The following is a 57,671-nucleotide window of genomic DNA, read 5'->3' on the forward strand; positions in this document are numbered from 1 at the left end:
TCGCCCGCGGCACCGAGGCCGGTGACCTCGTGGGTGAGGATGATCTTCATGTGTCGGTCACCCTTCCCTTAGCGCGCGGTGGACGTGTAGGGCAGCAGCGCCATCTCACGGCTGTTCTTGACGGCCGTGGCGACGTCACGCTGGTGCTGCGTGCAGTTGCCGGTCACGCGGCGGGCACGGATCTTGCCGCGGTCGGAAATGAACTTCCGCAGCATGTTCGTGTCCTTGTAGTCCACGTACGTGACCTTGTCCTTGCAGAAAGCGCAGACCTTCTTCTTCGGCTTGCGCACAGGCGGCTTCGCCATGGTGTTTCTCCTGTGTGATCAAGAAGTTTGGGGTACGGCCCGCCCCTGGTCCGAGGACCTAGAAGGGGGGCTCGTCCGAGTAGCCGCCACCGCCGCCGGAGCCGCCGCCCCAGCCGCCGCCACCCTGCTGGCCGCCGGCGGGAGCGCCGGTCGCCCACGGGTCGTCGGCCGGAGCGCCGCCGCCCTGCTGGCCGCCACCGGGGCCTCCGCCCCAGCCGCCGCCACCCTGGCCGCCACCGCCGCCGTAACCACCCTGGCCACCGCGGGCGCCACCGGCGGTCTTGGTGACCTTGGCCGTGGCGTTGCGCAGGCTGGGGCCGACTTCCTCGACGTCCAGCTCGTAGACCGTGCGCTTGACGCCCTCACGGTCCTCGTAGGACCGCTGCTTCAGCCGGCCCTGCACGATGACGCGCATGCCTCGCTGGAGCGACTCGGCGACGTTCTCCGCCGCCTGACGCCAGACCGAGCAGGTCAGGAACAGGCTCTCGCCGTCCTTCCACTCGTTCGTCTGGCGGTCGAAGGTGCGGGGAGTGGACGCGACACGGAACTTCGCGACCGCCGCACCGGACGGGGTGAAGCGCAGCTCGGGGTCGTCGACAAGATTGCCGATGACCGTGATGACGGTCTCGCCTGCCATGGGGGAACCTCTCGGCGGGTTTGCTGCTCTGGCTGCTTGGTTGCTACTCGAATCCCGAGATCAGCTGAGCGAAGGGCTCAGTGAGTCTCGGGGCGGAGGACCTTGGTCCGGAGGACCGACTCGTTCAGGTTCATCTGGCGGTCGAGCTCCTTGACGACCGCAGGCTCGGCCTGCAGGTCGATGACCGAGTAGATGCCCTCGGGCTTCTTCTTGATCTCGTAGGCGAGACGACGACGGCCCCAGGTGTCGACCTTCTCAACCTTGCCGCCGCCGTCACGGACGACGGACAGGAAGTTCTCGATCAGCGGGGAGACAGCGCGCTCCTCGAGATCGGGGTCGAGGATGACCATCACCTCGTAGTGACGCATGTGGAACCCACCTCCTTTGGACTCAGCGGCCACGGTCGTTCCGTGGCAGGAGGGTTGTGATGCGTACGCAACGGTATCGGCCACCACTGACAATCGGGGGGCCTCTGAGGGATCCCGCAGTGTTACCTGGGCAGGCATGGGCAGACACCAGTGCAGACGGTACAGACTACCCGCACACCCGCTTCCGGTTGAAATCCGCCCGTGAAGGCCGTCACCCTGTACACGTCGGGTGTGTACGGCGCTACTGTGCGCCGTCTTCCGCAGGAGGTGCCCATGGCACAGGCATTGCATCCCAACGTCGCCGGTTCCCTCTTCGCCACGGACGGCAAGCGCCGTCCGCTCGAGGACGCTCTCATGGCGGGCACGCTCGTCCTCGGCGTGCTGGCCTTCATCACGTCCTTCTTCTCCGGCCTGCACCTGCTGTCCTCGTGGGCCGGGCTGGTGGGGCTGCTCGTCGGCATCTACGGGCAGTGGATCTCGGTGACCACCCGAGAGCGCTTCGGGCTCGTGGTGGGAATGGGCGCCGCTGGAGTCGGTTTCCTCATCAGCATGGCGAACGGCGGATTGTTCGGCGGCCTCTTCTAAGCCGTACGCCCAGTCGGGGCGCTCGCACGGCGCAGTAGGCTTCGGCGCGAGAGCCGGAGCCCCTGTACCCATGGGGACACACCAGCCCGAGGAGCGCCCCGACATGAGCCTGACCCTGAGGACCATCAGCCGCGAGCAACATCTGGCCTACATCCAGAGCCTGCCGGCGGCGAGCCACATGCAGGTCCCGGCCTGGGCCGATGTGAAGGCGGAGTGGCGCTCGGAGAACCTCGGCTGGTTCGACGACCGCACCGGCGAGCTCGTCGGTGTGGGCCTGGTCCTCTACCGCCAGCTGCCCAAGATCAAGCGCTATCTCGCGTATCTCCCCGAGGGCCCGGTCATCAACTGGTTCGCGCCGAATCTGGACGACTGGATCCAGCCGATGCTGGCGCACCTGAAGCAGCAGGGCGCCTTCTCCGTGAAGATGGGCCCGCCGGTGATCATCCGGCGCTGGAACGCCGACACCATCAAGAAGGGCATCCAGGACCAGGACGTCAAGCGCCTGCGGGACCTGGAGGCCGACTTCATCGAGCCGCGCGCCTTCGAGGTGGCGGACAAGCTGCGCCGTATGGGCTGGCAGCAGGGCGAGGACGGCGGCGCCGGCTTCGGCGACGTGCAGCCCCGTTATGTCTTCCAGGTGCCGCTGGCGAACCGTTCCCTGGAAGAGGTCCACAAGAACCTCAACCAGCTGTGGCGCCGCAACATCAAGAAGGCCGAGAAGGCCGGCGTCGAGGTCGTCCAGGGCGGCTACCAGGACCTGGCCGAGTGGCAGCGGCTGTACGAGATCACCGCGGTGCGCGACCACTTCCGGCCCCGCCCGCTGTCGTACTTCCAGCGCATGTGGACGGCCCTCAACACCGAGGACCCGAACCGGATGCGGCTGTACTTCGCGCGGCACAACGGCGTGAACCTGTCGGCGGCGACGATGCTGATCGTCGGCGGACACGTCTGGTACTCCTACGGCGCCTCCGACAACATCGGCCGTGAGGTCCGGCCCTCGAACGCGATGCAGTGGCGGATGCTGCGCGACGCCTACGCGCTCGGCGCCACCGTCTACGACCTGCGCGGCATCTCCGACTCGCTGGACGAGACCGACCACCTCTTCGGTCTGATCCAGTTCAAGGTCGGCACCGGCGGTCAGGCCGCCGAGTACCTCGGCGAATGGGACTTCCCGCTGAACAAGCTGCTGCACAAGGCGCTCGACATCTACATGTCGCGCCGCTGAGCCACAGGCGTTTGATTCCATAGGGTCCACAGCTTTCACACCTCTGATACACCGCAGCCACGAGAAAGGTTCCAGGTCCGGCCATGGCGCTCACGCTCTACGTCGACACCGCGCGCTGGCGGGCGCACCACAAGCACGTGCAGGAGCAGTTCCCGGGCCTCGTCCCGGTCTGCAAGGGCAACGGCTACGGCTTCGGGCACGAACGGCTGGCGGAGGAGGCCACGCGGCTGGGCGCGGATCTGCTCGCGGTCGGCACGACCTACGAGGCCGCGCGCATCAAGGACTACTTCGGTGGTGACCTGCTGGTGCTGACGCCGTACCGGCGTGGCGAGGAGCCGGTGCCGCTGCCCGACCGGGTGGTGCGCTCGGTGTCGTCGGTCGACGGCGTGTACGGCCTCGTCGGCGCGCGTGTCGTCATCGAGGTGATGTCCTCGATGAAGCGGCACGGCATCAGCGAGCAGGACCTGCCGCAGCTGCACCAGGCCATAGAGAACGTCCGGCTGGAGGGCTTCGCCATCCATCTGCCGCTGGACCGCACCGACGGCTCGGACGCCGTCGAGGAGGTCATCGGCTGGATGGACCGGCTGCGCGCGGCCCGGCTGCCGCTGCACACGATGTTCGTCAGCCACCTCAAGTCCGATGAACTCATCCGGCTCCAGCAGCAGTTCCCGCAGACCCGGTTCCGCGCCCGCATCGGCACGCGGCTGTGGCTGGGGGACCACGAGGCCACCGAGTACCGCGGTGCCGTCCTGGACGTCACGCGCGTCTCCAAGGGCGACCGGTTCGGCTACCGGCAGCAGAAGGCGGCCTCCGACGGCTTCCTGGTGGTCGTGGCGGGCGGTACGTCGCACGGGGTGGGCCTGGAGGCCCCGAAGGCCCTCCACGGCGTCATGCCGCGCGCCAAGGGCGTCGCACGGGCCGGCCTCGCCACGGTCAACCGGAACCTTTCTCCGTTCGTCTGGGGCGGCAAGCAGCGCTGGTTCGCCGAGCCGCCGCATATGCAGGTGTCGATCCTGTTCGTCCCCTCGGACGCCCCGGAGCCGAAGGTCGGCGACGAACTGGTGGCCCATCTGCGGCACACCACCACCCAGTTCGACCGGCTCGTGGACCACTGAGCCCGGCGCAGGTCAGCGAGAAGGCCGTACACGCACCCCGCGTGTACGGCCTTCTTCATGGGCTTCCGACGGCGCGTTCGCTCAGAGCGAACGGTCCTCGAGGTGCGGCCGTTCCGGCCTGCCCCAGTCCACCTGAGGTCCCTCGAAGTGGGCGGCGTGCCGCGGCGGATGGGCCGCCGCGCCGAGCACGAAGACGTCCTGTGCGCCGTCGAGCACCCCGCCCGAGGGGTCGTCGTCGCCGGAGCGGCGCACCACGTCGCGTTCCGGCATGAGGATGTCCCGTACGACGACGGCGCACAGGTAGAGCGTGCCGGCCAGGTGCAGCACGATCGCCCAGTGGTATCCCTGCGTCGGCAGACCTTTGTGGGCGTCGCCGCTGGTCGTGTAGGCGAGGTACATCCAGATGCCCAGGAAGTACGCCACCTCGCAGGCCTGCCAGATCAGGAAGTCGCGCCACTTGGGCCGGGCGAGGACCGCCAGCGGCACCAGCCACAGGACGTACTGCGGGGAGTAGACCTTGTTGGTGATGATGAAGGCCGCCACCAGCAGGAAGGCCAGCTGGGCGAAGCGCGGCCGGCGCGGCGCGGTGAACGCCAGCACGGCGATGCCGAGGAAGCACAGCACCACCAGCACCATCGCGGCGGTGTTCACAAAGCCCGTGCTCGGCGGGCTGCTGGAGTTCTGCGCCCAGATCAGCCAGAACGAGCCGAAGTCGACGCCCCGTTCCTGGCTGAACGTGTAGAACTTCGACCAGCCCTGGAAGGCGAAGAGCATCACCGGCAGGTTCACCAGGAGCCAGGCGATCACCGCGCCGCCCACGGCCTGGGCGTACTCCCGCCACTTGCCGGCCCGCCAGCACAGCACGAGCAGCGGGCCCAGCAGGAACACGGGGTAGAGCTTGGCGGCCGTGGCAAGGCCCAGGAGGACACCGAAGGCGACGGGACGGCTCCGGGACCACATGAGCATCGCGGCGGCCGTGAGCGCCACCGCCAGCAGGTCCCAGTTGATGGTCGCGGTGAGCAGGAAGGCGGGCGACAGGGCGACCAGCAGACCGTCCCAGGGGCGCCGACGGTGGGTGCGGGCCACGCAGACGGCGATGACGGCCGCGCACACCATCAGCATCCCGGCGTTGACGAACCAGTACCACTGCTCCTGGTGCTGGATGGTGCCGCTGTGCGGGGTCAGCCAGGACGCCACCTCCATGAACACACCGGTCAGCACGGGGTATTCGAGGTAGCCCATGCCGCCGGACATGTCGTCCGGGAGTCTGTCGAAGTACGGCACGAGGTGATCGGCGAATCCGCGGCCCTGGTAGAGGTGCGGGATGTCCGAGTAGCAGGCCTTGGTGTACTGACTGCTCGCGCCGAAGAACCAGGCGCTGTGGTAGCAGGGCGCCTTCTGGACCAGGCCGAGGGCGAACATGCCGATCGCCACGAGCGCGACGACCCGAACGGGGGTCCACCAGGAGATCCCGAGGAGGGCGCGCTGCCCCAGGGGACCGCCGATCAGCTCGCTGCCGGCCCGGGCGATCTCGTCCTCACTCGTCGGCCGCACCGGTTCCGCCGTGGCGGGCCGCACGGGCTCGGGCTCGCGCATGCTCGCGGGCGTCATCTCTGCACTGGGCATGGGGCACATCCTGCCGTACCTGTCTAGGAGAACGCCGAGGGCCGCCGCACCTGGTGGGTGCGACGGCCCATGTTTCACGTGAAACACCCTTGGCGGGCGATATGGTCGCCAACCGGTCAGACGCGATGGCTAACCGGTGGGACCGGCGAAGATGCCTCCGTTGCCGTTGCCCTTGGTACTGCCTCCGGTCCCGGACGTATCCGTGACGGTGGGCGTCGGCGAGGTGCCTCCGTCGGTGCCGCCCGTGTCCGTGCCTCCGGTGGTGTCGCACTTCCAGCCCCAGCCGTTGCACGACTGGCTCGCCGACGGTGAGGGCGACAGGGTCGTGTCACTGGGGGTCGGGCTCGGCGAGTCACCCGGCGTCTGGCTCGGCGTGATGGTGACGCTCGGGGTCGGGGACGGGGCACCCGCCTCGTCCTGGACCTTGCCGATCTCGGTGGCGTCCGGGAAGCCCGGGTCGTTGTCGCCCTTGAGCGCGACCTTCATGTATTCGGTCCACACCGACGTCGGGATGTCACCACCGTGGATCGACGCAACGCCGGCCGTTCCGTTCATGGACAGCAGCTCGTGGTCCTTCGGGTTCTCACGGAACATCGCCACCGACGTGGACAGCTGCTGGGTGTAGCCGACGAACCAGGCCGACTTGTTGCTGTCCGTGGTACCGGTCTTGCCGGCCGCCGTACGGCCCAGGGCCTTGGCGTTCTGACCCGTACCGTTCTGGATCACGTTCTGCAGGACGTCCGTGACGTTGTTCGCCACGTTCTCCGGCATCGCCGGGGTGACCTTCGGCTTGTCGAAGCCCTGCAGCTCCTGGCCGTCCTTCTTTACCTCGGTCACCGAGTACGGGTCCGCATGCTCACCGGACGCGGCGAAGGTGGAGTACGCGTCCGCCATACGGATCGCGCTCGGGGTCGAGGTACCGATAGCGAAGGACGGGTTGAGTGTGGAGAAGCTGTCCTTCAGGATGCCGGACGCCTGGGCGACGTCCCGCACCTTCGACATCCCCACATCCATACCGAGCTGGACGAACGGCGTGTTGATGGACTGCTCCATCGCCTTGCGCAGCGTGATGTAGCCCCACTTGTGGTCGCTCTCGTTGCGCTGGTAGAAGACCGAGCCGTCCTTCTTCAGAACCGGACTGCCGTCCTGGTTGAGCACCTTGAGGTGGTCGTTGCCGTTGTACTTGCTCAGCGGCGAAATGCCCTGCCCGTCCGACCTGTAGGTCCCGTACTGCATGGCCGCGGCAAGCACGAACGGCTTCCACGTCGAACCGACCGGGACACCGGAGGTGTCGGCGTTGTTCGTGAAGTGGCCGTTCTCGTAGCCGTCACCACCGTAGAGGGCGACGATCGCGCCGTCCTTCGGCTTCACCGATGCCGCGCCGAACTGGACGTACTTGTCCAGGTCGCGGTGCTTCGGGTCGAGACGCTCCTTCTGGATCTTCTTCACTGCCTCGGCCAGCTTGTTGACCTTGTCCTTCTGGAAGGTCGTGTGGATCTGGTAACCGCCTTGGTCGAACTGCGCCTCGGTGATGTCGGAGTGGGCGAGGACGTACTTCTTCGCCGTGTCCGCCAGGTAGCTGATCTGGCCGGTCATGCCCTTGGCGGCCTTACGGCCGTCGGGCATGGGGTACTGCGCGATGGCCTTCTGGTAGTCGGCGTCGCTGAGGTGATGATCGTTGTGCATCTGCTCGAGGATCCACTTCCAGCGTGCCTGCGAGCGCTGCGTGTTGGCCTTCTGGGTCGCCGACTGGTCGAGGTCCGCGTTGCCCGCCGGGTCGAAGTACGTCGGGCCCTTGAGCAGCGCCGCGAGCACCGCGCACTGGCTCGGCGTGAGATCCACCGCGTCCTTGCCGTAGTACGTCTGCGCGGCGGCCTGGATGCCGTACGCACCCCGGCCGAAGTACGAGGTGTTCAGGTAGCCCTGCAGGATCTGCCTCTTGTCGAGCTTCGTCCCCACCTTGATGGAGATGAACATCTCCTTGAACTTACGGGTGAGGGTCTGCTGCTGGCTCAGGTACGTGTTCTTCACGTACTGCTGGGTGATCGTCGAGCCACCCTGGGTCTGGCCACCCCGCGCCATGTTGGCCACGGCGCGCAGGATGCCCATGGGGTCGACGCCCGAGTCCTGGTAGAAGCTCTTGTTCTCGGCCGAGATCACGGCCCACTGCATCGCGTCGGGAATCTGGTCGATGCTGACGTTCTGCCGGTTGACGCCCGTGCCCGTGGCCACCATCTGCTTGCCGTCAGCCCAGTAGTACACGTTGTTCTGGGACTTGGCGGCGTCGTTCTCGTTGGGGATCGAGACCATCGCGTAGCTGACGCCGACCAGCGCCACCAGGCTTCCGAGGAAGCCGATGAAGAGCCCGGAGACGAGCTTCCAGGAGGGCGTCCAGCGGCGCCAGCCGTACTTCCCGGCCCGGGGATAGTCGATCAACCGCTTCTTGCCGGGAGCGGTCGACGCACGGCCTCTGCCGCGCCCGGGACCGTTCGGGCCGCCAGGGGCGCCGCGCCGGCCGCCCGGGCCCGCGTCGGCGCCTCTGCGGCGAGTGCCTCTCTGCGCCGCACGGCGGGCCTCGGCACGGCCGCCGTAGGGACGCTCTTCACCTCCCGGAGCGCTGGAACCCGACCCATAGGAACTGGACCCATAGGAGTCGGATGGGGACCCGGTGGCGCCTCGCGGTGCCGCACGGCGACCGGAGGACGAGCCGGGCTGGCCGCGTCGGGCCGCGGCACGTCCGCCTCCCTGCGGCTGCGGCGGTTTGCGACGGTGCTCGCTCATCGAACGACTACTCCTCGGGCAGGCGCACCCGTGCGCGCCTGGAACGGCGGCTGTTTTCCGGTCCCCCCGAAGTACGGATGTGGTCGGTTCCGCATTCACCCGTACTGCACCGGGGACGACGACGCTCCCCAGGCGGCACTTGGTTCCCGGTGCTGTGCATGCCGCACAGACTACGCACCGCCAAAACCCACCGAGCCCCGAAGTTCACCCCAAAACAGGCAACCTGCCTCGTATGAATCGGTGATGTGACCCCGTTCACCACCGTCCCTCTTGTCGCCTGCGGACGGCCGTTCTATCGTCGTGATGTATCGAGTCGATACATCAGCGCGAGATAAAGACGCCGAGAAGCGCTGCGAGACCCGCGGGACCGAGAGGAGGCGACGATGAGCCGACGTGCCGGCATCCTCGAGTTCGCCGTGCTCGGCCTGCTGCGCGAGTCCCCGATGCACGGCTATGAGCTGCGCAAACGACTCAATACGTCCCTGGGGGTGTTCCGGGCGTTCAGCTACGGGACCCTGTATCCCTGCCTCAAGACGCTGGTCGCCAACGGCTGGTTGATCGAGGAGCCGGGCAGCACCCACGAGGACGCCGTTCCTCTCGCCGGACGCCGAGCGAAGATCGTGTACCGATTGACGGCAGAAGGTAAGGAGCACTTCGAGCAGCTGCTCTCGCAGACCGGCCCCGACGCGTACGAGGACGAGCACTTCGCCGCACGCTTCGCCTTCTTCGGGCAGACCTCGCGCGATGTGCGCATGCGCGTGCTGGAGGGCCGGCGCAGCCGCCTGGAGGAGCGTCTGGAGAAGATGCGGGCCTCCCTGGCGCGCACGCGGGAGCGCCTCGACGACTACACACTTGAGCTCCAGCGCCACGGGATGGAGTCCGTGGAGCGCGAAGTGCGCTGGCTGAACGAGCTCATCGAGAGCGAGCGGGCCGGGCGGGACCTCAAGGGTTCCGCGTCCGGGGGGTCCGCTCAGCAGGACACCACCACTGGATCGACGGGCGGCCTGCCCCGTCCCGGGGACACCCCCCGGACGGATACGCCCGGCGACACCGCCACGTGAGACCCACTCAGGGCCTCACTCGTACACACAGGGAGCAACCGGAATGGGTTCGGTTCGCGTAGCCATCGTCGGCGTGGGCAACTGCGCCGCGTCGCTGGTGCAGGGAGTCGAGTACTACAAGGACGCCGACCCGGCGTCGAAGGTCCCCGGCCTGATGCACGTGCAGTTCGGTGACTACCACGTGCGCGACATCGAGTTCGTCGCCGCGTTCGACGTCGACGCCAAGAAGGTCGGCCTCGACCTCGCGGACGCGATCGGCGCCTCCGAGAACAACACCATCAAGATCTGCGACGTGCCCAGCACCGGTGTCACCGTGCAGCGCGGCCACACCCTCGACGGCCTCGGCAAGTACTACCGCCAGACCATCGAGGAGTCGGACGCCGAGCCGGTCGACGTCGTCCAGGTCCTGAAGGACAAGCAGGTCGACGTCCTGGTCTGCTACCTGCCCGTGGGCTCCGAGGACGCTGCGAAGTTCTACGCCCAGTGCGCCATCGACGCCAAGGTCGCCTTCGTCAACGCCCTCCCGGTCTTCATCGCCGGCACCAAGGAGTGGGCGGACAAGTTCACCGAGGCCGGTGTGCCGATCGTCGGTGACGACATCAAGTCCCAGGTCGGCGCCACCATCACGCACCGCGTCATGGCGAAGCTGTTCGAGGACCGCGGTGTCATCCTCGACCGCACGATGCAGCTGAACGTCGGCGGCAACATGGACTTCAAGAACATGCTCGAGCGCGAGCGCCTGGAGTCCAAGAAGATCTCCAAGACGCAGGCCGTCACCTCCCAGATCCCCGACCGGGACCTCGGCGAGAAGAACGTCCACATCGGCCCGTCCGACTACGTGGCCTGGCTCGACGACCGCAAGTGGGCCTACGTCCGCCTCGAGGGCCGCGCCTTCGGTGACGTCCCGCTGAACCTGGAGTACAAGCTCGAGGTCTGGGACTCCCCGAACTCCGCGGGTGTCATCATCGACGCCCTGCGCGCCGCGAAGATCGCCAAGGACCGTGGCATCGGCGGCCCGATCCTGTCGGCGTCCTCCTACTTCATGAAGTCCCCGCCGGTCCAGTACTTCGACGACGAGGCCCGCGAGAACGTCGAGAAGTTCATCCGCGGCGAGGTCGAGCGCTAGCTCGACGAGGCGCACGAGAACGCTCCTGCCAGGGCTGTGAAGGTCCCCGGGTTCCCTGACCCGGGGACCTTCCGCATGTGTGAGGCTGTGCCCCATGCCCGTCGTCCGTGACCTGCGCGTCCTGTTGCGCCTGCGGTACTTCCGACGCCTGCTCTCCATCCGTCTGCTGTCCCAGGGCGCCGACGGCGTCTACCAGGTCGCGCTCGCCGCGTACGTCGTCTTCTCCCCGGAGAAACAGACCTCGGCCACCGCCGTCGCCTCGGCGATGGCGGTCCTGCTGCTCCCCTATTCGCTGGTCGGCCCGTTCGCGGGCGTCCTGCTGGACCGCTGGCGCCGCCGGCAGGTCTTCGTCCACGGCAATCTGCTGCGCGCCCTGCTGGCCGCGGTCACCGCCGTGCTGATGGTCAGCCAGGTCCCGGACTGGCTCTTCTACGTCTCGGCGCTGTGCGTCACGGCCGTCAACCGCTTCGTCCTCGCCGGTCTGTCCGCGTCCCTGCCCCGGGTGGTGGACGCCGAGCGCCTGGTGCTCGCCAACTCCCTGTCCCCGACGGCGGGAACACTCGCCGCGACCGCGGGCGGCGGTCTTGCCTTCGCCGTACGGCTCGTGGCGTCCGGCTCCGACGCGGCGGTGGTACTCCTCGGCGCCTTCCTCTATCTGTGCGCCGGCCTGGCATCCCTGACCATGCCTCCCACGCTCCTCGGTCCCGACCGGCAGCAGGCACGGCCCCGCATGGCCACCGCCCTCACCGAGACGGCTCGCGAGCTCGGCGCGGCCGTCCGTCATCTGGCCGCGCCGCAGCGCAGGGAAGCCGCAGGGGCGCTTGCCGCGATGACCCTGATGCGTTTCTGCTACGGCGCGCTCCTCGTCCTCCTGCTGATGCTGTGCCGGTACGCCCTGTCCGCGAGTCCCGAGGACGGGCTCCGGCTGCTCGGCCTGGCTCTGGCGCTGTCGGGTGCGGGATTCTTCGCGGCGGCCGCGGTGACGCCGTGGGCGGCGGGACGCCTCGGTCCGGGGCGCTGGATCGTGGTGTGCTCCGGCGCCGCCGCCGTGCTGGAGCCCGCCCTCGGCCTCCCCTTCGCGACCGGTCCCCTCTTGGTCGCGGCCTTCGTCCTGGGGCTGATCACCCAGGGGGCGAAGATCTCCACGGACACGATCGTCCAGGCCGCCGTCGACGACGGCTTCCGCGGTCGGATCTTCTCCGTGTACGACGTGCTGTTCAACGTGGCCTTCGTCGGGGCGGCCGGAGTGGCGGCCCTGATGCTGCCGCCGGACGGACGCTCGGTCGCGCTGGTCGTCACCGTCGCCGTCATCTACGGGGCAGTTGCTGGGGCTATGGCCCGCTTTGAACGCCGGTGAGTGTCACATCAAAGCCACAGAGTCCCCTTCAGCTTCAGGAGTGTCAGTGGACGCCGGTAACTTACCTGCGTCTTATGCGCTTCTTATGCGAGCGCTCAGCAACTCCTTTAGGGGGACCCCCGAGTGACCACCACGCCACCCCAGGGCCAACAGCCGTACGGCCAGCCCCAGGCGCCGTACCCGCCCCAGGACGGCTACCCGCAACAGCCGGGCCAGCCCGGCTTCCCCCAGCAGGGCACGGCACCCTATGCGCCGGTGCCTCCTCAGCGGCCGAAGCGCGGCGTCAGGCAGTACCTGCGCATAGCCGGCATCATCGTCGGCCTCATCGTCATCGCCGGCGGCTGGTACTTCAACAACAGCGACGACGCCAAGAAGCTCGCTGTCGGCGACTGCCTGACGAACAAGGGAAGCGACAGCGACCCGGAGATCGAGCAGCTGGACTGCGGCAACTCGAAGGCGGACTACAAGGTGCTCAAGAAGGACGGCAGCACCAGCGTCGCCCAGCTCGCCTGCCAGTCGGTCAAGGGAACGACCGCGGCCCTCGAGTGGAAGGAAGGCAGCGACTCGTTCGTTCTCTGCCTGGGAGACAACAAGTAGCGCTCGAATGTGCGGAGGGGCGATGTTTCACGTGAAACATCGCCCCTCCGTTGCACTCGGTCCGGGCCGGTGTTTCACGTGAAACATCGCCGAACCCGGCCCGGCAGAGATCAGCTCTGCTCGGCCCACCAGTCCTTGAGAGCCGCCACCGCCGCGTCATGCTCCATCGGACCGTTCTCCAGACGCAGCTCCAGCATGTGCTTGTACGCCTTGCCGACGACAGGGCCCGGGCCGACACCCAGGATGTCCATGATCTGGTTGCCGTCGAGGTCCGGGCGGATCGCGTCCAGCTCCTCCTGCTCCTTCAGCTGAGCGATGCGCTCCTCCAGGCCGTCGTAGGCCCGGGACAGCGCGGCCGCCTTGCGTTTGTTGCGGGTGGTGCAGTCCGAGCGGGTCAGCTTGTGCAGGCGGTCCAGCAGCGGGCCCGCGTCACGGACGTAGCGGCGCACCGCCGAGTCCGTCCACTCCCCGGTGCCGTAGCCGTGGAAGCGCAGGTGAAGTTCGACCAGTCGTGAGACGTCCTTCACCAGCTCGTTGGAGTACTTCAAGGCGGTCATGCGCTTCTTGGTCATCTTGGCGCCGACCACCTCGTGGTGATGGAACGAGACCCGGCCGTCCTTCTCGAAGCGGCGCGTGCGGGGCTTGCCGATGTCGTGCAGCAGCGCGGCCAGCCGCAGTGTGAGGTCGGGGCCCTCCTGCTCCAGCGCGATCGCCTGCTCCAGGACGATCAGCGTGTGGTCGTAGACGTCCTTGTGCCGGTGGTGCTCGTCCCGCTCCAGCCGCAGCGCCGGCAGCTCGGGCAGCACATGGTCGGCGAGCCCGGTGTCGACGAGCAGGGCCAGCCCCTTGCGGGGGTGCGCGGACAGGATCAGCTTGTTCAGTTCGTCCCGGACCCGCTCGGCCGAGACGATCTCGATGCGTCCGGCCATCTCCGTCATCGCGGTGACGACCTCGGGGGCGACCTCGAAGTCCAGCTGGGCGGCGAACCGGGCGGCCCGCATCATCCGCAGTGGATCGTCCGAGAAGGACTCCTCGGGCGTGCCCGGCGTCTGCAGCACGCGGGCCGCGAGATCCTCCAGGCCTCCGTGCGGGTCGATGAACTCCTTCTCCGGCAGTGCCACGGCCATTGCGTTGACCGTGAAATCCCGGCGGACCAGATCCTCCTCGATGGAGTCGCCGTACGACACCTCGGGCTTGCGCGAGGTGCGGTCGTAGGCCTCCGACCGGTAGGTGGTGATCTCGATCTGGTAGCCGTCCTTGTGTGCGCCGACGGTGCCGAAGGCGATACCGACCTCCCAGACGGCGTCCGCCCAGGGACGGACGATCTTCAGAACGTCCTCGGGGCGGGCGTCGGTCGTGAAGTCCAGGTCGTTGCCGAGCCGGCCGAGCAGCGCGTCGCGCACCGACCCGCCGACCAGGGCGAGTGAGAACCCTGCCTCCTGGAATCGGCGGGCGAGATCGTCGGCGACGGGGGCCACCCGCAGCAGCTCGGCGACCGCGCGCTGCTGCGCCTGGCTCAGGGCAGAGGGAGTGTCTTCGTTGGGGTTCGGCACAACAGAAGAGGGTACGTGCCCCGGCGACCAGGGGCGCCCTCCATTTGGCCGAGGACGGCCGGCCGGCGCAGGCCGCGGACAGCTCCCTTCATACCCGGCGTAAGCGCAGTCCTCGCGGCGTACGGAAGCTCTCCCCTCGATACTGGATATAGAGGACGGGACGCCGGTGTTCTTCGATCTTGTGACGTAGACCGCGGCACTTCCCCTCAGCGCGCATCGTTACCATGCGTGGACGCACATTCCGACGACCACTGACGACGAGGGACGGGCGAGCGCGTGGCCGAGGCGGCTGAATTCCAGGGGACCAGTGCCTCACCTGCCCGCCGGTGGCTGCGACGCGCCGGCGGGCTGCTCGCTGGTGCGCCGCTGCTGGCCGGGCTGCTCCAGCTGCCCGCCGCGGCGCCCGCCCAGGCCGCCTCCTCGGACACGGTGTCCGTCGCCCTGGACTCACTGACCCCCAGCGCCCCCACCGACGGGGACACGCTGACCGTGTCGGGCACCGTGACCAACAACGGCAAGCAGACCGTCACCGGCGCCCACGTGGACCTGCGGGTGGGCTCCATGCTGACCACCCGCTCGGGGATCGACTCCGTCACCCAGCACTCCGACGACCTGACCGGCGGAACCGGTGCCGAGGTCGGCGGGAAGTACGCGGCGAAGTTCGCCAAGCTGTCCCCGGGCGTCGCGGAGCACTTCAGCATCTCCGTCCCCGTGGACAAGCTCGACCTCGGCGACGACGGCGTCTACGAGTTCGGTGTCTCCCTCTCCGGCAAGACCGCCGCCCAGCCCTGGGACCAGATGCTCGGCATCCAGCGGACGTTCCTGCCGTGGCAGCCGTCCGAGGCCGACACCAAGACGAAGACGACGTATCTGTGGCCGCTGATCTCCACGGTCCACATGACGGCCAAGACGGGCGCAGGCGAGCTCCAGACGCCGGTGTTCCGCAACGACGACCTGGCCAAGGAACTCGCGCCCGGCGGCCGACTGGCCCGGATGGTGGATCTGGGCAAGGACCTGGACGTCACCTGGGTGATCGACCCCGATCTACTGGCCTCGGTGGACGCCATGGCGACCGGCAACTACCGGCTGCCGGGTGGCGGGGGCACCACCAAGCCCGGCCCGAAGGAGCACCAGGCGCTCGCCAAGCAATGGCTGGCCGGCCTGCAGAAGGCGGTGACGGGCAAGGAGGTCGTCGCGCTGCCCTTCGCCGACCCGGACCTGGCGTCCCTTGCGCACAACGGCACCAGCGTCACCGGCTCGCTCAGCCACCTCAAGGACGCCACCGACGTCGCCGCCACCACCGTCAAAACCGTGCTCCACGTCACACCGAGCACCGACTTCGCCTGGCCGGCGGAGGGCGCCGTGGACCCGGCGATCATGAAGGTCGCGACCTCCGCCGGCGCCGACCGCGTGATCGCCCGCAGCGACAGCCTCCAGGAGACCGCCGGGCTGCCGTACACGCCCTCCGCCGCCCGCCCGGTCGGCGGCGGCACCACGGCGGTGGTCTCCGACGCCCGGCTGTCCACGGCCTTCGAGGGCAACCTGACGAAGGCGGACTCCGCCACGCTCGCCGTGCAGGAGTTCCTGGCGCAGAGCCTCGAGGTGAACGCGCAGACGGACAAGCAGCGCAGCATCGTGATCGCTCCGCAGCGCATGCCCACCGCGAGCCAGGCCCAGGCGATGGCGGCGGCGCTGAAGGCGCTCCAGGGCGGGAACTGGTCCGAGTCCCAGGACCTCTCCGCGGCGGCCAAGGACAAGCCGGACCCGAACGCCACCACGCGCATCCCGTCGGGGTCCGCCTACCCCTCCTCGCTGCGCTCGCAGGAACTGCCGCGGACGGCCTTCGAGCAGATCGCGCGCACCCAGGACAAGCTCGACAGCTTCCAGGTGATCCTCTCCGACCAGTCCCGGGTCGTCACGCCGTTCGGGCGGGCCATAAACCGTGAGATGTCCACGTCGTGGGGCGGCAGGAGCGGCAACGCGCAGAGCTACCGCGACGGCGTGGAGGGGTGGCTCGACGAGCTGGCCGACCAGGTCAAGCTCATCGACAAGTCGGAGACCAAGCTCTCCGGACGCAGCGCCACCATCCCGGTGACCGTCCAGAACAACCTCGTCCAGCCGGTCGGCCATCTGGTCCTGCGCCTGACCTCGACCATGCCGACCCGTCTGAAGATCGGCGGCAAGGCCTATTCCGAGGAGCGGGTGGAGATCTCCGGCGGGCACAGCCAGTCCGTGAAGTTCACCACGTCGGCCAACGCCAACGGCCGGGTCACGGTGATCGCCCAGCTGTACACCGAGGACGGCCAGAAGTACGGCGACGCCGTCAGCTTCGATGTGAAGGTCACCGAGATCACCCCCACGGTGATGCTGGTCATCGGCGGCGGTGTGCTCCTTCTCGTCCTGGCCGGTTTCCGGATGTACACCCAGCGCAAGCGCGCATCCGCCCGTCAGACGGAGGAGAACGGACCCGTCGCGGACGAGCAGTCCGCCGACGAGCCCGGGAACCCCGACGCCCCCGCAGACCGTCTCCCGGAGGAACTGGAGGATTCCGGCTCTCCGACCGGGGCAGACGACCCGGAGCACGCGAGTGACCCCGCTCCGGACACCGCACCGGAAAGCCCCGACCCGTCCGGGACGGGTGAGAGAGTGGACCGTTGAGCGATGTCGTGGCCGGTGGGCCAGGGACGATGAGGTGGGGTAAGCATGAACGCGCCGTACGACGGTGATCGCGGCCAGGGCGCGGCCGGCTCGGGTTACCCCGGGACGCCGCAGGAGCCCGGCCAGGTGCCGCCGCAGCAGGCGGCCGACATGTACCTCCAGGACGCCTACGACCAGGACTCCTACCGGGGGCACGACCTCGCCGCCCAGGACCCGGTCGCCGAGGCGCTCTACGACCGCGCCGCGCACCCGCCGCCCCCTCAGGTCAGCCAAGGGCAGCAGCCGCTCTACGGACAGCCCGCGCAGTCGCCGTACGCGCCCGACCCGCGGATGTGGGCACAGACGCCGGCGCCGGAGCCGGACCGTGCGGCCCCGTACCTGCCGTACGGCGACGACCCGCGCACGACCCAGTTCGTGGGCAGCGACGACCTGGTCGCGCACTCGGGCGAGGAGTACCAGGAGCCGGACGCCTTCGCGCATCTCTTCAAGGACCAGCAGCACAGCGGTGGGCACGCGCCCATGGATCCGCCTGGCTTCTCCCAGCCGGCCGCCGCTCCGGGCACCGGGTACGGCCCCGTCGGCCAGTACCCGCCCGCGCCTGGCCAGGGCGCCCAGCAGGGCAACCCGTACGCCGGGGCGCCCTACCAGGCTGCCCCGGGGAACCCGGCGCAGCCGCCGGTGCCCGCCCCGGCCGCGGCGCCGGATCCCGCCGGTCCGTACCGGGACGCGGAACCGGAGCCGGCTCCCGCAGCTTCCGCCGCGCCCGCGAAGAAGGGCGGCAAGGCCGCCGGGCTGCTGAAGTCCAGTGCTGTGATGGCGGCGGGCACGATGGTCTCCCGTCTGACCGGTTTCATCCGTTCCGCGCTGATCGCCGCGGCACTCGGCCTCGGCTTCCTGGCCGACTCCTTCCAGGTTGCCTACCAGCTGCCGACGATGATCTACATCCTCACCGTCGGCGGCGGCCTCAACTCCGTCTTCGTGCCGCAGCTGGTGCGCTCGATGAAGGAGGACGAGGACGGCGGCGAGGCCTTCGCGAACCGCCTGCTGACCCTGGTGATGGTGGCGCTGGCCGCGCTCACCGGCCTCGCGATGTTCGCCGCGCCGCTCCTGGTGCGAGCGCTGTCGCCCACCATCGCCGGCGCCCCGGCCGCCAACGACGTGGCGGTCACCTTCACGCGCTACTTCCTGCCCTCGATCTTCTTCATGGGCATCCATGTGGTGATGGGTCAGATCCTCAACGCACGCGGCAAGTTCGGCGCGATGATGTGGACTCCGGTCCTGAACAACATCGTCATCATCGTGTCCCTCGGCGCGTTCATCTGGGTCTACGGCACCGCCTCACACTCCGGCTTGAGCGTCAGGAACATCCCGCCGGAGGGCCAGCGCCTGCTCGGCATCGGTGTGCTGCTGGGCCTGGTCGTCCAGGCGCTGGCGATGATCCCCTACCTGCGCGACACGGGCTTCCGGATCCGGCTGCGGTTCGACTGGCGCGGCCACGGCCTGGGCAAGGCCGCGATGCTCGCCAAGTGGACGATCCTGTTCGTCCTCGCCAACCAGGTGGGCGCCATGGTCGTGACGCAGCTCTCCACCGCGGCCGGCGACGCCTCCGGCATCAAGGGCGCCGGCTTCGCCGCCTACGCCAACGCCCAGCTGATCTGGGGTCTGCCGCAGGCCATCATCACGGTGTCCCTGATGGCCGCCCTGCTGCCGCGCATCTCCCGCTCGGCCGCCGAGGGCGACGGCGGTGCCGTCCGCGACGACATCTCCCAGGGGCTGCGGACGACGGCGGTCGCCATCGTCCCCATCGCCTTCGGCTTCGTCGCGCTCGGCATCCCGATGTGCACGCTGATCTTCGGTTCCGCGGGCACCGGTGCCGCCACCAACATGGGCTACATGCTGATGGCCTTCGGCCTCGGCCTGATCCCGTACTCGGTGCAGTACGTCGTTCTGCGCGCCTTCTACGCCTACGAAGACACCCGCACGCCGTTCTACAACACCGTGATCGTGGCGGCCGTCAACGCGAGCGCTTCCGGGCTCTGCTACCTCCTGCTGCCGGCCCGCTGGGCTGTCGCGGGCATGGCCGCCGCGTACGGCCTCGCGTACGCCATCGGCGTCGGTGTCGCCTGGCAGCGGCTGCGCAAGCGGCTCGGCGGCGACCTGGACGGCGCACGGGTGCTGCGCACCTACGCGCGCCTCGGCATCGCCTCGGTACCGGCGGCCCTGCTCAGCGGCGCGGCCTGCTACGGCATCGGGCACACCCTCGGCCAGGGGGTCGTCGGCTCCTTCGCCGCACTCATCGTCGGCGGCGCCGTCCTGTTCGGCATCTTCTTCGTCGCCGCCCGGCGAATGCGCATCGAGGAACTCAACTCGCTCGTGGGTATGGTCCGCGGGCGTCTGGGCCGCTGAGGCGGGGGTAGTCGCACAACCATCGTCCGCCGCCGCGTGTCGTGCATAGCGGCGGACTGTGGGCACAATTGGTTTCGGCGTCGGACAGCGTGCAACGGATGGGGAGGCAGGGACGACGGTGGCGGAACGGAGCACAGCTGCCGTCGACGTGGCAGACAACAGCGGCGAGCAGCCGCTGACCGCCAAGGCGGACCAGTCCACGGCCGACGGGGTGGCCAAGAACCCGGAGCGGGACACGGACAGTGACGAGGCACAGGAGAGCGGCGGTATCGAGGGCTCCGGACAGAAGGCCTCACCTCCCGAACTGCACAGCGGTCACAAGCTCGCCAGACGCTACCGACTGGAGGAGTGCGTCACCCGTCTGGACGGATTCAGCAGCTGGCGTGCGGTCGACGAGAAACTCCGTCGTGCCGTCGGCGTCCACATCCTGCCCGCGGGGCACGTGCGGGCCCGTTCCGTCCTCGCCGCCGCCCGTTCCTCCGCGCTGCTCGGCGACCCCCGTTTCGTCCAGGTCCTCGACGCCGTCGAGGAGAACGACCTCGTCTACGTCGTGCACGAGTGGCTGCCCGACGCCACCGAGCTGACCACGCTTCTCACGAACGGCCCGCTGGAGCCGCACGACGCCTACCAGATGGTCAGTCAGGTCGCCTCCGCCATGGCCGCCGCGCACCGCGAAGGCCTCGCCCATCTCCGGCTCAACCCGAACGCCGTCCTGCGCGCCTCGACCGGCCAGTGGCGCATCCGGGGCCTCGCCGTGAACGCCGCGCTGCGCGGCATCACCTCGGACACCCCGCAGCGCACCGACACCGAGGCGATCGGCGCCCTGCTGTACGCGGCGCTCACCCAGCGCTGGCCGTACGAGAGCGACGCCTACGGCCTGTCCGGGCTGCCCAAGGGCGTCGGCCTCATCGCACCGGACCAGGTGCGGGCCGGTGTGCACCGAGGCCTGTCCGAGCTGTCCATGCGCGCACTCGCCAACGATGGGGCCACCGCCTCCCGTCACGAGGCCCCGTGCACCACGCCGGAGGAGCTGGTGAAGGCGATCGGCGAGATGCCGCGCATCCGCCCGCCGGAGCCGGCCTTCACGGCCCCGCCGGAGTACCAGCGCACGACCTACCAGCAGGGCACGTACGGCCGCCCGGCGCCGCACCCCGGCGCGGCCCAGCCGATGACGACCCCGCCACCGCCGCTGCAGAGCCGTACCGGCAAGGTGCTGAAGTGGGCGGTGTCCGCACTCCTCATTGCCGCCCTCGGTCTGGGCAGCTGGCAGTTGGCGGACGCGCTGATGGACCAGAGCGGCAAGTCCGACGACACCAACAAGAGCCAGACGACGGACGACGGCGACAAGGGGTCGAAGGCTGCGGCTTCTGGCAAGCCGATCGCCATCCAGAAGGCGCGCGACTTCGACCCGTTCAGCGCGGACCACTCCGAGAAGCCCGCGGATGTGGGAAAGGTCTTCGACAACAGCCCGTCCACCTTCTGGCAGACGGACTTCTATCTCAGCCCCAAGTTCGGAAACCTGAAGCCGGGCGTCGGGGTCATCCTCGATCTGGGCAAGGTCCAGCAGGTCGGAAAGGCAACGGTCACCTTCCTGGGGGACACCTCGGTCGAGCTGCGTGCCGCGAGCGCGGACACCGGATCGCAACCGACTTCGTTCGACGCCTACGGCAAGGTCGCCAGCGGCTCGGGCACGACGGTGGTACTCAAGCCCGACAAGCCCCTGAAGACCCGGTACCTCCTGGTGTGGCTGACCGAGCTGCCCTCGGACGGGGCGGGCCAGTGGCGGGGCAGAGTGGCGGACGTCAAGGTGACCAGCTGAGGTCTCCACCCGGGAGGGGCAGATGGCGGAGGGCGCCGGATACGACCGGGTGAGCGACAAGGATCTCCTCGCCCGTCATGTGGAAGGCGATCCCGATGCCTTCGGTGAGATCGTGCGGCGGCATCGGGACCGGCTCTGGGCGGTGGCGCTGCGGACGCTGGGCGACCGCGAGGAGGCCGCCGACGCGGTCCAGGACGCCCTGGTGTCGGCCTACCGGGCCGCCCATACCTTCCGGGGCCAGTCGGCCGTCACGACCTGGCTGCACCGGATCACGGTGAACGCCTGCCTGGACCGCGCCCGCAAGGCGGCCTCACGGAAGACCGCTCCCGTCGACGACGCCGAGCGACTGGAACAGTTGCTGGAACCGCACGAGTCGGCCTCGGCGCCGGCCGAACGCAACGATGTCCAGCGCCAGCTCTTCGAAGCGCTCGGCACTCTCCCGCACGACCAGCGGGCCGCCCTGGTCCTGGTGGACATGCAGGGGTATCCCGTGGCCGAGGCCGCACGGATCCTCGATGTGCCCACGGGCACCGTGAAGAGCCGGTGTGCCCGGGGCAGAGCCCGGCTACTGCCTCTCCTGACGCATCTACGGCCCGAAGGCTCCGGAAGCGGAAAAGAACCCGACGCGGGACGGAACCGGGTGGAGGGGACATCCGTCCCACCGGCAACGGGGGCTCCGAGTGGAAGCTCTGAGGACACGGGACCGAGCGATTCAGCCGTAGTGAAGGGCGGAGGTGGGCGAGCGTGACTTCCACGACAGACACGGCCGGGCACCCGGACGTCGCGGAGATCTCCGACCTCACCGAAGGCCTTCTGCCTCCGGACCGCAGCGCGGATGTACGGCGCCATCTGGAGACGTGTGAGCTGTGCGCGGACGTGCAGGTCTCGCTGGAGGAGATCCGGGGCCTGCTGGGGTCCGCATCAGGAGCGGAGCGCATGCCGGCCGACGTGGCCGAGCGCATCGACGCCGCGCTGGCCGCCGAGGCACTGCTCAGCGCCTCCGCTCCGGAACCGCTCAGCGCCCATGTCTCCCCGGAGACCGAGCTGAGGCTTGGCGGCGGGCAGGGTCATGTTTCACGTGAAACATCTCTTCCCTCGGACCGGCCCGGCGGCCGTCCTCAGGCGGCGACCGGTCCAGGACGCAAGGGGCAGGAGCGGGGACGCCGCCGGAGGCGAGTGGTCCTGGGGGCTGTCCTGACCGCGGCTGTCCTGGGGGTGGGGTCACTGGTGCTGCAGTCACTCGTTGATCACTCCTCCGACACCACCACCGCCCATGGAAAGCCGACCCCTTCCGTCGGCCCGTTCTCCGGCGCGAGCGTCCAGAGCCAGGTGAAGGACCTACTCACCGACAAGAAGAGCGGGCAGCAGGGCCAGCGGCCTCGATCGGGCATCGATTCCGGGCAGGACACTCCCAAGCCGACCGAGAGCGCCAACACCCTGATCCAGACCGACGTCGCCGTCCCCGACTGTGTCCGGGCGGCGCTCCACCGGGGCGACGACGTCCTGGGCGCCAAGACAGGAACGTACGACGGGAAGTCCGCCTACCTGGTAGTGGTGCCCGACGCCGCCGACAGCGCACGAGTCACGGTCTACATCGTCGACGCGGCCTGTATCGGACAGCAGCCTGGCTCCGCAGGGACGGTTCTTCTGAAGCATTCCTTCGCTCGCCCGTGAGCGTGTCTGTCTCTGAGTGCGCCGCTCTCCGAGCACGGCCATCCCTGTGTGCGCCCATCGCTGAGCGCGCCCGTCGCTGAGGGCGCCGCCCCTGAATCGACCGGGCCGCTCCCGCCGTCACCCGACGCATGCGTGTGCCCCGGCACAGCGGGAATGCGGGCCCCGTAGGATCCGTTGGGTGGGGTGAGAGTTCTGAAAGGGGCTCCCACCGGTCGACTGACGCAGACCAGAGACGAGGAATCAAGCCGTGAGCGACGTCCGTAACGTGATCATCATCGGCTCCGGGCCCGCAGGCTACACGGCGGCGCTCTACACCGCCCGCGCCTCGCTGAAGCCCCTGGTGTTCGAAGGCGCCGTCACCGCCGGTGGCGCCCTGATGACCACCACCGAGGTCGAGAACTTCCCGGGCTTCCGCGACGGCATCATGGGCCCCGAGCTCATGGACAACATGCGGGCGCAGGCCGAGCGCTTCGGCGCCGAGCTCATCCCGGACGACATCGTCTCCGTTGACCTCGCCGGTGAGATCAAGACCGTGACCGACACCGCGGGCACGGTCCACAAGGCGAAGGCCATCATCGTCGCCACCGGCTCGCAGCACCGCAAGCTGGGCCTGCCGAACGAGGACGCGCTGTCCGGTCGCGGTGTCTCCTGGTGCGCGACCTGCGACGGGTTCTTCTTCAAGGACCAGGACATCGCCGTGATCGGTGGCGGTGACACCGCGATGGAGGAGGCCACCTTCCTCTCGCGGTTCGCCAAGTCCGTGACGATCGTCCACCGCCGGGACACGCTGCGCGCCTCGAAGGCGATGCAGGAGCGCGCGTTCGGCGACCCGAAGATCAAGTTCGTGTGGGACAGCGAGGTCGCCGAGATCCAGGGCGAGCAGAAGCTCTCCGGTCTGAAGCTGCGCAACGTCAAGACCGGCGAGCTGTCGGAGCTGCCCGTGACCGGTCTGTTCATCGCGATCGGCCATGACCCGCGTACCGAGCTGTTCAAGGGTCAGCTGGACCTGGACGAGGAGGGCTACCTGAAGGTCGCCTCTCCGTCCACCCGGACCAATGTGACCGGTGTCTTCGCCGCCGGTGACGTGGTGGACCACACCTACCGCCAGGCGATCACCGCGGCCGGCACCGGCTGCTCCTCCGCTCTGGACGCCGAGCGCTTCCTCTCCGCCCTCGCGGACGAGGACAAGGCGGAGCCCGAGAAGACCGCCGCCGTCTGACTTTCCCCTTCCTCCCTGCCCCACCGCATGATCAAGGAGCCCGCTGTGGCCAACCTGAAGAACGTGACCGACGCTTCCTTCGACGAGGACGTCCTCAAGAGCGACAAGCCCGTCCTGGTGGACTTCTGGGCCGCCTGGTGCGGTCCGTGCCGCCAGATCGCCCCGTCCCTCGAGGCCATCGCCGCCGAGTACGGCGACAAGATCGAGGTCGTCAAGCTGAACATCGACGAGAACCCGGGTACGGCCGCCAAGTACGGCGTCATGTCGATCCCGACCCTGAACGTCTACCAGGGTGGCGAGGTCGCCAAGACCATCGTCGGTGCCAAGCCGAAGGCCGCGATCGTTCGCGACCTCGAAGAGTTCATCGCTGAGTAAGGCGAGAACCGAGCGGCGCCGTCCGAGCGGCGGTGCATGTTTCACGTGAAACACGAATGGGCCAACCCCCGAGGGTTGGCCCATTCGCTTATGTCCCTCCGCTGATCAGCGGCTACAGCGGCCTCAGCGCCGGCTCCTTCTGGACCGCTCCCAGAAGCCGGTCGAGTGCCATCTCCACGTCTTCCTTCCAGGAGAGCGTCGACCGCAGCTCCAGCCGCAGCCGGGGATGCGTGGGGTGCTGCCGCACCGTTTTGAAGCCGACGGCCAGAAGATGTTCCGCGGGGAGCAGGCAGGCGGGTTCCTTCCAGCGGGCGTCACCGAAGGCCTCGATCGCCTTGAAGCCTCGGCGCAGCAGATCCTTGGCGACCGTCTGCACGAGTACTCGGCCAAGCCCCTGCCCTTGATAGCCGGGCATGATGAACGCCGTCATCAGCTGTACGGCGTCGGGCGAGACGGGACTCGTGGGAAAGGCCGTCGAGCGCGGGACATAGGCTGGAGGGGCGTACAGAACGAATCCCACTGGTACGTCATCGACGTACACCACCCGTCCACACGAACCCCAGTCCAGCAGAACGGCGGAGATCCAGGCTTCCTTCTCCAGTGCCGAGGTGCCCGCCCTTACCGCCGCTTCGCCGCTGACGGGATCCAGTTCCCAGAAGACACACGACCGACAGCGTTGGGGAAGGTCCTGAAGGTTGTCCAGCGTGAGCGGCACGAGCCGACGCCCCATGAAGGCTGTTCCTCGCTTCCTTCGCCCGCCGCACCACGCGCGGCTGTCAGAGTGCTCCGCTGCCTGAGCAGGCTGCCGACGAATCCGCCGACCGCTCCAAGGCTCAGGCCCGCGCTCACCAGTCCGGTGCGGCTCATCGATCGCATGGCCCTGTCTCCCCACTCAGAGATGCAGATGCTGTCCGGTGGATGTGCCATACCCGTTCGCATCGTATCCACGATGTGATTCGCTCGATACCGCCTCAAAGCAAAGAGCGGGCCGTGTTCCGGTACACACCGGACACGGCCCGCTCTTGTGTGGCCGAGTTGGAGGGCCGGGATCAGTCGTCTTCGTCGTCCGCCGCGTTCTGCAGCTCCTGGTGCAGTACCGGCCCCTCGTCCGGGGCGAGCGTGCTCAGGATCCGCTGAAGATCGTCCACCGAGGCGAACTCGACGGTGATCTTGCCCTTCTTCTGGCCGAGGTCGACCTTTACCCGCGTTTCGAAGCGGTCCGACAGACGGGTCGCCAGCTCGTTCAGGGCCGGGGACATCCGGGAGCCGGCGCGCGGCCCCTTGGCACGCTGGGGCTTCTGGGGCCGCGAACCCATGAGGGTCACGATCTCCTCGACGGCTCGCACCGACAGCCCCTCGGCCACGATGCGGTGGGCCAGCCGGTCCTGCTCCTCGGAGTCCTCGATGGACAACAGGGCCCGGGCATGCCCGGCGGAGAGGACACCGGCAGCCACGCGCTTCTGGACGGCCGGCGAGAGCTTCAGCAGACGCAGCGTGTTGGACACCTGAGGCCGGGAGCGCCCGATCCGGTCGGCCAGCTGGTCGTGCGTGCAGTTGAAGTCCTTGAGCAGCTGGTCGTAGGCGGCCGCCTCTTCCAGCGGGTTCAGCTGCGCGCGGTGCAGGTTCTCCAACAACGCGTCCAGGAGGAGTTTCTCGTCCTCCGTGGCCCGGACGATCGCCGGGATGGCCTCCAGGCCGGCCTCGCGGCAGGCACGCCAGCGGCGCTCGCCCATGATGAGCTCGTAGCGGGCGGGCCCCAGCTGCCGGACGACGACGGGCTGGAGGAGACCGACCTCCTTGATGGAGGTGACGAGCTCCTGGAGCGCGTCCTCGTCGAAGACATCACGCGGCTGGCGCGGGTTGGGCGAAATCGCGTCGAGAGGAATCTCGGCGAAGTGCGCGCCCATCGGGGCAGCCGGCGTCTCCGTGACGGGGCTTGCGGGGAGCTCCTCGGTTTCATGTGAAACAGGCGGCAGCGTGGCCACCTTCGCCGCGGCAACCCCGCGGTCGGTCGTCAGCGCCGGGACGGCCGCAGGGGAGGCGGAGACTCCACCACCCAGCGCGGCCGGGGCCGGGGTCTTCTCCGTCGGGGCAGCGGGGATCAGTGCGCCTAGACCACGGCCCAGCCCCCTCCGTCGCTCGCTCACTGGATCCCCTCCACCATGCTCGGGTCGTTCTGGGCGCCGATGTGGGCCTGGCTCGCGTCATAGCTGATGCCGATGCCCTTCAGCGCAATTTCTCGGGCCGCCTCAAGATACGAGAGGGCACCGCTCGATCCAGGATCGTAAGTCAGTACCGTCTGCCCGTAACTCGGCGCCTCGGAGATACGGACCGAGCGGGGAATGCTTGTCCGCAGCACCTCGTCGCCGAAGTGGGTGCGCACCTCGTCCGCGACCTGGGAGGCGAGACGCGTCCGGCCGTCGTACATGGTGAGCAGGATGGTCGACACATGCAGCGCGGGGTTGAGGTGCCCCCGTACCAGGTCGACGTTGCGCAGCAGCTGCCCCAGACCCTCGAGTGCGTAGTACTCGCACTGGATCGGGATGAGGACCTCCTGGCCCGCCACCAGCGCGTTGACCGTCAACAGGCCGAGCGAGGGCGGGCAGTCGATGAGGATGTAGTCCAAGGGCTGTTCATAAGCCTGGATCGCCCGCTCCAGCCGGCTCTCACGGGCCACCAGGGACACCAACTCGATCTCCGCACCGGCGAGATCGATGGTGGCGGGGGCACAGAAGAGACCCTCTACGTCGGGGACCGGCTGGACGACCTCGGCAAGAGGCTTGCTCTCTACCAACACGTCGTAGATCGAAGGAACTTCGGCGTGGTGGTCGATCCCGAGGGCGGTGGACGCATTGCCCTGCGGGTCGAGGTCGATCACCAGGACACGGCCGCCGTGCAGAGCCAGCGAAGCGGCAAGGTTGACGGTGGTCGTCGTCTTGCCCACGCCACCCTTCTGGTTGGCGACCACGATGACTCTGGTCTGCTCCGGTCGGGGCAGACCTTCGCCGGCGCGGCCCAGAGCCTCTACCGCCAGTTGGGCCGCACGACCGATCGGAGTGTCGTCCATCGGAGGCGGTGTTTCACGTGAAACATCCGCCCCCATCGACTCGGTACGGGGACCGGGGACCGGATCGGTCATCGGTCCCGCGATGTTGGCGTCGGACCGCAAGGATTCACTCTCCTCGACTTCAGGCTCGCAATGAACAGAGCCTCCCATGCCTTCGGGGTCGTGAACCAGTGAGGCCTGGTGTTCTGTGGAGAAATCCACCTCTGTGGACAACTCCGTGCCCCTGGAGAGGGACGGAGTGCCATGGGAGAGGGGATCCTCCGCCAGGGAACCGAGGGGCTTGCGGTCACGAGGTTCGGCCGCAGCGCGGCCGCGACTGATGATGCCGTGGAGAAGTGAGCGACGTTTCACGTGAAACACGATGCACAGCGGCGGCGACCGGACCTTCGCGACACTCCGACCTGCATAGGTTTGGCAGCTTGTGTGGAGTACGTCTCGTCCTCGGGACGGATACGAGACGCTCCTGCTGCTACCCGCTGATCCCGCTCCTGCCCCTGCTCAGCGGCGACGGCGGGCCCGGCCCGTCCGGGCCGCCTTGGCCCGCTTGGCCGCGAACCGCACGCCGCCCGGGCTCTCTCCAACCTCGACCCGAACCACCGTGGACAACGGGTCCACGATGCCCTCACCCACATGCAGGATCGACGTCTCCACCGCGCCGAGCTTGCTGAGTGCCGTGGACGCGGCCTTCAGCTCCTCCTCGGCGGTGTCTCCCTTCAGCGCGAGCATCTCGCCGTAGGGGCGCAGCAGCGGGATGCCCCAGGCGGCCAGGCGATCCAGCGGGGCCACGGCCCGGGCGGTCACCACATGGACCGGCGGCAGCTTGCCCAGGACCTCCTCGGCCCGGCCCCGCACCACCGTGACGTGATCCAGGCCGAGCAGCTCGACGACCTCGGTGAGGAAGTTGGTGCGCCGCAGCAGCGGCTCCAGCAGGGTGATGTTCAGGTCGTCCCGGACCAGGGCCAGCGGGATACCGGGCAGACCGGCACCGGAGCCGACATCGCAGACCGTCACGCCCTCGGGGACGGCCTCGGAGAGCACCGCGCAGTTCAGCAGGTGCCGCTCCCACAGGCGGGGCACCTCCCGCGGGCCGATGAGGCCACGCTGCACGCCGGCCTCGGCGAGCAGCTCCGCGTAGCGGACCGCATCGGCGAAGCGATCACCAAAAACTTCCCGCGCCTGCTCGGGCGCGGGGGGAAGCTCCGCTGCCTCCGTCACGGGGACCGTCCTTCCGTACAGCGCCGGCGCTTCGCGCACCGGCCACCAGAACTACCAGGCTGACAAAGTTCGGCCCCGTCTGCTCAACAGACGGGGCCGGTGGAACGTGGGGGCCGATCAGGCGGGCAGCACGACGACGAACCGCTGCGGCTCCTCGCCCTCGGACTCGCTGCGCAGTCCCGCGGCCTTGACCGCGTCGTGCACGACCTTGCGCTCGAACGGGGTCATCGGCTTGAGCTTCACGGGCTCGCCGGTGTTCTTGGCCTCGCTGGCGGCCTTGGCGCCGATCTCGGACAGCTCGGCCCGCTTCTTGGCCCGGTAACCCGCGATGTCCAGCATCAGCCGGCTGCGGTCGCCGGTCTCCCGGTGCACGGCCAGGCGCGTCAGCTCCTGCAGTGCCTCCAGCACCTCGCCGTCCCGGCCCACGAGCTTCTGCAGGTCACGGCCGCCGGTGTCGCTGATGATCGACACGGAGGCGCGGTCGGCCTCGACATCCATGTCGATGTCGCCGTCGAGATCGGCGATGTCCAGCAGACCCTCCAGGTAGTCCGCCGCGATCTCACCCTCCTGCTCCAGGCGGGTCAGGGCGTCTGCGCCCTCGGCAGCGGCGGAGGTGGTGCCTTCCGTCACGGGATGGGCTCCTTCTTACTTCTTGGACGGGGACTTGGGCCGCTGCGGGCCACCCTTGCGCTGGCCGGACTGGGCCTTGCTGCGGGTGCCGGAGCCGGGCTTCTGGGCCTGCTGGGCAGCGGCGGGCTTGGCGTCCTGCGGCTTGGCGTCCTGCGGCTCGTCGGACTTCTCCAGCGAGGTGGACGAGGTGGAACCGCCCGCCTGCTTGGTCCCGCCGGACTGACGCTGGGCCTTGGACTGGCGCTTGGGCTGCTGGCGCCGGGCCGCGGCGCCGGTGCCGGCCGCCGTGGTGGTCTCCGCGCCGTCCGCGGTCTGCGCCTCGGCCTGGACCGTGCTCTTCGCCACAGTGCCGTCGGCCTGGGCGGCGAGACCGGCCTTGTTCACGGCGTTGATGAACTTGCGCTCGAACTCGTTGCGGTCCCGGCCCTTGGCGACGATCGCCTTGACGATGGCCTTCTCGCTGCGCCGGCGGACCTTGCCGTGCTGCGTCACGTGCTTGGTCAGGCGCTCCAGGTAGGCCGCCTGGGCCTTGGAACCCGGCGTCGGGTTGTTGTGGATGACGTACATCTGCTGACCCATGGTCCACACGTTGGTGGTCAGCCAGTAGATGAGGACACCGACGGGGAACCGGATACCGAAGAAGGCGAACATGACCGGGAAGACGTACATCAGCATCTTCTGCTGCTGCATGAACGGCGTCTTCACGGTGGTGTCGACGTTCTTCGTCATCAGCTGGCGCTGTGTGTAGAACTGCGACCCCGACATCAGGACGATCATGACCGCGGTGACAACCCGGACGTCGGTCAGCGAGGCGCCGAGCTTCGCGACCGTGTCGGCGCTGTCCAGGAACTTCGCGGCCAGCGGGGCACCGAAGATGTGTGCCTTCTGGGCGCTCGTCAGGAGGCTTTGGTTGATGACGCCGATGGTCTTGCCCGACGCGATGCCGTTGAGCACGTGGTACAGGGCGAAGAAGAACGGGGACTGCGCCAGGATGGGAAGGCACGAGGAGAGCGGGTTGGTGCCCGCCTCCTTGTACAGCTTCATCATCTCTTCGGACTGGCGCTGCTTGTCGTTCTTGTAGCGCTCCTGGATCTTCTTCATCTCGGGCTGCAGCGTCTGCATCGCCCGGGTGGCCTTGATCTGCTTGACGAACAGCGGGATCAGGCAGATGCGGATCAGGATCACCAGGGACACGATGGACAGGCCCCAGGCCCATCCGGTGTCAGGGCCGAAGATGGCTCCGTACACCGTGTGGAACTGGACGATGACCCAGGAAACGGGTGTCGTGATGAAGCTGAAGAGGCTGGCAATCGTGTCCACTAATCATGCTCCTTGGGCATGGGACGAGGTCTCTGCGGCCGGGCTCGGAGGAAGCTCGGAAGAAGGACTCTCGGGCTTCACTTCGGTGGCCGGTTCGGCGGCGGAGGGCCCGCCCTTGCGTGCGCGCCAAGCGTTGCGCAGCATTTCGTGCCACCGTGGGCGCTTGCGCGGCGGGACATGGTCCACACCACCCAGCGACCACGGATTGCACCGGAGGATGCGCCAGGCGGTGAGTGCCGTTCCCTTGATCGCACCGTGCCGGTCGATGGCCGTGTAGCCGTAGTGCGAGCACGACGGGTAGTACTTGCACACCGGCCCCAGCAGTGGACTGATCGTCCACTGGTACAGCTTGATCAGAGCCAGCAGCGGGTACTTCATCGCGCGCCCCCTCCCAGCAGCCGCTGAACGGCGGCATCCAGGTCTCGGGCCAGCTGTGCGTGGTCTGCGTCGCCCGCTCCGGGCAGCGCTCGTACGACTACCAGGCTACCGGGGGGAAACAGGGCGACTCGCTCACGCATCAGATGACGCAGTCTGCGCTTCACTTTGTTACGCACGACCGCTCCACCCACGGCCTTGCTCACGACGAAACCCGCACGCGTCGGGGGAGCGCTCTCCCCAGGCGCGTGCGGGTCCGTGACACCGCTACGAAGGTGGACGACGAGGGTCGGGCGTCCTGCCCGGCGACCTCGTCGAACCGCGGTCGCGAAGTCCTCGCGCCGCCTCAGCCGGTTTTCGGTGGGCAGCACGACGTCATGACCTGATCGGGATCAGGCGGACAGGCGGGCGCGACCCTTGCTACGGCGGGACGCGAGAATCGCGCGGCCGGCACGGGTGCGCATACGCAGCCGGAAGCCGTGGGTCTTCGCGCGACGACGGTTGTTCGGCTGGAAGGTGCGCTTGCTCACTCGGGGGCTCCAGAAAGAAATCGGTAGTTGCGGGGTGCCGTCTTGGCTGTCACCGTGCGCCCACGAGTAGCTCGCGTCACGCCCGAGTGCACCGCTTCCCGATCACCTGACGTGATCTGTGCCCATCGGAGGCAGGCGGCAGCAGCCATCGACAACTCGACCTGGTTACGGTACGCGGGGCCGCACCATCCGGTCAAACCAGGGGTCACGGAGAGACACTATCCACAGGCTGGGGACAACAACTTGAACCGCACCCGCCGCGCTGACTACCGTGGCTGAACTCCGATTCGTTCTTTTGTCCCCCGCCCCGGCGGGTTTGACCCACCGAACACCCGAAGTACCCCCCGACCCGTTCCGCGATCACACATTCGTGGGACCTGTGAGAGAGCGTGCCCTGTGGCTGACGTACCCGCCGATCTTGCCGCAGTGTGGCCGCGAGTACTGGAGCAGCTCCTCGGAGAGGGCCGCGGACAGGGTGTCGAGGCGAAGGACGAGCACTGGATCCGTCGCTGCCAGCCGCTCGCGCTGGTCGCGGACACCGCCCTGCTCGCCGTACCGAACGAATTCGCGAAGGGCGTACTGGAGGGCCGGCTCGCGCCGGTCGTCAGCGAGACGCTGAGCCGCGAGTGCGGCCGCCCCATCCGTATCGCGATCACCGTGGACGACTCCGCGGGCGAGCCGCCGGCCCCCGCGGCACCGGTGCAGCAGCCGCCCAAGCCGCGCTACGAAGAGCCCGAGCTGCCGTCCGGCCCGTCGTACGAGGAACGGCCGTACGAGGGCTACGGCCGCCACCGCGCAGCCGAGCAGCCGCCGGCCGAGCAGCAGCACCGCGCCGACCACCTGCCCAACGGACGCGCCGACCAGCTCCCCGTCGTACGCCCGGCGTATCCCTCCGAGTACCAGCGCCGCGAGCCCGGCACCTGGCCACGGCCTGCGCAGGACGAGTACAGCTGGCAGCAGCCGCGGCTCGGCTTCCCCGAGCGCGACCCCTACGCCTCGCCGTCGTCCCAGGACGCCTACGGCTCCGGACCCGACGCCTACGGCTCGCCGTCCTCGGACTACCGCTCGCAGGGCATGGACCGGCCGTCGTACGAGCAGCAGCGCGGCGACTACGACACCCCGCGCGCCGACTACGACCCGTCCCGCACCGAGTACGACCAGCGCGACCCCGTCCGCCGTGAGCTGCCCGAGCAGCCGGCGGGCGGCGGCCCCGCGCACCGGGGCGGCCCCGGCCGACCGGACCTGCCCACGACCGGCGCGCCCGGCCCGCTGGCCGCGCAGCCCGCGCCGGCGAGCGGTCCCGGCGAGCCGACGGCGCGGCTGAACCCGAAGTACCTCTTCGACACGTTCGTCATCGGCGCCTCCAACCGGTTCGCGCACGCGGCCGCGGTCGCCGTCGCCGAGGCACCGGCGAAGGCCTACAACCCCCTGTTCATCTACGGGGAGTCGGGGCTCGGCAAGACGCATCTGCTGCACGCCATCGGGCACTACGCGCGCAGCCTCTACCCGGGCACGCGCGTGCGGTACGTGAGCTCGGAGGAGTTCACCAACGAGTTCATCAACTCCATCCGCGACGGCAAGGGCGACAGCTTCCGCAAGCGCTACCGCGAGATGGACATCCTGCTCGTCGACGACATCCAGTTCCTCGCGGACAAGGAGTCGACGCAGGAGGAGTTCTTCCACACCTTCAACACGCTCCACAACGCGAACAAGCAGATCGTGCTGTCCTCCGACCGGCCGCCGAAGCAGCTGGTCACGCTGGAGGACCGGCTGCGGAACCGTTTCGAGTGGGGTCTGATCACCGACGTCCAGCCGCCCGAGCTGGAGACGCGTATCGCGATCCTGCGCAAGAAGGCGGTCCAGGAGCAGCTCAACGCCCCGCCGGAGGTGCTCGAGTTCATCGCCTCCCGGATCTCGCGGAACATCCGTGAACTGGAGGGCGCGCTGATCCGGGTGACGGCGTTCGCCTCGCTCAACCGGCAGCCGGTGGATCTCGGCCTGACCGAGATCGTCCTGAAGGACCTGATCCCCGGCGGCGAGGACTCGGCTCCGGAGATCACGGCCACGGCGATCATGGCGGCCACCGCGGACTACTTCGGGCTGACGGTGGAGGACCTGTGCGGCACCTCGCGCGGGCGCGCGCTGGTGACCGCACGGCAGATCGCGATGTACCTGTGCCGGGAGCTGACGGATCTGTCGCTGCCGAAGATCGGGGCGCAGTTCGGCGGGCGGGACCACACGACCGTGATGCACGCCGACCGCAAGATCCGCGCGTTGATGGCCGAGCGGCGGTCGATCTACAACCAGGTGACCGAGCTGACCAACCGGATCAAGAACGGCTGACGGCGGCTGCGCCTGGCCTGCGCCGACATCGAGGGCGCCTTCGGGATACGACTCCTGAGGGCGCCCTTTGGCATGGTCGCCGTCCGCAGGGGCGGGGTGCCTGGTGCCGGTGCCCCGTGCTGGGGCCGGCCCGGGGTCGGGGCCGCGTTTGCCCGCGCCGGCGGGGTGCCGCGAGTACGGGTGGAGCGTTCCTCCTACGCCACCGGGTGTTCGAATTTCTGCCGGGTTACGGCCATCCTCCACAGATTCGCTGGGTTTCTTCCGTCCACATCCTGGGGACTGCGGAGTTGTCCCGAGCGGCGTCCACAGGAAACCTGTTCATATGGCGTTCGCCCAGCTCAGCTGCCTGTGGAATCGTGGACGAACGATCTCCACAGGCTGTGGACCGAGCGAAGATCCACAGGCTGTGCACGAGGTTTTCCACTGGCGCCCCACAGGCTGGAGCCGGTTGTCCCCAGTGATCCCCGGCTTCTCCACATGGCTGTCCACTGTTCGGCAACGCGACGCCCCCGCTCACCGCGTCGAGTGAAAGGCGTCACACGAAGGTGCCGGATTGGGGTGTGGGAAACGTGGGTAAACCTGGGGACGCAGCTGGGGAGAACTGCCCTCGGGCTGTGGGCGGGGTGTGCAGAACTTTCCGTTCTCCACAGATGCCCCCGGTTGTCCACCGCCGTCACCCACAGGCCCCGTGGACAAAATCTGGGGCCTGAGCTGGGAAAACGCGGTTATCCACGGTATCCACAGGCCCTACTACTACTCCCAACTAGAGAGAGCTCGGGAATCGCTTTGAAGCGGGGCCTGTGCACAACTCGCTGTCTCGCGTCCGGCTGCCTCCCGGAGCGACTTGACCCCGACGGGCACCTACTGTCAGTGCGGTGCGTCAGACTGGTCCCCGGTGTCCTTCCCTTCGCAGTGGGCGGTGACACCGAGTCGGAGGACTCAGTAGCAACAGCAGGAGGCGGCTTACGGTGAAGATCCGGGTGGAACGCGACGTACTCGCGGAGGCAGTGGCGTGGGCGGCACGCAGCCTCCCGGCCCGTCCGCCGGCGCCTGTCCTCGCCGGCCTCCTTCTCAAGGCCGAGGACGGCCAGCTGAGCCTGTCGAGCTTCGACTACGAGGTCTCCGCGCGCGTGTCCGTGGAAGCCGAGGTCGAGGAGGAGGGCACCGTCCTCGTCTCCGGCCGGCTGCTCGCCGACATCTCGCGCGCTCTGCCCAACCGGCCGGTGGAGATTTCCACAGACGGTGTACGGGCGACCGTGGTCTGCGGGTCCTCCCGGTTCACCCTGCACACCCTGCCTGTGGAGGAGTACCCGGCGCTGCCGCAGATGCCGAACGCCACGGGCACCGTCCCCGGCGAGGTCTTCGCGGCCGCCGTGTCGCAGGTGGCCATCGCCGCCGGCCGTGACGACACGCTGCCCGTCCTGACCGGTGTGCGCATCGAGATCGAGGGCGACACGGTCACCCTGGCCTCCACCGACCGCTACCGCTTCGCCGTCCGCGAGTTCCTGTGGAAGCCGGAGAACCCGGACGCCTCCGCGGTCGCCCTGGTCCCGGCCAAGACGCTCCTGGACACCGCCAAGTCGCTCGGTGCCGGTGACAGCGTGACGCTGGCGCTGTCCGGGTCGGGCGCGGGCGAGGGCCTGATCGGTTTCGAGGGCGCGGGGCGGCGTACGACCACGCGTCTGCTCGAGGGCGACCTGCCCAAGTACCGCACGCTGTTCCCGACCGAGTTCAACTCCGTCGCCGTGATCGAGACCGCGCCGTTCGTGGAGGCCGTGAAGCGTGTGGCGCTGGTGGCCGAGCGGAACACGCCGGTGCGGCTGAGCTTCGAGCAGGGCGTGCTGATCCTCGAGGCGGGCTCCAGCGACGACGCACAGGCTGTGGAAAGGGTCGACGCTCAGCTGGACGGCGACGACATCTCCATCGCCTTCAACCCGACGTTCCTGCTGGACGGTCTGAGCGCGATCGACTCCCCGGTCGCTCAGCTGTCGTTCACGACGTCCACGAAGCCGGCGCTGCTCAGCGGGAAGCCCGCGGTGGATGCCGAGGCCGACGACGCGTACAAGTACCTGATCATGCCGGTGCGGCTCAGCGGCTGACCGTTCGTCCACAGCTGTGCACAGCGCCGGGCGCTCCTGTGGGTGCCCGGCGCTGTGGTTGGTCGGCGGCGGGTCCACAGACCGCCCCGCAGCGGCGGCGGTCTGTGGAAAAGTGGCAGGTCGCAGGGGGTACGGATGAGCGCGTATGCCCACAGCTGTGCGCGAGTTGCCGGGTTTAGGCTCGGCTCGGCACACACCGGTGCCTCTCATGCCACACAGCGATCTAAGGAACACAACTGATGGAGCTCGGTCTCGTCGGCCTCGGCAAGATGGGCGGCAACATGCGCGAGCGGATCCGCCGCGCGGGCCACACCGTCATCGGATACGACCGCAACGCGGACCTCGCGGATGTCCACAGCCTGGAAGAGCTCGTGGGCAAGCTCAGCGGCCCGCGCGTGGTCTGGGTGATGGTCCCGGCCGGCGAGCCCACCCAGTCGACCATCGACCAGCTGGCCGAGCTGCTGGAGCCCGGTGACGTGGTCGTGGACGGGGGCAACTCCCGCTGGACGGACGACGAGAGGCACGCCGAGGAGCTGGCGGCCAAGGGCATAGGCTTCGTCGACTGCGGCGTCTCCGGCGGCGTCTGGGGCCTGGAGAACGGGTACGCGCTGATGTACGGCGGCGACGCCGAGAACGTCGCCAAGGTGCAGCCGGTCTTCGACGCGCTGAAGCCGGAGGGCGACTTCGGTTCGGTGCACGCCGGCAAGGTCGGCGCGGGCCACTTCGCGAAGATGGTCCACAACGGCATCGAGTACGCGATGATGCAGGCCTACGCCGAGGGCTGGGAGCTGCTGGAGAAGGTCGACTCCGTGGAGAACGTCCGCGAGGTCTTCCGCTCCTGGCAGGAGGGCACCGTCATCCGCTCCTGGCTGCTCGACCTCGCGGTCAACGCGCTGGACGACGACGAGCACCTGGAGGGCCTGCGCGGTTATGCACAGGACTCCGGTGAGGGACGCTGGACTGTGGAGGCCGCGATCGACAACGCGGTGCCGCTGCCGGCGATCACCGCGTCGCTGTTCGCGCGGTTCTCCTCCCGTCAGGAGGACTCGCCGCAGATGAAGATGATCGCCGCGCTGCGCAACCAGTTCGGCGGTCACGCCGTAGAGAAGAAGTAATCCACAGATCCACAGGGTCGCAGCCGTGAGTCCTGTGGATCCACAGTTCATCAGCGCTCTGGGGAAGGCCGGCGAAACGACCATGCACGTCACGCATCTTTCGCTGGCCGACTTCCGCTCGTACGCCCGGGCCGAGGTTCCGCTCGACCCGGGCGTCACCGCCTTCGTCGGCCCCAACGGGCAGGGCAAGACGAACCTGGTGGAAGCGGTCGGATACCTCGCCACCCTCGGCAGTCACCGGGTCGCCTCCGACGCGCCCCTGGTCCGCATGGGCGCCGAGCGGGCCGTCATCCGGGCGCAGGTCCGGCAGGGCGAGCGGCAGCAGCTGGTCGAGCTGGAGCTGAATCCCGGCAAGGCCAATCGCGCCCGCATCAACCGGTCCGCGCAGGTCAGACCCAGGGACGTCCTGGGGATCGTACGGACCGTGCTGTTCGCGCCCGAGGATCTCGCCCTCGTCAAAGGCGACCCCGGCGAGCGGCGGCGGTTCCTCGACGAGCTGATCACGGCCCGGTCGCCGCGCATGGCCGGAGTGCGCTCCGACTACGAGCGTGTCCTCAAGCAGCGCAACACCCTGCTCAAGACGGCCGCCCTGGCGCGCCGGCACGGCGGGCGGTCCATGGATCTGTCCACGCTCGACGTGTGGGACCAGCATCTGGCGCGTGCGGGCGCCGAGTTGCTCGCCCAGCGGCTGGACCTGATCGCCGCGCTGCAGCCGCTGGCCGACAAGGCGTACGAGCAGCTGGCCCCCGGCGGCGGGCCGCTGGCGCTGGAGTACAAGCCGTCCGCGCCCGGCGAGGCCCACGCGCGCGAGGATCTCTACGCCCAGCTGATGGCGGCCCTGGCGGAGGCGCGCAAGCAGGAGATCGAGCGCGGTGTCACCCTCGTGGGCCCTCATCGGGACGATCTGATACTCAAACTCGGTCAGCTGCCCGCCAAGGGGTACGCCTCCCACGGCGAGTCGTGGTCCTACGCGCTCGCCCTGCGCCTGGCCTCCTACGACCTGCTGCGGGCCGAGGGCAACGAACCGGTGCTGGTCCTGGACGACGTCTTCGCCGAGCTGGACGCGCGCCGCCGGGAGCGGCTGGCCGAGCTGGTCGCACCCGGCGAGCAGGTGCTGGTCACCGCCGCCGTGGACGACGACGTCCCGCAGGTACTGGCCGGGGCGCGCTACGCCGTGTCCGGCGGGACGGTGGAGCGCGTATGAGCACCGACGAACCCACCCCCCAGGACCCGAAGAAGAGCGGGAACGAGCCCTCCGGTGTCGACCTCGCGCGCGTGGCGTTGCGCGCGGCGAAGGAGCAGGCACGCGCGCGTGGGGACGCGGCGCGGCAGAAGAAGCAGGCCCGTCGCGGTGGCGGGCTGCGCTCCGGTGCGCGCGCCGACGGCCGCGACCCGATGGCGCTGGGTGCCGCGATCAACCGGCTGCTGACCGAGCGCGGCTGGGAGACCCCCGCGGCGGTGGGCGGGGTGATGGGCCGCTGGCCGCAGATCGTCGGGGAGGACCTGGCCAAGCACTGTGTGCCGCAGCGGTACGACGAGGACGAGCGCGTGCTGGTCGTGGGCTGCGACTCGACGGCCTGGGCGACCCAGCTGCGCCACCTCGCGCCCGCGCTGGTCGCCCGCCTCAACGAGGATCTGGGGCACGGCACCGTACGGATGATCAAGGTGCTCAATCCGGGCGGTCCGGCCCGGCGCTACGGCCCGCTGCGGGCTCCGGGGAGCTCGGGACCCGGCGATACGTACGGGTGACGTACATCACGTCGCACAGTGGGACCGGGTCGTCGGCGTGGCGCCGTATCACAGGTGCGGATAGCTGCTGCGGCACCGGTGGATCCCCATCTGACCCCCCAGTAGCCAAGGGTTGACGGCTCGAAGCGCTGAGTGCCGCTGTGAGCCCCTTGGAGCCCCCATCCGCATATCGGGACCCGGTCGAGGCCGGTTCAGGGCGGCACATGGGGACTCAGGTACCGGCAAACCCCCGTCGATGTCAGAGCTACCGGTAGACTGGAAGACAATCCCGCCCCATTGTGGGGACCGCCCGGGAAAAGCTGAGCAACGCTGATCAAGGCTTACCACCGCAACATGCCGCAGCCGCTCCGGCAACCTGCCGACGAGCCCGGCTCGTGCTGTGCCAGAAAGGGCGCTTCGTGGCCGATTCCGGCAACCCCAACGAGAACATCCCGTCCACCGACGCCGGCGTGAACGCCGAGGCCACCGCCTCGGCTTCGTACGACGCCAGCGCCATCACCGTGCTCGAAGGGCTGGACGCGGTCCGCAAGCGGCCCGGCATGTACATCGGTTCCACGGGCGAGCGCGGTCTGCACCACCTGGTGTACGAGGTCGTCGACAACTCGGTCGACGAGGCACTGGCCGGGTACGCGGACACGATCGACATCACGATCCTCGCCGACGGCGGCGTCCGGGTCGTCGACAACGGCCGTGGCATCCCGGTGGGCATCGTGCCCTCCGAGGGCAAGCCGGCCGTCGAGGTCGTGCTGACCGTGCTGCACGCGGGCGGCAAGTTCGGCGGCGGCGGCTACGCCGTCTCCGGCGGTCTGCACGGTGTGGGCGTGTCCGTCGTCAACGCGCTGTCCACGAAGGTCTCCGTCGAGGTCAGGACCGACGGGCACCGGTGGACGCAGGACTACAAGATGGGCGTCCCGACCGCCCCCCTGGTCAAGCACGAGGCGACCGAGGAGACCGGTACGTCGGTCACCTTCTGGGCCGACCCGGAGATCTTCGAGACCACCGAGTACTCCTTCGAGACGCTGTCGCGGCGCTTTCAGGAGATGGCGTTCCTCAACAAGGGCCTGACGATCAAACTCACCGACGAGCGTGAGTCGGCGAAGGCCACCAGCGGTGCGGACGAGGCGGGCGCGGACGAGAAGGCCGAGGTCAAGACCGTCACCTACTACTACGAGGGCGGCATCGTCGACTTCGTGAAGTACCTCAACTCCCGCAAGGGAGAGGTGGTGCACCCCACCGTCATCGACCTGGAGGCGGAGGACAAGGACAAGAGCCTGTCCCTCGAGGTCGCGATGCAGTGGAACAGCGGCTACAGCGAGGGCGTGTACTCCTTCGCGAACATCATCCACACCCACGAGGGCGGTACGCACGAAGAGGGCTTCCGGGCCGCGCTGACGTCGCTGATCAACAAGTACGCGCGCGACAAGAAGCTGCTGCGCGAGAAGGACGACAACCTCACCGGTGACGACATCCGCGAGGGTCTGACCGCGATCATCTCGGTCAAGCTGAGCGAGCCGCAGTTCGAGGGCCAGACGAAGACCAAGCTGGGCAACACGGAGGCCAAGACCTTCGTGCAGAAGGCGGTCTACGAGCACCTCAACGACTGGCTGGACCGCAACCCGGTCGAGGCGGCGGACATCATCCGCAAGGGCATCCAGGCCGCCACCGCGCGTGTGGCGGCCCGCAAGGCCCGCGACCTGACCCGCCGCAAGGGCCTGCTGGAGAGCGCGTCCCTGCCGGGCAAGCTGTCGGACTGCCAGTCCAACGACCCGACCAAGTGCGAGATCTTCATCGTCGAGGGCGACTCCGCCGGCGGCTCGGCCAAGTCCGGCCGCAACCCGCAGTACCAGGCGATCCTCCCGATCCGCGGCAAGATCCTGAACGTGGAGAAGGCCAGGATCGACAAGATCCTCCAGAACCAGGAGATCCAGGCGCTGATCTCGGCCTTCGGCACGGGTGTGCACGAGGACTTCGACATCGAGAAGCTCCGCTATCACAAGATCATCCTGATGGCGGACGCCGACGTCGACGGTCAGCACATCAGCACCCTGCTGCTGACCTTCTTGTTCCGCTTCATGCGGCCGCTGGTCGAGGCCGGTCACGTGTACCTGTCCCGTCCCCCGCTGTACAAGATCAAGTGGGGCCGTGACGACGTGGAGTACGCCTACTCCGACCGCGAGCGCGACGCACTGATCGAGATGGGCCGCCAGCGCGGCAAGCGCGTGCGCGAGGACTCGATCCAGCGCTTCAAGGGTCTCGGCGAGATGAACGCCGAGGAGCTGCGCGTGACCACGATGGACCAGGAGCACCGGGTCCTCGGCCAGGTCACCCTGGACGACGCCGCCCAGGCCGACGACCTGTTCTCGGTCCTGATGGGCGAGGACGTCGAGGCCCGCCGCCAGTTCATCCAGCGCAACGCCAAGGACGTCCGCTTCCTCGACATCTGAGTCGGTCTCAGCTGACCGCACCAGGAAGGATCCCCACCAGCAATGGCCGACGAGAACACTCCGCAGACCCCTGAGACCGAGGGCGGCGAAGTCACCCTGCGTGTCGAGCCCGTCGGGCTCGAGACGGAGATGCAGCGCTCGTACCTGGACTACGCGATGTCCGTCATCGTGTCCCGCGCGCTGCCCGACGTCCGGGACGGCCTCAAGCCCGTCCACCGGCGCGTGCTGTACGCGATGTACGACGGCGGCTACCGCCCCGACCGCGGCTTCTACAAGTGCGCCCGTGTCGTCGGCGACGTCATGGGCAACTACCACCCTCACGGCGACTCCTCGATCTACGACGCCCTGGTGCGCCTCGCCCAGCCGTGGTCGATGCGGATGCCGCTGGTGGACTCCAACGGCAACTTCGGCTCCCCGGGCAACGACCCGGCGGCCGCCATGCGGTACACCGAGTGCAAGATGGCGCCGCTGTCGATGGAGATGGTGCGTGACATCGACGAGGAGACCGTCGACTTCACGGACAACTACGACGGCCGCTCCCAGGAGCCGACCGTCCTGCCGGCCCGCTTCCCGAACCTGCTGATCAACGGCTCGGCCGGTATCGCGGTCGGCATGGCGACCAACATCCCGCCGCACAACCTGCGCGAGGTCGCGGCCGGCGCCCAGTGGTACCTGGAGAACCCGGACGTCTCCCACGAGGAGCTGCTGGACGCGCTCATGGAGCGCATCAAGGGCCCGGACTTCCCGACCGGCGCCCTGGTGGTGGGCCGCAAGGGCATCGAGGAGGCGTACCGCACCGGGCGCGGCTCCATCACGATGCGCGCGGTGGTCGAGGTCGAGGAGATCCAGGGCCGGCAGTGCCTGGTGGTGACCGAGCTGCCGTACCAGGTGAACCCGGACAACCTGGCGCAGAAGATCGCCGACCTGGTGAAGGACGGCAAGATCGGCGGCATCGCGGACGTCCGCGACGAGACCAGCTCCCGTACGGGCCAGCGCCTGGTCATCGTCCTGAAGCGGGACGCGGTCGCCAAGGTCGTGCTGAACAACCTGTACAAGCACACCGACCTGCAGACGAACTTCGGCGCCAACATGCTGGCGCTGGTCGACGGCGTGCCGCGCACCCTGTCGCTGGACGCGTTCATCCGCCACTGGGTGACGCACCAGATCGAGGTCATCGTCCGCCGTACGCGCTTCCGGCTGCGCAAGGCCGAGGAGCGCGCGCACATCCTGCGTGGTCTGCTGAAGGCCCTGGACGCCATCGACGAGGTCATCGCGCTGATCCGGCGCAGCGAGACCGTCGAGATCGCGCGCAACGGCCTGATGGGCCTGCTGGAGATCGACGAGATCCAGGCCAACGCGATCCTCGAGATGCAGCTGCGGCGCCTGGCGGCCCTGGAGCGGCAGAAGATCGTTCAGGAGCACGACGAGCTCCAGGCGAAGATCAACGAGTACAACGAGATCCTCGCCTCCCCGGTCCGTCAGCGCGGGATCGTCAGCGAGGAGCTGGCCGCGATCGTCGAGAAGTACGGCGACGACCGCCAGACCAAGCTGATCCCGTACGAGGGCGACATGTCCATCGAGGACCTGATCGCCGAGGAGGACATCGTCGTCACGGTCACCCGCGGCGGCTATGTCAAGCGGACCAAGACGGACGACTACCGGGCGCAGAAGCGCGGCGGCAAGGGCGTGCGCGGCACGAAGCTGAAGGAAGACGACATCGTCGACCACTTCTTCGTCTCCACCACCCACCACTGGCTGCTGTTCTTCACCAACAAGGGCCGGGTGTACCGGGCGAAGGCGTACGAGCTGCCCGAGGCCGGCCGGGACGCGCGCGGGCAGCACGTGGCGAACCTGCTGGCCTTCCAGCCGGACGAGGCGATCGCCGAGATCCTCGCCATCCGCGACTACGAGGCGGCGCCGTACCTGGTCCTCGGGACCAAGTCCGGTCTGGTCAAGAAGACGCCTCTGAAGGATTACGATTCGCCCCGCTCCGGCGGCGTGATCGCGATCAACCTGCGCGAGCGCGAGGACGGCAGCGACGACGAGCTGATCGGCGCCGAGCTGGTCTCGGCCGACGACGACCTGCTTCTGATCAGCAAGAAGGCACAGTCGATCAGGTTCACCGCCTCCGACGAGTCCCTGCGCCCGATGGGCCGCGCCACCTCCGGCGTCAAGGGCATGAGTTTCCGCGAAGGCGATGAACTTCTGTCGATGAATGTTGTTCGACCCGGTACGTTCGTGTTCACTGCCACCGACGGCGGGTACGCGAAGCGGACCGTCGTCGACGAGTACCGCGTCCAGGGCCGCGGCGGCCTCGGTATCAAGGCCGCCAAGATCGTGGAGGACCGTGGTTCGCTCGTCGGGGCGCTGGTCGTCGAGGAGACTGACGAGATCCTCGCGATCACCCTCTCTGGCGGTGTGATTCGTACGCGAGTCAATGAGATCAGGGAGACGGGCCGTGACACCATGGGCGTCCAACTGATCAACCTGGGCAAGCGCGATGCCGTGGTGGGCATCGCACGTAACGCCGAGGCGGGGCGCGAGGCGGAGGAGGTCGACGGCGAGGAGGCCGTCGATGCCACCGAGGGTGCTCAGGCCGGCGGCACGGACGAGGGTGAGGCGCCCTCGGCCGAGTAGCACGAGGAGAGAGTCATCGTGAGCGGAGCCACGGGCGCCGGATCGGCCGGTACCCCTACGGGTACGGAGACGGACGGCGGCGGCCGTGGCTCCGCCGCGCATGGTGCGGGTGCGGGGAGCGTGGCCGACCCGCACACGACCAACCTGAAGCCGGTGAAGGTGTCCGCGAAGGACTCCTCCGGCGCGTCTGGATCCCAGGGGGGAACTGTGACGGACACCCGAGGCCCGGCCGCGGCCGGCGAGGCGCAGTCGTCGTCTCCGCTCCCCGGCGAGCGACACCCGGAGCAGCCCTCCGGGCCGTACCACCCGCCGCAGGCCTATCCGGCCCAGGCGCCCGCCGGCGCCGTACGACGGCCGCGTACGGGCGCGCGTACGGCGCCGCGCACCCGTAAGGCGCGGCTGCGGGTGGCCAAGGCCGACCCCTGGTCGGTGATGAAGGTCAGCTTCCTGCTCTCCATCGCGCTCGGTATCTGCACGATCGTCGCCTCGGCGGTGCTGTGGATGGTCATGGACGCGATGGGCGTGTTCTCGACGGTGGGCGGCACGATCTCGGAGGCGACCGGTTCGAACGAGGGGAACGGCTTCGACCTGCAGGCCTTCCTGTCGCTCCCCCGCGTCCTGACGTTCACGGCGATCATCGCGGTCATCGACGTGGTCCTGGCCACGGCGCTCGCGACGCTCGGCGCGTTCATCTACAACCTCTCGGCGGGCTTCGTGGGCGGCGTCGAGCTGACGCTGGCGGAGGACGAATAGGCCCTGCGGAGGGCCTGCGGACACCCTGCGGATCCCCTGACCTGACGGTCCCCGACAACCGATTTTGGGACTGACGTGGTCGTGCGCTAATCTTCAGGAGTCAGCGCGCGGGACACACACCGCAAAGCGCGGCGGGGCTATAGCTCAGTTGGTTAGAGCGCATCCCTGATAAGGATGAGGCCACAGGTTCAAATCCTGTTAGCCCCACCAGCACGAAGACCCCCGGTCCGGATGGATCGGGGGTCTTCTGCATGTGCGGCGGACATCGACCAGGTGGCACAAAAAGGGCCCGACCGCTGGCGACGGGGGATGCACCAGCGATCGGGCTGTGGCCAAGGGTAACAAGCCCGGGGGCCTCGCGGGGCAAAGTCGGGCGGGAATAAGTCAGGTCGGCCGATCAGCGGTCGCACGGAGGGTCGTAGGACAGCCGGGGCAGGTACTCGTGCCACTTCTGGGGGGTCAGTACGCCCCTGGTGACCGAGCAGATGTGGTCGATCGCCGCGCCGGAGTCCAGGCTCCACAGGCGGACCGTGTCCGTGCCGCTGGAGACGCCGAGGACGCGGCTCCTGGGGCTGAACGACAGGAACGTGCCCGACTTGGCGTTGGGGCTCATCGACTGGCCGATGGGGGTCGCCGAGGCGGGGTGGCCGACGTTCCACAGCCGGATCGTGTTGTCGTTGCCGCCGCTGGCCAGGACATGCCCGTCCGGGCTGAACGTCAGCAGCTTGACCGCCTCGGTGTGGCCGGTGAGCGGCGCGCCCAGCGCGGTCGCCGAGGCGGGGTGGACGACGTTCCACAGGCGGACCGTGTCGTCGTCGCTGCCGCTGGCCAGAACCTGGCCGTCCGGGCTGAAGGCGATCGCGTTGACCGGGCCCGAGTGCTTCGTGAGCCGGCCGAGCCCGGTCGGTCGGGCCGGGTCGGCGACGTTCCACAGCCGGATCGTGCTGTCCGCGCTGCCGGAGGCGAGAGTGCGGCCGTCGGGGCTGAACGCGAGCGCGTTGACGTAGCCCCGGTGGCCCGTCAGCGGTCTGCCGAGCGCCACCGGATGCCCGGGGTCGGCGACGTTCCACAGCTGAATGGTGTCGTCGTCGTAGGCGGTGGCCAGGGTGCGGCCGTCCGGGCTGAAGGCGAGCGTGCCCGGCCCCGCGAAACGCGTCCGCAGGCGCAGGGGCGCTCCGGCGGCAACCGGGTGGGACGGATCGCCGACGTTCCACAGGTACACGGACTGGTTGTTGGTGAGGACGGCGAGGATGCGGCCGTCGGGGGAGAACAGCGGGGCGCGATGGCCGCCGTCCGCCTGCATGAACGCATTCCCCAACGGCACGGGCCGCCCGGGCCGCGTCACGTTCCACAGCCGTAGCCTGCCGTCCCGAGCCGCCGTGACCAGCACCCGTCCGTCGGGCCGGAACGCGCTGGTGCGGCCGATGATGTCCGAGGTCGGCAGCGACCACAGGCGCACCTTGCTGTCGCCGCTGCCCGTGGCCAGGGTCCGCCCGTCGGGGCTGAACCCCAGGGCGTACATCTCCCCGCTGCTGCCCGCGAGCGGCTCCCCGACCTGCGACGGGGACGAGGGGTCGCTGACGTTCCACAGGCTCGCCGTGCTGTCCGCGCTCGCGGCGGCCAGCCTGCTGCCGTCCGGACTGAAGGCCACCGACCAGATGGGGCCGGTGTGCCCGGCCAGCGGTGAGCCGAGCGCGGCCGGGTGGGCCGGGTCCGTGACGTTCCACAGCCGGATCGTGTCGTCCGCGCTGCCGGAGGCGAGGGTGCGGCCGTCGGGGCTGAACGCCACCGAGTGCACGAGGTCCGTGTGGCCCTTCAGCGCGGTGGGGTACGGCTTGGGGTGGCGCGGGTCGGCCGTGTTCCACAGCAGGATCGCGTCGTCGTCACCGCCCGCCGCGAGGGTGTGCCCGTCGGGACTGAACGCGACGCTGCGCACCGCGGCGCTGTGCCCGCGCAGGGCGCCGAGTTCGCCCGGGCGACGCGGGTCGGCCACGTTCCACAGCCGTACCGTGCGGTCCTCGCCGGCACTCGCGAGGGTGCGGCCGTCCGGGCTGAAGGCGACCAGGTAGATCGTGCCCCGGTAGCCGGTGAGCGGCTTGCCGAGCGGTTTCGGGCGGGCCGGGTCGGTCACGTCCCACAGCCGGATCGTCCCGTCGTCGCCGGCGCTGGCGAGGGTGCGCCCGTCCGGGCTGAAGACGGCGCTGCTCACCCAGCTGGTGTGGCCGGTGAGCGGCTTGCCGAGCGGTTTCGGGTGGGCGGGGTCGGCGACGTTCCACAGGCGGACGGTCCGGTCGTAGCTGGCCGTGGCCAGCGTCTTGCCGTCGGGGCTGAAGGAGGTGAGGTAGACGGCACCGGTGTGGCCGGACAGGGGGGTGGCCAGCGGCGCGTTCACGATCGAGATCAGCCTGCTGTACGTTCCCTCGTCGCCCGGGCGCAGATGGTGGGCGACCAGGTCGAGCTGGGCGGCCAGGGACGGATCCGTGCGCTGGACCCGGTCGGCCTCGGCGAGCACCTGCTCGAAGACGGCGTCGTCGCGCTGCTGCCGGGCGATCACCGCCGATCCGCCCGCGACCAGGGCCAGCACCACCAGAGCCGCCACCGCGGCCCGGCTGATCCACACCGTGCGCTTGCGCAGCCGGACCGCCGCGGCCAGGAACTCCACCGCGCTGCGGGTCAGATACGTGTCCCCGGCCGATTGCGCCCAGCTGCGCGCTTGTTCCAGCCGGGAGCCCCGGTAGAGCAGCGAGCTGTCCCGGCCCGAGTCCTCCCAGGCCCGGCCGTCCTCCTCCAGCCGCTGGCGCAGCAGATGGTCGTTGCGGTCGTCGTCTATCCAGTGCCGCAGCCGGGGCCAGGCGTGCAGCAGCGCTTCGTGCGTGATCTCCACGGTGTCGGCGTCCAGCGTCACCAGCCGGGCCCGTACGAGGGCCTCCAGGGACTCCTCCGTCTTGCCGGGGTCCGCCGACTCCTCCGCCAGCTGCCGCCGGGTGCCCCGCCGCCGCGTGGCGTGGGTGTCCTCGCCCAGCCGGACCAGCCGCAGCAGGAGCAGCCGGGCCGCCGTGCGGGCCGCGGGGTCCAGCCCCGACCAGGCACGCTCGGCGGTCGCCGCGACCGCCCCCTGGATCCCGCCCGCCGCGCGATAGCCGGCCAGCGTCAGCCGCCCGGCCTTGCGGCGCTGCCAGGTGGCGAGCAGGGCGTGCGAGAGCAGCGGGAGCACGCCCGCGTCATGCGCCCCGCGCGGTCCGTCGGCGCTGACCTCGCGGACGATCAGCTCGGCGAGCCCCGGTTCCAGCTCCAGACCCACGGCCTTGGCCGGACCGGTCACCGCCTCGCGCAGCTCGGAGCTGGTCAGCGGGCCGAGCACCATGTGCCGGTGCTGGAGCGCGTCGGCCAGTTCCGGGTAGCCGAGGCACTGCTCGTAGAAGTCGGCGCGGATACCGAGGACGACGACCACCGGTGCCGGCTCGCCCGCGCCGGCGGGCGGGGTGCAGGCGGCGTGCAGGAGCTGGATGAACGTACGCCGGTCCGTCTCGTCGGAGCAGAGTGTGAACGCTTCCTCGAACTGGTCCACGACGACGACGGGACGGTACTCGCCGGACGTCTCGCGGCGGGCCCACTCCGACACGGCCTCGCGGGCCGCCTGGGCCACTCGTGGGGAGTCGGAGCCGGGAACCGCCGGATTCTCCGTGGCCTCCTGTTCGACGCGGCGCGCGTCGGCGGCGACCGCGCCGAGATCGGGGATACGGCGGACCAGCTCACCGAGCGGGTCGGCGCCGGGGACGAGGTGCAGGACGCAGCCGGCGGTGGTGTCCTGCGGAGCCTGGGGTGGTGCGGCGCCCGTGTGCGGTACGCCGGTGCCGTGTCCGTCGTGCAGCGCGCCGCCGCGTACGGCGGGGACCAGGCCGGCGTTCAGCAGGGAGGACTTCCCCGCTCCCGAGGCGCCCACCAGCATCACCAGACCGCCGGTCCGCTCGGCGGCGCGGAGCTGGGCTATGAGCGCGTCCGTGCTCCGTTCCCGGCCGAAGAACCACCGGGCGTCCTCCTGCCGGTAGGGGGCGAGCCCCCGGTAGGGGCAGACGCCTCCGGTGACGGGCGGGGCCTGAGCGGGAGGCCGCCGGTTCTCCTCGGGGGACGGCGCGGGCCGGTCGCCCACCGGGTCGGCCAGCGCGCGCTCCCACAGCCGCTGCCAGTGCGCGAGGTCGTACAGGCCCGTGGACACCGGCGCGGGCCGCAGCCGGCGTGCCTCCGGAATCAGGATGTGCAGCACCGCCGCAAGGGCGGTGAACTGGGCCGGCACGTTCTTGGCCCGGCGCCAGTCGCTGATCCGCTGAGCCGACACCCGTACGGGCCGCCCGCGCTCGTCGACCCGCTGCAGTCGTACGACCGCCTCGGCGACGCTCTTGAGGGGAGGATTTCCGGCCTCCTTGTACAGCAGCGCGAGGCGCTCGGCGAAAGCTGTGCGTGCCCCTGAGTCGGAACTCAAGGCCCCACCCCTTACTTCCCCCCGTGTCTGGACGTCCGGACCGGAAAACCCACCCTATACGCCTGACCTGCGGATAAGCACCGGACCGGAGGCCGCGGTCTCCTCGCGGTGGTCAACAGATGGCAGGATCCGGACCCGGTAGCGGACCTGTCACACACCGTCCGGACAGGCCACGGCGCCGTGCTCGGACACGCAGCCCTCGGCACCGAAGGATCTCGGCCAACTTCGTTACTTCGACCTGTGCCGAGTCGACGCGGCACCGGCCGATGCGCCGCACCGTCCGGCACCGGTCCCCACGAGGGGAGGGACCGGCGCCGGACGGGCGGAGGGCGTTCCGGGTCGGGCCAGGTGGGCGTTTCACGTGAAACAGCGTGCGCTCTTGGGTTTTGCTTCAGTCGGCCGTCGTGACGACACCGCACCCTGGTTCCGGGTGTGGGCAAGGTGCCGCGTCGGCGGTGACGGAAGCCGGAAGCGCGGCTGCGATCCGGGTGCGCCCCACGCCTGGATATCTGATGAACCGTCAGATACCGTGCCTGTCGGCGACTGTTCCCGAAGGTGAGCGTCCCGTTCCCGAAGGGGTGAGTGTCATGCACAAGCGTCCCCCGTGCCCGCGACCGCCGGGTGCTCCGCGCTGGGTCGCGATGTTCCACCAGCCCTCCCAGGACTGCTGGACGGTGGGTGCCGAGTCTCCCGACCGGGCTCCCGTGCTGTACGCCGTCGGAGACATGACCCAGACCCTGCGGTCGCGCGGCGAGGAGGCGGCGGTCGCGCTGTGGGGGCCCAAGGACGATGCCTGGCACCTCTTCGACACCCCGTCCGGCAAGGCGCCTGCCCTCGCCCCGGCCGCCTCGGCCGACCCGCCCGCGCCTGGCGCCGGTGCACCGGCCAAGCTCACGGAACGCATGACGGACCGCCGGCACCAGGTGCTCATGGCCGGCCTGAGCAAGGCGGGCCTGTACGACCTGAGCGCCGAGGACGGCGAGGCGGTGCGGACGATGGCCGACCTGCTCGACGAACCCACCGTCCGCCGGGTGGCCCACTGGCTCTCGGTGGCGGGCGCGGAGCGGTAGCGCGGGCGGGGCGCGGAGTGGTAGCGCGCAGGGCCGGTTCAGCCGGCGGTTCGCCGGGCAGTGACGTCCACGAAGCCACCGTCTAGGGCTGGAGGACGCATGAAGGTCTCCGTCGACCGCTCCCTGTGCTACGGCTCTGCCGAGTGCGCGCACCGGGTGCCGGCCGTGTTCGTGTTCGAGGACGGCTACGGCGTCGTACGGCCCGGCCGGGAGGAGTCCGCCGACGACCCGCAGGTCCAGGAGGCGGCCGAGATGTGCCCCTCGCAGGCGATCGTGCTCACGGAGTAGCGACCCGGCGAGCCGTGGACGAGGTGCCGGCCGGCCCGGCCGGGTAGGACCACTCGAAGTCGGCCAGTGCGCGGGCCCGGGCCTCGGCGACCGCCATCCGCGCCGCGCGCTCGACGGGGTCGACGTGGGACGACTGGCCCGTGACCTGGCCCTCCCACTTGCGGTACAGCAGGCCGACCTCCGCTGAGAACCAGCCGCGGCTCACCGCGTCCAGCGCCAGCAGCAGGCCCGTGTCCTCGGACGCAGGCAGGGCCATCCAGCCGCCGAGCGCGATGAGCAGCTCGCGCCGGACGCACAGGGTCGCCGGATGGACCGGTGCGCGGAAGTCGTTCCGCTTCCAGTGATCGAGCACGGCACCGCGTTCGAGCGGGCCGTCGCCCGGATCGCCGGGGAAGCCCACCGTCGAGCCGTCCGGCAGCAGGTCCAGGGCCCGGGACGTCGTCCAGCCGACGCTGCGGTGCGCCTCCAGTACCGCCACATCGCGGGCCAGCGCGCCCGGCGTTAGCCGGTCGTCGGCGTCCAGCACCTTCACATACTCGCCGCCGGCGCGCGCCAGCGCGATCGTGCGGGCGACTCCGGGCCCGCCCGGCCGGCTTTGGCCGAAGCTCACACGCGTGTCGTCCGGGACGTACGGGCGGACCTCGTCCGTCGTACCGTCCTGCTGGATCACCCACTCCCACTCCCAGCCACCGGGAAGCCGCTGCTCGCACAGGGACGCGTAGGCGTCCGGCAGGAACCGCGCGGACGGGCCGTGGACAGCGGTGACAACGGTGACGCGCCGGGTCACGGCAGCACTCACCACCTTTCCGGGGTGTGGTCGATCATCCTCCCAGGTCATACACCCGACAACAGCGCAAGACCCCCGGCCGAACCCGGCCGGGGGTCTTTTCGTGTCGACTGGTGCGTACGCAAGTCGCCGTGGTGTCGAGACGTTGCGGTGGTGCGTGGTGGCTGGAGATCAGCAGTCGAGCGTGGACGCCGAGTGCTCTGCGGGGGTGGTCGTGGTCTCCGCCTGGGTGTCGATGAGGGGACGCTGCCGGCAGCGGGGGGACTTCCCGTGGGCCTCGGCCCTGATCCGCTGCTTCATCGTGGGGGGCAGGGCTGCCCTGGTGTAGGACCAGGACCAGTGCCGTGGCGCCGGGATCGTCGGGATGGTCCTGTGCGCGGTGCCGGTGCTGGGGTTCTCGGGCCGGGGTGCGGCCGCCGCGGTCGTGGCGGCCGTGGTGGTGACGAGTCCGAGCGCGGTGCACAGTGCGAGAAAAGCGGTGACGATGGCGGTCCACAGCTGCATGACCTTGTTCTTGGTCATGGCCCCTCACTTTCGGGTTGGGCGATTTGCGTACTTTCCTCATGATGTGGATCAGGGTCGCGAAGTGGTGGACCGACGCCCGTGGCGCGGCGATGTTCAGATCAACACCACTCGGATGGCCGCAAGAGCGGCGGAAAACTCCCAAAAGCTGACGAGCGCCAGCGAATGGGGAGCAAAGTGACGGTCCGTGGAGGTGCGATCACCCTCCGCCCGGAATGGCGTCGGACCTGGCCTAATGCGCTGTCCAAGGCGGGAGTTGGGGCCCGACGCAGGTCACCGATCGATATCGGTCGGTGTGTATAGTCGGGCGCCAGAGGTCCCCTACGTCAAGGAAAGACGAGGTCGCGCGGTGAAGAAGCTGCTCCTGGTCGCACTGGCCGCCATCGGCGGGCTCCTCGTGTACCGCCAGATCCAGGCGGATCGCGCCGAGCAGGATCTGTGGACGGAGGCGACTGACTCCGTGCCCACGGGTTCGTGAGTGCCGATACCGGAATCTGAAACGGGCCCCGACCGCCATCGCGGTCGGGGCTTTGTGTTGCCCGCCATCCCGCCCGTGTGTTGCGAGGCCCCGCGGGGTGCTGTAAACGCCGGCCCGGGTCCCCACCGGGCGGCCGGACGTTGCGTGGCCGGGTCTTGCGGGGCGTTGCCGGGCGTTTCGGACGGCTGTACGCGTTGTCCGGATGGTGCAAGGGCGCACGGGGCAGGATGGAGCGCGGTCCGGTACGACTGGGGAGGGCGGCACGTGCGGGAGCGAGCGCGGCGTACGGCGTGGTGGCGGCGATGCGGCCGCCGGACGGTCCCAGGCGCCCCGCGGACGGCCCTGAGGCCGGGACTGCGCGCCCTGCGGACGGCCCTGATGCCAGGACTCTGCTCGCTGCTCGTCCTGTCGTGCGGTACGGCGGCCGCCTACGGGAACGCGACCGCCACCGAGAAGGGGTCGCCGCGGTCGTACGCCTTCACGCCCGGCGCCCGTAGCGTCGCGGGCGCGACGGGCACCGCGACGGCACCACGGCTGGACGCCGGCCGCACCTACCGCAGCTCCCTTTCGAGGAACGGCAAGCTCTACTACCGGCTCGAACTCGGCGCCACCGACACCGCCTACGTCCCCGTCACCGCCGTACCCCCGGCGCACTCCGCCGTCTCCGCCACCGACGGCATCACCGTGTCGGTCCAGGACGCCACCGGCACGCCCTGCTCCTTCGCCAACGCCCGCTTCGGCGCCGGGCTCAGCCCGCGCCCGGTCACCGCGCTGGGGCAGCGGGAGACCGGCAAGGCGGTGTGCCAGGGCAGAGGTACGTACTACGTGGTCGTCCGACGCCTCGACGCCCAGGGCCCCGGTACGACCGCCCCCGCGCAGCCCTGGGACCTGGAGATCGCGCCCGTCACGGAACCGCGTACCGCACAGGCCGGGTCCACCTCCGCGCCGCAGGCCTGGGACTCCGCCACGCCCGAGCCGCTCACCGGTGAGCCCCGCGACCGGTCCGGCGGCACCGGATTCGCCTCCGCGAGCCCCCTGGGCCAAGGCGTCTGGCGGACGTCCCTCGTGCCCGGCGAGACGCGGTTCTACAAAGTGCCGCTCGACTGGGGCCGACAGCTCCACGCCTCCGCCGAACTGGGCAGCGCCACCGGTCACGGCTATGTCGGCGGCGCCCTGAACCTCTCCCTCTACAACCCCGTCCGCGGCTACGTCGAGGACGCCGCCCTCGGCTACACCGGCACACAGAAACCCGCCGTACTCGCCCCGCTCCCGCCGGTGGAGTACGCCAACCGCTATGCCGTACCCACCGGGGTGACCTCCGTCCGCTTCGCCGGCGACTATTACCTCGTACTGCATCTCAGCGAGCAGACGGCCGACTCCTTCGGGCGGGGGCCCTTCGCGGTGACCCTGCGGGTCCGGGTGGCGGGGCGGGCGCACACCGGCCCGCAATACGCCGGGCGACCCGTGCCGGGGGAGGTGTTCACCGTCTCCGAGCCGGACCGGGAGACGGCGCTCACCGGGAACACCGGGGACGGGGCCGACCCCGTGATGAGGCTGATCGCCATCAGTGGGATCGGCCTGGGAACGGCGCTGATGCTGATGCTCGCCGGCTGGACGGTGACGGCGCGGAGGACCCGGCGGACTCAGACGCGGGTCAACGCCCAGAAGCCCACCGCGTAGCAGGCCAGCGCCAGCAACAGGATCGGGATCGCGACCTTGGCCGACGGCCCGGGCCGCCGCTTCCGACTGGCCCGGCGCCCTGCCCGCCCTTGCGCGAGCACGCCCGAAACCGGCCGAGCCGGAGAGGGAACCCGCGCGTCCTGAGCGGTGTACGCAGCAGTGGAGGCATCGGCGCGATGCCCCGCCATCGCGCCGGGGGACGACGTGGAGCTCCAGGGGGCCTGCGCAGTTCCAGGACCGTGGTGAGCGTGGGAGTCGTGGATCCGGGGGCCTATGGACGGCTCGTGAAGGGGGAGTTGAGGGGGGTGAGCGGGCTGCGGTACCTGCGGCGGGCTGTACGGGCTCTGCTCTTCGGGGTACTGCAGCTCCCGCGGGGCCGCCTGCGGGGCGTACGACTCGGAGGTGGCGGGTTCCTGGGTGGGCTCCTGGGCGGAGGCCGGGGAATTCTGGGCGGCGGTCGAGGATTCCAGCGGCGGCGGCAGACGGAAACTGCCGGTGTCCGAGAGGGAACCGGTGCCCGCGTCCGCAGACGAATCCGTGCTGCCACCGGGCGCACCGGTATGGGGACCGCCACGGGCACCGACGCCCGCCGCCGGACTCGTATCCGCGTCCTCGGTAAGGTCCACGGCGACTCCGGAGGCCCTTTTCACGGGGCCGTCGGGGCCGAACCCGGGCGGCAGCGGTCCGAGTTGGTCGAAGATCTCGATCAGCTCGTCGTCGGGCTCGGGCTCCGGCAGGAGCTCCGCCGCGGAGGCCAGCGCCTTGCGCGCACCCGTGGCGGTGCGGAAACGCGCGGCCGGGTCGGGTTGGAGCAACGTGGCCACGACCTGCCAGAGCGGCTCCGGGATGCCCTTGGGCGGCCCCGGCGTCCCGTTCTGCGCGAAATACTGCACCAGCGCCTTGGCGTCAGGCTTGGCGCCTTCGAGCAGATACAGCGCGACCAGGCCCACGGCGAACAGGTCGGCGGGGAAGTCGGGTTCGCCGCCGAGTATCTGCTCGGGGGCGAGGTAACCGGGCGTGCCCACCACGAGGTTGGTCTCCGTCAGCCGGGGCTCGCCGAGCCGCATGGCGATGCCGAAGTCGGACAGCCGCAGCCGCGGCCGACCGGTCCCGGTCGCCTCCAGGAGGACGTTGGCGGGCTTGATGTCCCGGTGGATGACCCCCTCGGCGTGCACCGCGGCGAGACCGGACAGGAGCTGGTCGAGCAGGGTGCACACGAACGCCGGCGGCAGAGGCCCGTAGTCGCCGACGAGGTGGACCAGCGAGCCGCCGGCGACCAGGTCCATGGTGAAGAGCACCTTGTCGTCGTCGGCGGCCCAGCTGGCCGGGGCGAGGACATGAGGGTGGTCGATGCGCAGAGCCTGCTCCCGCACGAAGCGCAGCAGGGAGTGGGCGTCACGCTGCTGGAGCACCTTGGCGGCCACATAGCGCCGTCGGCGGTGATCCCAGGCACGCCACACGGCGCCCACGCCCCCGCGTCCGATCGGGTCGGCCAGCTCGTACCGGCCGGCGAACACCTCACCCATGGCAGCCCATCGCTCCTCCCCCGGAATCCGCGCCGGTCACCCTGCCCCCTTGGTTCCCCGCTCCCGCTCGGTTCCCCCCTGGTCCTCCCGTGATGAGTGATACGACCCCGATCCACGTGCGAGGACCGGCCCACCCCCATGGACCGGCACGCCGCGCCCAGTCGCCCCCTCACCGGACTCGGCCCGGCCTGGTCCACGGACCCCCTCCGTGGACCGGGCCGAGGGCCCTAGTTCTGGTGGGACTGGTAGTGCGCGACCGCGTCCGAGGTACGGCCGGCGCCGTAGACCCGGAGGAACTCCGCCAGCTCGGGATGGCTCGGCGCCAGGCTGTCCGCGGCGTCGATGATGTCGCCCGCGGCGGCCACCGAGCGCAGCAGCGACTGGATCTCGCGGACCACCCGCTTGACCGTCGGCGCCCCCGAACCGCTGGTGGTGTGGGTGGTGTTGTTGAGCACGGAGCCCCCCTGCGACTTCTTGATCTCGTCCATGCGCTCGGTGGCCTCGGCCGCACTCACACTGCCGTCCGCGACCTGCGCCGCCAGGTCCTGCAGCAGCTGCACCCGCTGGACCACGGCAGGATTGCCGATCTTCGCGCGCTGGCCGCTCATCAGCTGCGAGAGCATCGGAGCGGACAGCCCCAGGACCGCAGCGAGACGGGCCTGGTTCAGCCCGAGATCCTCGATGAGCTTACGGAAGAGCGCCCCCAACGGCTCCCCGTACCAGTTCCGCTGCAGCTCCCGCGCTCTCGCGGTGGCTTCCTGCTGTGCGGCGTCCATTGCGTCTCCCCATCGCTTCCCCAAAAAACCGCGCGGTTCGCTGTAGCGAACCACGTCGAGCATCTTACGGAGCGTGGTCATTCGCCGGGACCCCCCAATCTTTTTGCGGGATACCGGGGGTGACCCGGTACTCTGGTCTGCGGCGACCACCGGAACGCGATTTCTCCGGGCGGCCGCTGCTTCCCGGGGCCTTAGCTCAGTTGGTAGAGCGCCGTCTTTGCATGGCGGATGTCAGGGGTTCGACTCCCCTAGGCTCCACCCTCAAATGCCTCCTGACCTGCGGAAACGCCGGTTCGGGAGGCGTTTTTCATGGGGAGGCCGCTGCCTGTGCTGAAGGTGGTGGGGCGGTGGCCCGGTAAGCGGGGCCGGCGCTCGGCGAGTGAGGGCTCGGGTCGGCGGCCACAGCGGACGCCGGACCAGTCGGACACCGACCCAGCCGGACACCGGTCCCAAAGGAAAACCGGCCCCAATGGACACCGGCCCCAATGGACACCGACCCCGATGGACACCGCCTCGGCCGGACGCCGGCCGGACCCGGTGTGGAGGGGCCCGCCCGGATGACGGTGGAGGTGCTGGAGTGGGCGAGGTGGCGAGTGCGGCCTCCCCTGCCCGGCAACCAGGTTCGCCGACCAGGTTCACCGGGGATGAAGTCCCGTTTGTCTCCTGGGCCATTGAGCCTGGCCGACGAGTGGGCCGGGTGGTTTCACGTGAAACGGACCATGGGCGGCGAGCGTCAACCCGCTTGTCCCACAGCCCGTTTGACGGCCGACGGTAGGAGATCCGTGCCCTGTGCCAGCCGGTGACCTCCGGCACTCCGACCGGCCGGCACTTTCCGACCGGCTCGGACCGGCTACTGCTCGTCGTCTTGGTTCGCGGCATCCTCCTCGGCCTGCTTCGCCTGGACCTCGGGATCCAGCGCCGAGGCGCCACTGCCGTCCACCGAGCTGAGCCGGCCACCCGACTCCGGCACCTCCGTCGCGGCCGGCGGTTCGACCAGCCAATCGGGGTTGGCCTGCTTGTCCCACCACTTCCAGGCCGCGACGGCGCCACCGGCCAGCAGGGTCAGCAGCGCCAGCGCCTTCACGGCCCGGCCGGCCCTGCACCGACGCTCGTTCCGGCGGGCCAGCTTCTGGATCTCCTCTGCCGAGACCTGACCACGCAGTGCGGCCAGAGCGGCCGCGCCACGCGCGGCGGCCTCCTCACGGACCGGAGCCGTCGCGGCCACGGCCTGCTCGATCCTCGGACGCGAGTATTCGGCGGCCTGACGCGAGTACTCGGCGGCCTGACGGGCAGCCTTACG

48 protein-coding genes and 2 tRNA genes (2 of these 50 cut by a window edge) are annotated in these 57,671 nt (G+C 69.5%); 28 read left to right on the plus strand and 22 right to left on the minus strand.

Going from position 1 to position 57,671, the window contains the following annotated elements; genetic code table 11:
* From rplI to rpsF, 4 genes are all read right to left on the minus strand, one after another.
* Positions 1–50: the 5' end (the start) of a 50S ribosomal protein L9 gene (gene rplI, locus ACQPXS_RS24155; RefSeq protein WP_351802858.1), read on the minus strand. 397 nt of this gene lie to the left of the window's left edge; only the first 50 of its 447 coding nucleotides appear in the window; its start codon is at positions 48–50; the stop codon falls past the left edge of the window.
* 18 nt (positions 51–68) lie between these two features.
* A complete protein-coding gene (rpsR, locus tag ACQPXS_RS24160) occupies positions 69–305 on the minus strand; it encodes a 30S ribosomal protein S18 (protein ID WP_003949403.1) in 237 nt (78 codons plus the stop codon).
* 58 nt (positions 306–363) lie between these two features.
* The gene (locus ACQPXS_RS24165) at positions 364–942 is read right to left on the minus strand and encodes a single-stranded DNA-binding protein (RefSeq protein ID WP_030640108.1); all 579 of its coding nucleotides are present in this window, start codon (positions 940–942) and stop codon (positions 364–366) included.
* Between the two features lie 77 nt (positions 943–1,019).
* Entirely contained in the window at positions 1,020–1,310 is a 291-nt protein-coding gene (gene rpsF / locus ACQPXS_RS24170; RefSeq protein WP_014673750.1) for a 30S ribosomal protein S6, read from the minus strand.
* Positions 1,311–1,583: 273 nt separating this feature from the next.
* Here rpsF and ACQPXS_RS24175 point away from each other — a divergent pair, with 273 nt between their 5' ends.
* From ACQPXS_RS24175 to ACQPXS_RS24185, 3 genes are all read left to right on the plus strand, one after another.
* Positions 1,584–1,895: a hypothetical protein gene (locus ACQPXS_RS24175; protein ID WP_351802862.1), complete on the plus strand. Its 312-nt coding sequence runs from the start codon at positions 1,584–1,586 to the stop codon at positions 1,893–1,895.
* 103 nt (positions 1,896–1,998) lie between these two features.
* A complete protein-coding gene (gene femX, locus ACQPXS_RS24180; protein WP_351802864.1) occupies positions 1,999–3,120 on the plus strand; it encodes a peptidoglycan bridge formation glycyltransferase FemX in 1,122 nt (373 codons plus the stop codon).
* Between the two features lie 83 nt (positions 3,121–3,203).
* Complete coding sequence (locus ACQPXS_RS24185; protein WP_351802866.1) at positions 3,204–4,235, plus strand: alanine racemase; 1,032 nt, start codon at positions 3,204–3,206, stop codon at positions 4,233–4,235.
* Between the two features lie 81 nt (positions 4,236–4,316).
* Here the strand turns inward: ACQPXS_RS24185 and ACQPXS_RS24190 are convergent, their stop codons facing one another.
* Together ACQPXS_RS24190 and ACQPXS_RS24195 are read right to left on the minus strand one after the other, a co-directional pair.
* Positions 4,317–5,861: a glycosyltransferase family 87 protein gene (locus ACQPXS_RS24190; RefSeq protein ID WP_433451353.1), complete on the minus strand. Its 1,545-nt coding sequence runs from the start codon at positions 5,859–5,861 to the stop codon at positions 4,317–4,319.
* Positions 5,862–5,990: 129 nt separating this feature from the next.
* Positions 5,991–8,642 carry a transglycosylase domain-containing protein gene (locus tag ACQPXS_RS24195; RefSeq protein ID WP_433451354.1) on the minus strand — a complete coding sequence of 884 codons (2,652 nt, stop codon included), beginning with the start codon at positions 8,640–8,642 and terminating at the stop codon, positions 5,991–5,993.
* 383 nt (positions 8,643–9,025) lie between these two features.
* Here ACQPXS_RS24195 and ACQPXS_RS24200 point away from each other — a divergent pair, with 383 nt between their 5' ends.
* From ACQPXS_RS24200 to ACQPXS_RS24215, 4 genes are all read left to right on the plus strand, one after another.
* A complete protein-coding gene (locus ACQPXS_RS24200; protein WP_351802872.1) occupies positions 9,026–9,703 on the plus strand; it encodes a PadR family transcriptional regulator in 678 nt (225 codons plus the stop codon).
* A 43-nt stretch (positions 9,704–9,746) separates the two neighbouring features.
* Complete coding sequence (locus tag ACQPXS_RS24205) at positions 9,747–10,829, plus strand: inositol-3-phosphate synthase (RefSeq protein ID WP_055707474.1); 1,083 nt, start codon at positions 9,747–9,749, stop codon at positions 10,827–10,829.
* 94 nt (positions 10,830–10,923) lie between these two features.
* Entirely contained in the window at positions 10,924–12,186 is a 1,263-nt protein-coding gene (locus ACQPXS_RS24210; protein ID WP_433451355.1) for an MFS transporter, read from the plus strand.
* Positions 12,187–12,309: 123 nt separating this feature from the next.
* On the plus strand, positions 12,310–12,783 hold the full coding sequence (locus ACQPXS_RS24215; RefSeq protein WP_351802876.1) for an LppU/SCO3897 family protein: 474 nt from the start codon (positions 12,310–12,312) through the stop codon (positions 12,781–12,783).
* A 110-nt stretch (positions 12,784–12,893) separates the two neighbouring features.
* Here the strand turns inward: ACQPXS_RS24215 and ACQPXS_RS24220 are convergent, their stop codons facing one another.
* The gene (locus ACQPXS_RS24220) at positions 12,894–14,336 is read right to left on the minus strand and encodes a CCA tRNA nucleotidyltransferase (RefSeq protein ID WP_433451357.1); all 1,443 of its coding nucleotides are present in this window, start codon (positions 14,334–14,336) and stop codon (positions 12,894–12,896) included.
* A 276-nt stretch (positions 14,337–14,612) separates the two neighbouring features.
* Here ACQPXS_RS24220 and ACQPXS_RS24225 point away from each other — a divergent pair, with 276 nt between their 5' ends.
* The 7 genes from ACQPXS_RS24225 (at position 14,613) to trxA (ending at position 24,487) form a co-directional block, all read left to right on the plus strand.
* Positions 14,613–16,994: a DUF6049 family protein gene (locus ACQPXS_RS24225; RefSeq protein WP_433451358.1), complete on the plus strand. Its 2,382-nt coding sequence runs from the start codon at positions 14,613–14,615 to the stop codon at positions 16,992–16,994.
* Positions 16,995–17,039: 45 nt separating this feature from the next.
* Complete coding sequence (gene murJ / locus ACQPXS_RS24230; RefSeq protein WP_433451359.1) at positions 17,040–19,400, plus strand: murein biosynthesis integral membrane protein MurJ; 2,361 nt, start codon at positions 17,040–17,042, stop codon at positions 19,398–19,400.
* A gap of 118 nt (positions 19,401–19,518) precedes the next feature.
* A complete protein-coding gene (locus tag ACQPXS_RS24235; protein ID WP_433451360.1) occupies positions 19,519–21,219 on the plus strand; it encodes a protein kinase family protein in 1,701 nt (566 codons plus the stop codon).
* A gap of 22 nt (positions 21,220–21,241) precedes the next feature.
* Positions 21,242–21,967: an RNA polymerase sigma factor SigM gene (gene sigM, locus ACQPXS_RS24240; RefSeq protein ID WP_433451361.1), complete on the plus strand. Its 726-nt coding sequence runs from the start codon at positions 21,242–21,244 to the stop codon at positions 21,965–21,967.
* Positions 21,964–22,893, plus strand: coding sequence for a hypothetical protein (locus ACQPXS_RS24245; protein WP_433451362.1), 930 nt, complete (start codon positions 21,964–21,966; stop codon positions 22,891–22,893). Before sigM ends, ACQPXS_RS24245 begins: the two co-directional genes overlap by 4 nt.
* A 247-nt stretch (positions 22,894–23,140) precedes the next feature.
* The gene (gene trxB, locus ACQPXS_RS24250; protein ID WP_433451363.1) at positions 23,141–24,112 is read left to right on the plus strand and encodes a thioredoxin-disulfide reductase; all 972 of its coding nucleotides are present in this window, start codon (positions 23,141–23,143) and stop codon (positions 24,110–24,112) included.
* Positions 24,113–24,157: 45 nt separating this feature from the next.
* A complete protein-coding gene (trxA, locus tag ACQPXS_RS24255) occupies positions 24,158–24,487 on the plus strand; it encodes a thioredoxin (protein ID WP_351802890.1) in 330 nt (109 codons plus the stop codon).
* Between the two features lie 112 nt (positions 24,488–24,599).
* On the opposite strand, the gene ACQPXS_RS24260 is transcribed toward trxA, so the two are convergent.
* The 9 genes from ACQPXS_RS24260 to rpmH all read right to left on the minus strand — a co-directional run bounded on the left by ACQPXS_RS24260 (position 24,600) and on the right by rpmH (position 31,624).
* The gene (locus ACQPXS_RS24260; protein ID WP_356300817.1) at positions 24,600–25,217 is read right to left on the minus strand and encodes a GNAT family N-acetyltransferase; all 618 of its coding nucleotides are present in this window, start codon (positions 25,215–25,217) and stop codon (positions 24,600–24,602) included.
* A 319-nt stretch (positions 25,218–25,536) separates the two neighbouring features.
* Positions 25,537–26,634 (minus strand): ParB/RepB/Spo0J family partition protein, encoded by a 1,098-nt coding sequence (locus ACQPXS_RS24265; protein ID WP_433451365.1) that lies wholly within the window; start codon positions 26,632–26,634, stop codon positions 25,537–25,539.
* Entirely contained in the window at positions 26,631–27,704 is a 1,074-nt protein-coding gene (locus ACQPXS_RS24270) for a ParA family protein (protein WP_351803198.1), read from the minus strand. The genes ACQPXS_RS24265 and ACQPXS_RS24270 overlap by 4 nt, the downstream gene beginning before the upstream one ends.
* 348 nt (positions 27,705–28,052) lie before the next feature.
* Positions 28,053–28,769: a 16S rRNA (guanine(527)-N(7))-methyltransferase RsmG gene (gene rsmG / locus ACQPXS_RS24275; RefSeq protein WP_351802895.1), complete on the minus strand. Its 717-nt coding sequence runs from the start codon at positions 28,767–28,769 to the stop codon at positions 28,053–28,055.
* A gap of 117 nt (positions 28,770–28,886) precedes the next feature.
* Positions 28,887–29,399, minus strand: coding sequence for a protein jag (locus ACQPXS_RS24280; protein WP_356300812.1), 513 nt, complete (start codon positions 29,397–29,399; stop codon positions 28,887–28,889).
* A gap of 15 nt (positions 29,400–29,414) precedes the next feature.
* Positions 29,415–30,719, minus strand: a complete 1,305-nt coding sequence (gene yidC, locus ACQPXS_RS24285) for a membrane protein insertase YidC (RefSeq protein WP_433451366.1) — start codon at positions 30,717–30,719, stop codon at positions 29,415–29,417.
* Positions 30,720–30,722: 3 nt separating this feature from the next.
* On the minus strand, positions 30,723–31,097 hold the full coding sequence (gene yidD, locus ACQPXS_RS24290; RefSeq protein ID WP_351802901.1) for a membrane protein insertion efficiency factor YidD: 375 nt from the start codon (positions 31,095–31,097) through the stop codon (positions 30,723–30,725).
* On the minus strand, positions 31,094–31,465 hold the full coding sequence (gene rnpA / locus ACQPXS_RS24295) for a ribonuclease P protein component (RefSeq protein ID WP_433451367.1): 372 nt from the start codon (positions 31,463–31,465) through the stop codon (positions 31,094–31,096). The genes yidD and rnpA overlap by 4 nt, the downstream gene beginning before the upstream one ends.
* A gap of 21 nt (positions 31,466–31,486) precedes the next feature.
* Positions 31,487–31,624, minus strand: a complete 138-nt coding sequence (rpmH, locus tag ACQPXS_RS24300) for a 50S ribosomal protein L34 (protein WP_003956500.1) — start codon at positions 31,622–31,624, stop codon at positions 31,487–31,489.
* A 396-nt stretch (positions 31,625–32,020) separates the two neighbouring features.
* Between rpmH and dnaA the strand changes: the two genes are divergently transcribed.
* From dnaA to ACQPXS_RS24345, 9 genes are all read left to right on the plus strand, one after another.
* The gene (gene dnaA, locus ACQPXS_RS24305; RefSeq protein ID WP_433451368.1) at positions 32,021–33,967 is read left to right on the plus strand and encodes a chromosomal replication initiator protein DnaA; all 1,947 of its coding nucleotides are present in this window, start codon (positions 32,021–32,023) and stop codon (positions 33,965–33,967) included.
* 968 nt (positions 33,968–34,935) lie between these two features.
* Complete coding sequence (dnaN, locus tag ACQPXS_RS24310) at positions 34,936–36,066, plus strand: DNA polymerase III subunit beta (RefSeq protein ID WP_069779831.1); 1,131 nt, start codon at positions 34,936–34,938, stop codon at positions 36,064–36,066.
* 239 nt (positions 36,067–36,305) lie between these two features.
* A complete protein-coding gene (gene gnd, locus ACQPXS_RS24315) occupies positions 36,306–37,181 on the plus strand; it encodes a phosphogluconate dehydrogenase (NAD(+)-dependent, decarboxylating) (RefSeq protein WP_351802905.1) in 876 nt (291 codons plus the stop codon).
* Between the two features lie 82 nt (positions 37,182–37,263).
* A complete protein-coding gene (gene recF / locus ACQPXS_RS24320) occupies positions 37,264–38,385 on the plus strand; it encodes a DNA replication/repair protein RecF (RefSeq protein WP_351802907.1) in 1,122 nt (373 codons plus the stop codon).
* Positions 38,382–38,930, plus strand: coding sequence for a DUF721 domain-containing protein (locus ACQPXS_RS24325; protein ID WP_433451369.1), 549 nt, complete (start codon positions 38,382–38,384; stop codon positions 38,928–38,930). The genes recF and ACQPXS_RS24325 overlap by 4 nt, the downstream gene beginning before the upstream one ends.
* A 374-nt stretch (positions 38,931–39,304) precedes the next feature.
* Positions 39,305–41,374, plus strand: a complete 2,070-nt coding sequence (gyrB, locus tag ACQPXS_RS24330) for a DNA topoisomerase (ATP-hydrolyzing) subunit B (protein WP_433451371.1) — start codon at positions 39,305–39,307, stop codon at positions 41,372–41,374.
* Positions 41,375–41,416: 42 nt separating this feature from the next.
* Complete coding sequence (gyrA, locus tag ACQPXS_RS24335; RefSeq protein ID WP_433451373.1) at positions 41,417–44,011, plus strand: DNA gyrase subunit A; 2,595 nt, start codon at positions 41,417–41,419, stop codon at positions 44,009–44,011.
* An 18-nt stretch (positions 44,012–44,029) separates the two neighbouring features.
* Positions 44,030–44,764: a DUF3566 domain-containing protein gene (locus ACQPXS_RS24340; RefSeq protein WP_365324111.1), complete on the plus strand. Its 735-nt coding sequence runs from the start codon at positions 44,030–44,032 to the stop codon at positions 44,762–44,764.
* Positions 44,765–44,897: 133 nt separating this feature from the next.
* A tRNA-Ile gene (locus ACQPXS_RS24345) sits at positions 44,898–44,974 on the plus strand.
* 187 nt (positions 44,975–45,161) lie between these two features.
* Here ACQPXS_RS24345 and ACQPXS_RS24350 read toward each other — a convergent pair.
* The gene (locus tag ACQPXS_RS24350; RefSeq protein WP_433451375.1) at positions 45,162–49,244 is read right to left on the minus strand and encodes an AAA family ATPase; all 4,083 of its coding nucleotides are present in this window, start codon (positions 49,242–49,244) and stop codon (positions 45,162–45,164) included.
* 587 nt (positions 49,245–49,831) lie between these two features.
* On the opposite strand from ACQPXS_RS24350, the gene ACQPXS_RS24355 reads away from it, so the two are divergent.
* Entirely contained in the window at positions 49,832–50,314 is a 483-nt protein-coding gene (locus ACQPXS_RS24355) for a hypothetical protein (RefSeq protein WP_433451376.1), read from the plus strand.
* A 99-nt stretch (positions 50,315–50,413) separates the two neighbouring features.
* Positions 50,414–50,602, plus strand: a complete 189-nt coding sequence (locus ACQPXS_RS24360) for a ferredoxin (RefSeq protein ID WP_433451378.1) — start codon at positions 50,414–50,416, stop codon at positions 50,600–50,602.
* Here the strand turns inward: ACQPXS_RS24360 and ACQPXS_RS24365 are convergent.
* Both ACQPXS_RS24365 and ACQPXS_RS24370 read right to left on the minus strand, forming a co-directional pair.
* Complete coding sequence (locus ACQPXS_RS24365) at positions 50,592–51,440, minus strand: glycosyltransferase family 2 protein (protein ID WP_433451379.1); 849 nt, start codon at positions 51,438–51,440, stop codon at positions 50,592–50,594. The two genes, ACQPXS_RS24360 and ACQPXS_RS24365, sit on opposite strands and share 11 nt — an antisense overlap.
* Positions 51,441–51,560: 120 nt before the next feature.
* Positions 51,561–51,911, minus strand: a complete 351-nt coding sequence (locus ACQPXS_RS24370) for a DUF6344 domain-containing protein (protein WP_351802927.1) — start codon at positions 51,909–51,911, stop codon at positions 51,561–51,563.
* A gap of 349 nt (positions 51,912–52,260) precedes the next feature.
* Here ACQPXS_RS24370 and ACQPXS_RS24375 point away from each other — a divergent pair, with 349 nt between their 5' ends.
* Positions 52,261–52,389, plus strand: coding sequence for a DLW-39 family protein (locus ACQPXS_RS24375; RefSeq protein WP_003999697.1), 129 nt, complete (start codon positions 52,261–52,263; stop codon positions 52,387–52,389).
* 378 nt (positions 52,390–52,767) lie between these two features.
* Positions 52,768–54,069 (plus strand): hypothetical protein, encoded by a 1,302-nt coding sequence (locus ACQPXS_RS24380; protein WP_433451380.1) that lies wholly within the window; start codon positions 52,768–52,770, stop codon positions 54,067–54,069.
* Here the strand turns inward: ACQPXS_RS24380 and ACQPXS_RS24385 are convergent.
* Both ACQPXS_RS24385 and ACQPXS_RS24390 read right to left on the minus strand, forming a co-directional pair.
* The gene (locus tag ACQPXS_RS24385) at positions 54,033–55,595 is read right to left on the minus strand and encodes a protein kinase domain-containing protein (protein WP_433451381.1); all 1,563 of its coding nucleotides are present in this window, start codon (positions 55,593–55,595) and stop codon (positions 54,033–54,035) included. The two genes, ACQPXS_RS24380 and ACQPXS_RS24385, sit on opposite strands and share 37 nt — an antisense overlap.
* A 227-nt stretch (positions 55,596–55,822) precedes the next feature.
* Complete coding sequence (locus tag ACQPXS_RS24390; RefSeq protein WP_351802933.1) at positions 55,823–56,371, minus strand: helix-turn-helix domain-containing protein; 549 nt, start codon at positions 56,369–56,371, stop codon at positions 55,823–55,825.
* A 185-nt stretch (positions 56,372–56,556) separates the two neighbouring features.
* Here ACQPXS_RS24390 and ACQPXS_RS24395 point away from each other — a divergent pair.
* Positions 56,557–56,629, plus strand: a tRNA-Ala gene (locus tag ACQPXS_RS24395).
* Between the two features lie 592 nt (positions 56,630–57,221).
* On the opposite strand, the gene ACQPXS_RS24400 is transcribed toward ACQPXS_RS24395, so the two are convergent.
* Positions 57,222–57,671 carry the 3' portion of a DUF5324 family protein gene (locus ACQPXS_RS24400; protein ID WP_351802935.1) on the minus strand. Its footprint extends 276 nt past the window's final position, so the window shows 450 of its 726 coding nt (coding positions 277–726); its start codon lies off the right edge, out of view; its stop codon occupies positions 57,222–57,224.

This window comes from Streptomyces sp. CA-142005 (assembly GCF_050942335.1).
GTDB lineage: Bacteria > Actinomycetota > Actinomycetes > Streptomycetales > Streptomycetaceae > Streptomyces.

Bases quoted from the DNA above. Each gene is read 5' to 3' on its own strand.
- ACQPXS_RS24380 (WP_433451380.1), top strand. From the start codon at position 52,768: ATGCCAGGACTCTGCTCGCTGCTCGTCCTGTCGTGCGGTACGGCGGCC.
- ACQPXS_RS24360 (WP_433451378.1), top strand. From the start codon at position 50,414: ATGAAGGTCTCCGTCGACCGCTCCCTGTGCTACGGCTCTGCCGAGTGC.
- ACQPXS_RS24365 (WP_433451379.1), bottom strand. From the start codon at position 51,440: ATGACCTGGGAGGATGATCGACCACACCCCGGAAAGGTGGTGAGTGCT.
- ACQPXS_RS24270 (WP_351803198.1), bottom strand. From the start codon at position 27,704: ATGGGAGGCTCTGTTCATTGCGAGCCTGAAGTCGAGGAGAGTGAATCC.
- ACQPXS_RS24185 (WP_351802866.1), top strand. From the start codon at position 3,204: ATGGCGCTCACGCTCTACGTCGACACCGCGCGCTGGCGGGCGCACCAC.
- ACQPXS_RS24175 (WP_351802862.1), top strand. From the start codon at position 1,584: ATGGCACAGGCATTGCATCCCAACGTCGCCGGTTCCCTCTTCGCCACG.
- recF (WP_351802907.1), top strand. From the start codon at position 37,264: ATGCACGTCACGCATCTTTCGCTGGCCGACTTCCGCTCGTACGCCCGG.
- ACQPXS_RS24325 (WP_433451369.1), top strand. From the start codon at position 38,382: ATGAGCACCGACGAACCCACCCCCCAGGACCCGAAGAAGAGCGGGAAC.
- ACQPXS_RS24385 (WP_433451381.1), bottom strand. From the start codon at position 55,595: ATGGGTGAGGTGTTCGCCGGCCGGTACGAGCTGGCCGACCCGATCGGA.
- gnd (WP_351802905.1), top strand. From the start codon at position 36,306: ATGGAGCTCGGTCTCGTCGGCCTCGGCAAGATGGGCGGCAACATGCGC.
- rpsR (WP_003949403.1), bottom strand. From the start codon at position 305: ATGGCGAAGCCGCCTGTGCGCAAGCCGAAGAAGAAGGTCTGCGCTTTC.
- rpsF (WP_014673750.1), bottom strand. From the start codon at position 1,310: ATGCGTCACTACGAGGTGATGGTCATCCTCGACCCCGATCTCGAGGAG.
- femX (WP_351802864.1), top strand. From the start codon at position 1,999: ATGAGCCTGACCCTGAGGACCATCAGCCGCGAGCAACATCTGGCCTAC.
- ACQPXS_RS24370 (WP_351802927.1), bottom strand. From the start codon at position 51,911: ATGACCAAGAACAAGGTCATGCAGCTGTGGACCGCCATCGTCACCGCT.
- ACQPXS_RS24190 (WP_433451353.1), bottom strand. From the start codon at position 5,861: ATGCCCAGTGCAGAGATGACGCCCGCGAGCATGCGCGAGCCCGAGCCC.
- sigM (WP_433451361.1), top strand. From the start codon at position 21,242: ATGGCGGAGGGCGCCGGATACGACCGGGTGAGCGACAAGGATCTCCTC.
- ACQPXS_RS24200 (WP_351802872.1), top strand. From the start codon at position 9,026: ATGAGCCGACGTGCCGGCATCCTCGAGTTCGCCGTGCTCGGCCTGCTG.
- ACQPXS_RS24260 (WP_356300817.1), bottom strand. From the start codon at position 25,217: ATGGGGCGTCGGCTCGTGCCGCTCACGCTGGACAACCTTCAGGACCTT.
- ACQPXS_RS24355 (WP_433451376.1), top strand. From the start codon at position 49,832: ATGCACAAGCGTCCCCCGTGCCCGCGACCGCCGGGTGCTCCGCGCTGG.
- ACQPXS_RS24210 (WP_433451355.1), top strand. From the start codon at position 10,924: ATGCCCGTCGTCCGTGACCTGCGCGTCCTGTTGCGCCTGCGGTACTTC.
- ACQPXS_RS24195 (WP_433451354.1), bottom strand. From the start codon at position 8,642: ATGAGCGAGCACCGTCGCAAACCGCCGCAGCCGCAGGGAGGCGGACGT.
- ACQPXS_RS24165 (WP_030640108.1), bottom strand. From the start codon at position 942: ATGGCAGGCGAGACCGTCATCACGGTCATCGGCAATCTTGTCGACGAC.
- murJ (WP_433451359.1), top strand. From the start codon at position 17,040: ATGAACGCGCCGTACGACGGTGATCGCGGCCAGGGCGCGGCCGGCTCG.
- gyrA (WP_433451373.1), top strand. From the start codon at position 41,417: ATGGCCGACGAGAACACTCCGCAGACCCCTGAGACCGAGGGCGGCGAA.
- ACQPXS_RS24390 (WP_351802933.1), bottom strand. From the start codon at position 56,371: ATGGACGCCGCACAGCAGGAAGCCACCGCGAGAGCGCGGGAGCTGCAG.
- ACQPXS_RS24205 (WP_055707474.1), top strand. From the start codon at position 9,747: ATGGGTTCGGTTCGCGTAGCCATCGTCGGCGTGGGCAACTGCGCCGCG.
- yidD (WP_351802901.1), bottom strand. From the start codon at position 31,097: ATGAAGTACCCGCTGCTGGCTCTGATCAAGCTGTACCAGTGGACGATC.